Source organism: Inquilinus limosus DSM 16000 (assembly GCF_000423185.1).
Taxonomy (GTDB): Bacteria; Pseudomonadota; Alphaproteobacteria; order DSM-16000; family Inquilinaceae; genus Inquilinus; species Inquilinus limosus.
The window spans coordinates 130,228-185,862 of record NZ_KE383987.1; the positions used below are offsets into that span (position 1 = coordinate 130,228).

54 protein-coding genes (1 of these 54 only partly in view) are annotated in these 55,635 nt (G+C 69.6%); 33 read left to right on the forward strand and 21 right to left on the reverse strand.

The window, feature by feature from the left end; all coding sequences use genetic code 11:
• From G537_RS45705 to G537_RS0133700, 4 genes are all read left to right on the forward strand, one after another.
• Positions 1-323, forward strand: a 323-nt coding sequence (locus tag G537_RS45705; RefSeq protein WP_211230609.1) for a hypothetical protein, incomplete at its 5' end; no start/stop codon positions are given.
• Between the two features lie 129 nt (positions 324-452).
• Positions 453-1,262 (forward strand): enoyl-CoA hydratase, encoded by an 810-nt coding sequence (locus tag G537_RS0133690; RefSeq protein WP_051249462.1) that lies wholly within the window; start codon positions 453-455, stop codon positions 1,260-1,262.
• A gap of 7 nt (positions 1,263-1,269) precedes the next feature.
• Positions 1,270-1,758 (forward strand): CoA-binding protein, encoded by a 489-nt coding sequence (locus G537_RS41435; protein ID WP_034853910.1) that lies wholly within the window; start codon positions 1,270-1,272, stop codon positions 1,756-1,758.
• 5 nt (positions 1,759-1,763) lie between these two features.
• On the forward strand, positions 1,764-3,065 hold the full coding sequence (locus G537_RS0133700; protein ID WP_026873780.1) for an O-acetylhomoserine aminocarboxypropyltransferase: 1,302 nt from the start codon (positions 1,764-1,766) through the stop codon (positions 3,063-3,065).
• 3 nt (positions 3,066-3,068) lie between these two features.
• Here G537_RS0133700 and G537_RS42625 read toward each other — a convergent pair whose 3' ends face one another.
• Positions 3,069-3,791, reverse strand: a complete 723-nt coding sequence (locus tag G537_RS42625) for a response regulator transcription factor (protein ID WP_211230610.1) — start codon at positions 3,789-3,791, stop codon at positions 3,069-3,071.
• 114 nt (positions 3,792-3,905) lie between these two features.
• The gene (locus G537_RS0133710) at positions 3,906-4,778 is read right to left on the reverse strand and encodes a LysR family transcriptional regulator (RefSeq protein WP_034853912.1); all 873 of its coding nucleotides are present in this window, start codon (positions 4,776-4,778) and stop codon (positions 3,906-3,908) included.
• Between the two features lie 94 nt (positions 4,779-4,872).
• Here G537_RS0133710 and G537_RS0133715 point away from each other — a divergent pair, with 94 nt between their 5' ends.
• A complete protein-coding gene (locus G537_RS0133715) occupies positions 4,873-5,862 on the forward strand; it encodes a quinone oxidoreductase family protein (RefSeq protein ID WP_051249463.1) in 990 nt (329 codons plus the stop codon).
• Between the two features lie 2 nt (positions 5,863-5,864).
• On the opposite strand, the gene G537_RS0133720 is transcribed toward G537_RS0133715, so the two are convergent.
• From G537_RS0133720 to maiA, 3 genes are all read right to left on the reverse strand, one after another.
• A complete protein-coding gene (locus G537_RS0133720; RefSeq protein WP_026873784.1) occupies positions 5,865-6,455 on the reverse strand; it encodes an SOS response-associated peptidase in 591 nt (196 codons plus the stop codon).
• A 24-nt stretch (positions 6,456-6,479) separates the two neighbouring features.
• Positions 6,480-7,235, reverse strand: coding sequence for an SIR2 family protein (locus G537_RS0133725; RefSeq protein ID WP_081689231.1), 756 nt, complete (start codon positions 7,233-7,235; stop codon positions 6,480-6,482).
• Between the two features lie 260 nt (positions 7,236-7,495).
• Positions 7,496-8,137, reverse strand: a complete 642-nt coding sequence (gene maiA, locus G537_RS0133730) for a maleylacetoacetate isomerase (protein WP_026873786.1) — start codon at positions 8,135-8,137, stop codon at positions 7,496-7,498.
• A 66-nt stretch (positions 8,138-8,203) separates the two neighbouring features.
• Between maiA and G537_RS0133735 the strand changes: the two genes are divergently transcribed.
• The 4 genes from G537_RS0133735 (at position 8,204) to G537_RS0133750 (ending at position 11,664) form a co-directional block, all read left to right on the forward strand.
• Positions 8,204-8,845 carry an HAD family hydrolase gene (locus G537_RS0133735; RefSeq protein ID WP_051249464.1) on the forward strand — a complete coding sequence of 214 codons (642 nt, stop codon included), beginning with the start codon at positions 8,204-8,206 and terminating at the stop codon, positions 8,843-8,845.
• Positions 8,846-9,075: 230 nt separating this feature from the next.
• Positions 9,076-10,026, forward strand: coding sequence for an ArsR/SmtB family transcription factor (locus G537_RS41445; RefSeq protein WP_034853915.1), 951 nt, complete (start codon positions 9,076-9,078; stop codon positions 10,024-10,026).
• Positions 10,023-10,934, forward strand: coding sequence for a methylenetetrahydrofolate reductase [NAD(P)H] (metF, locus tag G537_RS0133745; RefSeq protein WP_026873788.1), 912 nt, complete (start codon positions 10,023-10,025; stop codon positions 10,932-10,934). Before G537_RS41445 ends, metF begins: the two co-directional genes overlap by 4 nt.
• A 10-nt stretch (positions 10,935-10,944) precedes the next feature.
• Positions 10,945-11,664, forward strand: a complete 720-nt coding sequence (locus G537_RS0133750) for a class I SAM-dependent methyltransferase (RefSeq protein ID WP_026873789.1) — start codon at positions 10,945-10,947, stop codon at positions 11,662-11,664.
• A gap of 287 nt (positions 11,665-11,951) precedes the next feature.
• Here G537_RS0133750 and G537_RS0133755 read toward each other — a convergent pair whose 3' ends face one another.
• Entirely contained in the window at positions 11,952-13,460 is a 1,509-nt protein-coding gene (locus G537_RS0133755; RefSeq protein ID WP_026873790.1) for a winged helix-turn-helix domain-containing tetratricopeptide repeat protein, read from the reverse strand.
• Positions 13,461-13,697: 237 nt separating this feature from the next.
• Here G537_RS0133755 and G537_RS0133765 point away from each other — a divergent pair, with 237 nt between their 5' ends.
• The 8 genes from G537_RS0133765 (at position 13,698) to G537_RS0133800 (ending at position 22,311) form a co-directional block, all read left to right on the forward strand.
• Entirely contained in the window at positions 13,698-15,032 is a 1,335-nt protein-coding gene (locus G537_RS0133765) for an MFS transporter (protein ID WP_211230611.1), read from the forward strand.
• Positions 15,033-15,279: 247 nt separating this feature from the next.
• Positions 15,280-16,536 carry an ROK family transcriptional regulator gene (locus tag G537_RS41450; protein ID WP_034853919.1) on the forward strand — a complete coding sequence of 419 codons (1,257 nt, stop codon included), beginning with the start codon at positions 15,280-15,282 and terminating at the stop codon, positions 16,534-16,536.
• Complete coding sequence (locus G537_RS0133775) at positions 16,517-18,076, forward strand: sugar ABC transporter ATP-binding protein (protein WP_034853922.1); 1,560 nt, start codon at positions 16,517-16,519, stop codon at positions 18,074-18,076. Before G537_RS41450 ends, G537_RS0133775 begins: the two co-directional genes overlap by 20 nt.
• 13 nt (positions 18,077-18,089) lie before the next feature.
• Entirely contained in the window at positions 18,090-19,091 is a 1,002-nt protein-coding gene (locus G537_RS0133780) for an ABC transporter permease subunit (protein ID WP_026873794.1), read from the forward strand.
• A gap of 69 nt (positions 19,092-19,160) precedes the next feature.
• Positions 19,161-20,087: an ABC transporter substrate-binding protein gene (locus tag G537_RS0133785; RefSeq protein ID WP_026873795.1), complete on the forward strand. Its 927-nt coding sequence runs from the start codon at positions 19,161-19,163 to the stop codon at positions 20,085-20,087.
• Between the two features lie 160 nt (positions 20,088-20,247).
• Positions 20,248-21,180, forward strand: coding sequence for a DMT family transporter (locus G537_RS41455; protein WP_051249466.1), 933 nt, complete (start codon positions 20,248-20,250; stop codon positions 21,178-21,180).
• Positions 21,181-21,227: 47 nt separating this feature from the next.
• Entirely contained in the window at positions 21,228-21,749 is a 522-nt protein-coding gene (locus tag G537_RS0133795; protein ID WP_051249467.1) for a pentapeptide repeat-containing protein, read from the forward strand.
• A gap of 43 nt (positions 21,750-21,792) precedes the next feature.
• Positions 21,793-22,311, forward strand: coding sequence for a hypothetical protein (locus G537_RS0133800; RefSeq protein WP_026873797.1), 519 nt, complete (start codon positions 21,793-21,795; stop codon positions 22,309-22,311).
• Between the two features lie 143 nt (positions 22,312-22,454).
• Here the strand turns inward: G537_RS0133800 and G537_RS0133805 are convergent, their stop codons facing one another.
• A complete protein-coding gene (locus tag G537_RS0133805) occupies positions 22,455-22,955 on the reverse strand; it encodes a GNAT family N-acetyltransferase (protein ID WP_026873798.1) in 501 nt (166 codons plus the stop codon).
• A gap of 104 nt (positions 22,956-23,059) precedes the next feature.
• Between G537_RS0133805 and G537_RS41460 the strand changes: the two genes are divergently transcribed.
• Positions 23,060-25,306 carry an ATP-dependent helicase gene (locus G537_RS41460; protein WP_051249468.1) on the forward strand — a complete coding sequence of 749 codons (2,247 nt, stop codon included), beginning with the start codon at positions 23,060-23,062 and terminating at the stop codon, positions 25,304-25,306.
• A gap of 8 nt (positions 25,307-25,314) precedes the next feature.
• A complete protein-coding gene (locus tag G537_RS0133815; protein WP_155888903.1) occupies positions 25,315-25,980 on the forward strand; it encodes a hypothetical protein in 666 nt (221 codons plus the stop codon).
• Here G537_RS0133815 and G537_RS0133820 read toward each other — a convergent pair.
• Entirely contained in the window at positions 25,977-26,423 is a 447-nt protein-coding gene (locus tag G537_RS0133820; protein WP_034853924.1) for a hypothetical protein, read from the reverse strand. The two genes, G537_RS0133815 and G537_RS0133820, sit on opposite strands and share 4 nt — an antisense overlap.
• 235 nt (positions 26,424-26,658) lie before the next feature.
• On the opposite strand from G537_RS0133820, the gene G537_RS0133825 reads away from it, so the two are divergent.
• Genes G537_RS0133825 through G537_RS0133840 form a run of 4 tightly spaced genes read left to right on the forward strand, consistent with a single transcriptional unit; the run spans position 26,659 to position 31,743 of the window.
• Complete coding sequence (locus tag G537_RS0133825) at positions 26,659-28,248, forward strand: ABC transporter substrate-binding protein (RefSeq protein WP_051249469.1); 1,590 nt, start codon at positions 26,659-26,661, stop codon at positions 28,246-28,248.
• A gap of 15 nt (positions 28,249-28,263) precedes the next feature.
• Positions 28,264-29,205: an ABC transporter permease gene (locus tag G537_RS0133830; RefSeq protein WP_026873802.1), complete on the forward strand. Its 942-nt coding sequence runs from the start codon at positions 28,264-28,266 to the stop codon at positions 29,203-29,205.
• A complete protein-coding gene (locus G537_RS0133835) occupies positions 29,205-30,080 on the forward strand; it encodes an ABC transporter permease (RefSeq protein ID WP_026873803.1) in 876 nt (291 codons plus the stop codon). The genes G537_RS0133830 and G537_RS0133835 overlap by 1 nt, the downstream gene beginning before the upstream one ends.
• A gap of 1 nt (position 30,081) precedes the next feature.
• Positions 30,082-31,743: an ABC transporter ATP-binding protein gene (locus tag G537_RS0133840; RefSeq protein ID WP_026873804.1), complete on the forward strand. Its 1,662-nt coding sequence runs from the start codon at positions 30,082-30,084 to the stop codon at positions 31,741-31,743.
• Here G537_RS0133840 and G537_RS41465 read toward each other — a convergent pair whose 3' ends face one another.
• The 4 genes from G537_RS41465 to G537_RS41475 form a co-directional block, all read right to left on the reverse strand.
• Positions 31,744-32,739 carry a peptidoglycan-binding domain-containing protein gene (locus G537_RS41465; RefSeq protein WP_051249470.1) on the reverse strand — a complete coding sequence of 332 codons (996 nt, stop codon included), beginning with the start codon at positions 32,737-32,739 and terminating at the stop codon, positions 31,744-31,746.
• A gap of 8 nt (positions 32,740-32,747) precedes the next feature.
• Positions 32,748-33,638 (reverse strand): serine hydrolase, encoded by an 891-nt coding sequence (locus G537_RS41470; RefSeq protein WP_051249471.1) that lies wholly within the window; start codon positions 33,636-33,638, stop codon positions 32,748-32,750.
• Positions 33,638-34,372, reverse strand: coding sequence for a gamma-glutamyl-gamma-aminobutyrate hydrolase family protein (locus G537_RS0133855; protein WP_026873805.1), 735 nt, complete (start codon positions 34,370-34,372; stop codon positions 33,638-33,640). Before G537_RS0133855 ends, G537_RS41470 begins: the two co-directional genes overlap by 1 nt.
• A 94-nt stretch (positions 34,373-34,466) precedes the next feature.
• Positions 34,467-35,375: a LysR family transcriptional regulator gene (locus G537_RS41475; RefSeq protein WP_051249472.1), complete on the reverse strand. Its 909-nt coding sequence runs from the start codon at positions 35,373-35,375 to the stop codon at positions 34,467-34,469.
• Positions 35,376-35,453: 78 nt separating this feature from the next.
• On the opposite strand from G537_RS41475, the gene arfB reads away from it, so the two are divergent.
• The gene (gene arfB, locus G537_RS0133865) at positions 35,454-35,870 is read left to right on the forward strand and encodes an alternative ribosome rescue aminoacyl-tRNA hydrolase ArfB (RefSeq protein WP_026873806.1); all 417 of its coding nucleotides are present in this window, start codon (positions 35,454-35,456) and stop codon (positions 35,868-35,870) included.
• A 157-nt stretch (positions 35,871-36,027) separates the two neighbouring features.
• Here arfB and G537_RS0133870 read toward each other — a convergent pair whose 3' ends face one another.
• The 5 genes from G537_RS0133870 to G537_RS0133890 form a co-directional block, all read right to left on the reverse strand.
• On the reverse strand, positions 36,028-37,584 hold the full coding sequence (locus G537_RS0133870; RefSeq protein ID WP_026873807.1) for an ABC transporter substrate-binding protein: 1,557 nt from the start codon (positions 37,582-37,584) through the stop codon (positions 36,028-36,030).
• Between the two features lie 29 nt (positions 37,585-37,613).
• Positions 37,614-38,462 carry a hydrolase gene (locus tag G537_RS0133875; protein ID WP_026873808.1) on the reverse strand — a complete coding sequence of 283 codons (849 nt, stop codon included), beginning with the start codon at positions 38,460-38,462 and terminating at the stop codon, positions 37,614-37,616.
• Between the two features lie 222 nt (positions 38,463-38,684).
• Complete coding sequence (locus G537_RS0133880) at positions 38,685-38,981, reverse strand: hypothetical protein (protein ID WP_026873809.1); 297 nt, start codon at positions 38,979-38,981, stop codon at positions 38,685-38,687.
• Positions 38,966-39,232, reverse strand: a complete 267-nt coding sequence (locus G537_RS0133885) for a hypothetical protein (protein WP_162146190.1) — start codon at positions 39,230-39,232, stop codon at positions 38,966-38,968. Before G537_RS0133885 ends, G537_RS0133880 begins: the two co-directional genes overlap by 16 nt.
• A gap of 298 nt (positions 39,233-39,530) precedes the next feature.
• Positions 39,531-39,758: a hypothetical protein gene (locus G537_RS0133890; RefSeq protein WP_155888905.1), complete on the reverse strand. Its 228-nt coding sequence runs from the start codon at positions 39,756-39,758 to the stop codon at positions 39,531-39,533.
• 329 nt (positions 39,759-40,087) lie between these two features.
• Here G537_RS0133890 and G537_RS0133895 point away from each other — a divergent pair, with 329 nt between their 5' ends.
• From G537_RS0133895 to G537_RS0133920, 6 genes are all read left to right on the forward strand, one after another.
• Positions 40,088-41,899 (forward strand): tetratricopeptide repeat protein, encoded by a 1,812-nt coding sequence (locus G537_RS0133895; RefSeq protein ID WP_026873812.1) that lies wholly within the window; start codon positions 40,088-40,090, stop codon positions 41,897-41,899.
• A gap of 213 nt (positions 41,900-42,112) precedes the next feature.
• Complete coding sequence (locus G537_RS0133900) at positions 42,113-42,928, forward strand: DUF2092 domain-containing protein (RefSeq protein ID WP_211230612.1); 816 nt, start codon at positions 42,113-42,115, stop codon at positions 42,926-42,928.
• The gene (locus tag G537_RS0133905; protein WP_051249473.1) at positions 42,925-43,221 is read left to right on the forward strand and encodes a hypothetical protein; all 297 of its coding nucleotides are present in this window, start codon (positions 42,925-42,927) and stop codon (positions 43,219-43,221) included. Before G537_RS0133900 ends, G537_RS0133905 begins: the two co-directional genes overlap by 4 nt.
• A 170-nt stretch (positions 43,222-43,391) precedes the next feature.
• Positions 43,392-43,853 carry a hypothetical protein gene (locus tag G537_RS41480; protein WP_155888906.1) on the forward strand — a complete coding sequence of 154 codons (462 nt, stop codon included), beginning with the start codon at positions 43,392-43,394 and terminating at the stop codon, positions 43,851-43,853.
• 145 nt (positions 43,854-43,998) lie between these two features.
• A complete protein-coding gene (locus tag G537_RS0133915) occupies positions 43,999-44,706 on the forward strand; it encodes a hypothetical protein (RefSeq protein ID WP_155888907.1) in 708 nt (235 codons plus the stop codon).
• Positions 44,707-44,810: 104 nt separating this feature from the next.
• Positions 44,811-46,289: a DUF1254 domain-containing protein gene (locus G537_RS0133920; RefSeq protein WP_026873816.1), complete on the forward strand. Its 1,479-nt coding sequence runs from the start codon at positions 44,811-44,813 to the stop codon at positions 46,287-46,289.
• A 307-nt stretch (positions 46,290-46,596) separates the two neighbouring features.
• Here the strand turns inward: G537_RS0133920 and G537_RS0133925 are convergent, their stop codons facing one another.
• On the reverse strand, positions 46,597-47,355 hold the full coding sequence (locus G537_RS0133925; protein WP_051249475.1) for an ROK family protein: 759 nt from the start codon (positions 47,353-47,355) through the stop codon (positions 46,597-46,599).
• A gap of 226 nt (positions 47,356-47,581) precedes the next feature.
• Entirely contained in the window at positions 47,582-50,035 is a 2,454-nt protein-coding gene (locus G537_RS41485; protein WP_051249476.1) for a glucan 1,4-alpha-glucosidase, read from the reverse strand.
• A 134-nt stretch (positions 50,036-50,169) separates the two neighbouring features.
• On the opposite strand from G537_RS41485, the gene gnd reads away from it, so the two are divergent.
• Genes gnd through G537_RS0133945 form a run of 3 tightly spaced genes read left to right on the forward strand, consistent with a single transcriptional unit; the run spans position 50,170 to position 53,546 of the window.
• Positions 50,170-51,162 (forward strand): phosphogluconate dehydrogenase (NAD(+)-dependent, decarboxylating), encoded by a 993-nt coding sequence (gene gnd / locus G537_RS0133935; protein ID WP_281171522.1) that lies wholly within the window; start codon positions 50,170-50,172, stop codon positions 51,160-51,162.
• A gap of 3 nt (positions 51,163-51,165) precedes the next feature.
• Positions 51,166-52,695, forward strand: coding sequence for a glucose-6-phosphate dehydrogenase (zwf, locus tag G537_RS0133940; protein ID WP_026873819.1), 1,530 nt, complete (start codon positions 51,166-51,168; stop codon positions 52,693-52,695).
• Positions 52,677-53,546: a Cof-type HAD-IIB family hydrolase gene (locus G537_RS0133945; RefSeq protein ID WP_026873820.1), complete on the forward strand. Its 870-nt coding sequence runs from the start codon at positions 52,677-52,679 to the stop codon at positions 53,544-53,546. The genes zwf and G537_RS0133945 overlap by 19 nt, the downstream gene beginning before the upstream one ends.
• Before the next feature lie 3 nt (positions 53,547-53,549).
• Here G537_RS0133945 and G537_RS0133950 read toward each other — a convergent pair whose 3' ends face one another.
• Entirely contained in the window at positions 53,550-54,938 is a 1,389-nt protein-coding gene (locus tag G537_RS0133950; protein ID WP_026873821.1) for a M20 family metallopeptidase, read from the reverse strand.
• 90 nt (positions 54,939-55,028) lie between these two features.
• On the reverse strand, positions 55,029-55,635 hold the 3' end of the coding sequence (locus G537_RS0133955; protein WP_026873822.1) for an O-acetylhomoserine aminocarboxypropyltransferase/cysteine synthase family protein. Its footprint extends 704 nt past the window's final position; 607 of the gene's 1,311 nt are visible here — the last part of the coding sequence; its start codon lies beyond the right edge, outside the window; its stop codon occupies positions 55,029-55,031.

Sequence of the window (55,635 nt, forward strand, 5' to 3'; positions counted from 1 at the left end):
AGGAATGGTCCCGCTGGGGCGCCCTCGGCTGGCCGGCGACGCCGCGGCCGGCCCAGCCGGCCGGCGGCCCGGCCGCGGTCGCGGCCGAGCGGGCCCGGCGCCGGCAGGCGGTGGCCGCCGCCATGGAGCGGGCCTTCGCCGAGGTGCGGGACCCGACCCGGGTGCCGGGGCTCCGGGCCGGCCTCGCAGCCCGGCTGCAGGAGCCGGACGTGATCGAATGGCTCGACACCGAGACCACCGCCACCACCGCCGACCGCCTCTGCCGCTCCCTCGGCCTCGGCCTCTATGTCGACGACCCCAAGCCCGCTCCCGACACCGGGTGACGCGGCCGTGGCGCGGCCGGCCGTATCCTGCCTCCTCATCTGTCGTTCGCCTTCCTATCCGTTCGCGGCTGTTTCTTCTGGCGGCGGCCGCGGTAGAGTGCGGGCAACGACCGGATCCGAGGAACCGCCATGTCCGCCGACCCGCTGCCCTCCGCCCCGGCGGAGGACGCCTTGCTGCTGCGGCACGACGCCGACGGCATCGCCGTGCTGACCCTGAACCGCCCGGCGGCGCGCAACGCCCTGTCGCTGGCGCTGATGCTGGCGCTGGAGGCGGAGCTGCAGGCGATCCGCCAGGACGAGTCGGTCAAGGTCGTGGTGCTGGCCGCCGCCGGCCCGGCCTTCTGCGCCGGCCACGACCTGAAGGAGCTGCGCGCCGACCCCGGCCGCGAGCATTACGAGCGAATCTTCGCCCAGTGCTCGGCCCTGATGCTGGCGATCACCCGGCTGCCGAAGCCGGTGATCGCCCGGGTGCAGGGCATGGCGACCGCGGCCGGCTGCCAGTTGGTCGCCACCTGCGACCTGGCCGTCGCCGCCACCGAGGCGCGCTTCGCCACGCCGGGCGTCAACATCGGCCTGTTCTGCTCCACCCCCATGGTCGCCCTGTCCCGCGCCGTCGGCCGCAAGCCGGCGATGGAGATGCTGCTGACCGGCGACGCCGTGACCGCCGACCGGGCGCGCGAGCTGGGCCTGGTCAACCGGGTGGTGCCGGCCGACCGGCTGGAAGAGGAGACGCTGAGCCTGGCGCGGCAGATTGCGGCGAAATCGCCCCTGACCCTGGCGATCGGCAAGGAGGCCTTCTACGAGCAGGCCGAGATGGGGCTGCAGAGCGCCTATGAATATGCGAGCGAGGTGATGGTGCGGAACATGCTGGCCCGCGACGCCGAGGAGGGCATCGACGCTTTCCTGGCGAAGCGCCCGCCCGTCTGGCTGGGGTGCTGACGCCGAGATGGACCACGACCGCTACGACGACGCCTATCTGCGCGGCATCCTGCGCGAGGTGAAGACCATCGCCATGGTCGGCGCCAGCCCGAACTGGAACCGGCCCAGCTACTTCGCCATGACCTATCTGCAGGGCAAGGGCTACAAGGTCATTCCGGTGAACCCCGGCGTGGCCGGCCAGACCATCCTGAACGAGACCGTCCATGCCCGGCTGGCCGAGGTGCCGCAGCCGGTCGACATGGTCGACATCTTCCGCAACAGCGAGGCCGCGGCCGGGGTGGTCGACGACGCGCTGGCCCTGCCGGTCAGGCCCAAGGTGATCTGGATGCAGCTCGGCGTCCGCAACGACGCCGCCGCGGCCAAGGCCGAAGCCGCCGGCATCCGGGTGGTGATGAACCGCTGCCCCAAGATCGAATGGGCGCGGCTGAACGGCGAGCTGAGCTGGATGGGCACCTCGTCGCGCGTGATTTCGTCGAAGATCCAGAAGAGAGGGTGAGGAGCATGTCCGAGAGCAGCAGCGGCCCGGGGTTCGAGACGCTGGCGATCCATGCCGGCGCGCGGCCGGACCCGACCACCGGCGCGCGGCAGACGCCGATCTACCAGACCACCTCCTACGTGTTCGAGGATGTCGACCACGCCGCCTCGCTGTTCAACCTGCAGAAGCTGGGCTTCATCTACAGCCGGCTGACCAACCCGACCGTCTCGGTGCTGGAGGAGCGGATGGCCTCGCTGGAGGGCGGCGTCGGCGCCGTCGCCACCTCCTCCGGCCATGCCGCCCAGCTCCTCGCCCTGTTCCCGTTCATGGAGCCGGGCGCCGAGATCGTGGCGGCCAACAAGCTCTACGGCGGGTCGATCAACCAGCTCGGCAACAGCTTCAAGCGCGCCTTCGGCTGGACCACCCATTTCGTCGATGCCGACGACCCGGAGAACATCCGCCGCGCCGCCAACGACAAGACCAAGGCGATCTTCGTCGAGAGCCTGGCCAATCCGGGCGGCGTGGTCAGCGACCTGGAGGCGATCGCCCAGGTGGCGCGCGACCTCGGCGTGCCGCTGATCGTCGACAACACCATGGCGACGCCCTATCTGTGCCGGCCGGTCGAGCACGGCGCCGACATCGTCGTCCATTCCACCACCAAGTTCCTGTCCGGCAACGGCACCTCGGTGGGCGGCGTGGTGGTGGATTCCGGCCGCTTCAACTGGGCGAGCTCCGACAAGTTCAAGGGGCTGACGGGCGAGGAGCCGGGCTATCACGGCCTGCGCTTCTTCGAGACGTTCGGGGACCTGGCCTACACCTTCTACGGCCACGCCGTCGGCCTGCGCGACCTCGGCGTCAACCAGCAGCCGCTGAACGCCTTCCTCACCCTGCTCGGCATCGAGACGCTGTCGCTGCGGATGGACCGGCACATCGAGAATGCGCAGAAGGTGGCGGAATTCCTGTCCACCCACCCGGCGGTGGAATGGGTGAACTATGCCGGCCTCCCCTCCTCCAAATACCACGCGCTGGCGAAGAGGTACCTGCCGCGCGGCGCCGGCGCCGTCTTCACCTTCGGCGTCAAGGGCGGCTACGACGCCGGGGTGAAGGTGGTGGAGGGCGTGGAGTTGCTGAGCCACCTGGCCAATATCGGCGACGCCCGGTCGCTGATCATCCACCCGGCCTCGACCACCCACCGCCAGCTGACGCCCGAGGCGCTGCGCGCCGCCGGCGCCGGGCCGGAGGTGATCCGCCTGTCGATCGGCCTGGAATCGGTCGGCGACATCATCGCCGATCTCGACCAGGCGCTGCGGACGGCGGCGGGGGTGTGACCGTCAGGCCCGAAGCCATCCGCGGCTGAGGGCCAGGGCGACGGCCTCGGTGCGGCTGGCCGCCCCCAGCTTGCGCATGGCCGAGGCCACGTATTCGTCGACCGTGTGGGGCGACAGGTCCAGCTGGCGGCTGATCTGCTTGCTGGACCGGCCGCGCGCGACCTCGGCCAGGCAGTCCCGCTCCCGCGGGCTGAGGGGGCCGGGGCCGGCCCCCGGCCCGATCGCCCGGGCATCCCGAAGGCGCCGCTCGATCGTCAGGGCGCGCGACAGATGCGGCCCGAGAAGCCGCAGGAACCGGACATGCTCCCCGTCCCAGCCCGGCCGGCGCCGGGACCTCCAGACCGTCAGATAGGCCCCCGCCCCGTCGCATTCGCCGTTGGTCCAGTACAGGCTGCTGAACCGGTCCTGCGGCAGTGCGTAGTCCGTCCGGTATTCGGTGCGGAGCAGCACCGGCTCCGGGATCATCATGAAGTCGACGAAGACCGAGCCGCTGGGCAGCGTGCCCAGCATCGGCAGGATCGGGCAGAGGTCGCGGTAATAGCTGTCGAACAGCGGGACATAATCGGGATCGGCCCGGACCCTGACCGCCCCGTCCGGCCCGCTGGCCCGCTGCAGGACGACGGAGGAATCTCCCCCGAGCGCGCCCGACAGGCGCTCGAGCACGGCGGCCCAATCCTCCTGCCCCATGGCCGCGTCATAGGTCTGGCCGATCAAGTCGTCGAGCATGATGCCGTCCAGCATGGCAAGGGGAGAGCAAACAGGTCCGCCTGAGGCAAGAACGATGGTGCGACGAGAGTCTTGTCCTTTTGACGGCGGGATCTTGGCCGCAGCGCGCCGCTGCTATGCCCGCCCTTCCAGCAGCCGGCGCTCCCGGGCGAAGATTTCGGCGATCGCATCCATCGCCAGCCTGATGCGGGGCGATCGGCGCAGATCCTCATGGATGCCGATCCAGATCTCGCGGCTGCCGACGCCGTCGCGATCGGCTTCGACGCAGGCAAGGCCGGCATCGGCCTCGCCGACGAAGCACGGCAAGGCGGCGATGCCGATGCCGGCGCGGGCGGCGTGCAGCAGCGTCGTCATGTCGTTGCTGCGCAGCACCAGCGGCCGCGGCCCGGCGAAGCCCAGCATCCAGCGATGCTGCGGCAGCTCGCCCGAAGACTCGTCGTCGCCCAGGAACACCCAGTCCTCCGGCCGACGGCCCGCCAGATAAGACGGCGCGGCATAGAGGGCGAAGGCCATGGTGCCGACGCGGCGGGCCACGGCGCCATGCTCGGTCGGCCGCGACAGGCGCAGCACCAGGTCGGCCTCGCGCTGGCCCAGCATCGCCGCCCGCTTCTCTCCGATCAGGGTCAGCACGATGCCGGGATGGGCGGCCAGGAACGGCCCCAGCCGCGGCGCCAGGAAGTGGTTGGCGAGGAAGGGAGGGGCCGAGACCGTGACCGGGCCGGCGACGCCGCTGCCGCCGGCGGCGCGACGGGCGAAGGCCAGCGCCTCCTCCTCCAGCCGGGCCGCGTCGTCGACCAGGCGCTCGCCCTCCGCGGTCAGGCGCCAGCCGCGCGGCAGCCGGTCGAACAGCTTCGTGCCCAGCGCCGCCTCCAGCGCATCGACCCGGCGGGCGACGGTGGTGTGCTCGACGCCGAGGCCGCGCGAGGCCGCCGACAGCGAGCCGGCCCGCGCCAGGGCCAGGAAGTAGCGGACGTCACCCCATTCCATCCGTGCATCATTGCACAGACCACGTGCGATCTCCCCGAATTCCGAACGGATCCTCGCGGCGCCATCTTCGGCGCATCCGAACCGAGGAGGCCGCATGTCCCCGATCACCACCCGCGTCATCCGCCTGCACGCGACCGGCGGTCCGGAGGCGCTGTCGCTCGACACCGTCGCCCTGGCCGAGCCCGGGCCGGGCGAGATCCTGGTCCGGCAGCGCTTCGCCGGGGTCAACTTCGTCGACATCTATCACCGCACCGGGCTGTACGGTCAGCCGGCCCTGCCGGCGGGCCTGGGTGTGGAGGGCGCCGGCACGGTCGAGCGGGTCGGGCCGGGTGTCGATCATCTCCGCGAGGGCGACCGCATCGCCTATGCCGGGCTGCCCGCCGGCAGCTATGCCGAGCACCGCCTGCTGCCGGCCGAGCGCGCCATCCGGCTGCCCGACGGCATCGGCTTCGACACCGCCGCAGCGGTGCTGGTGCGCGGCCTGACCGCGCATATGCTGTTCGAGCGGGTGCGGCCGCTGCGGCCCGGCGAGGTGGTGCTGATCCAGGCCGCGGCCGGCGGGCTGGGCGTGATCGCGGCGCAATGGGCCAAGCGGCGCGGCGCCACCGTGATCGGCACGGTCGGCGACGCCCGCAAGGCGGAGGTGGCGAAGGCGCATGGCGTCGACCACGCGATCCTGTACCGCGAGACCGACTTCGTCGCCGCGGTGCGCGAGGCGACCGGCGGGCGCGGCGCCGACATGGCGATCGACGGCGTCGGCGGCGAGATGCTGCTGAGGACCTTCGACGCCATGGCGCCCTATGGCCTGATCGCCAGCGTCGGCCAGGTCGGCGGCAGCCTGCCGAAGATCGACGTCAACGAGCTGGGGCCGGTGCGGTCGATCGCCCTCGCCCGTCCGAGCGTGCTGCGCCACACCCTGCCCGACCCGGTGGTCTATCCCCGCGCCGCGGCCGAGGTGCTGGCCGAGGTCGAGGCCGGGCTGCGGCCGCTGATCGGCGCCGTCTATCCCCTGGCCGAGGCCGCCGAGGCCCACCGGGCGCTGGAGGCCGGCCGCACCAGCGGCTCGGTGCTGCTGGAGGTCTGAGGTCAGCTGACCTGTTCGACCATCAGGCTTCCCGCCGGCAGCGGCTTCAGGAGGGTCTTCGCCGAGACCGAAGGATCCAGCCAGGCCGCCCAGTCGGCGCGGTCCAGGATGGCGACCTGGCGATCATGGTAGGGCGCGATGTCCGGCCCGGGGGCCGTGGTCAGCATGGTGAAGGCCTCTCCGACCTCCGGGGCCGTCCTCCAGATCCCGGCGATGCAGAACCACGGCTCCCCTGCCCTCGTGAACAGCCACTTGTCCTTCCGTTTCTTCCCCGGCTCCGCCGTGTCGGTGAACTCGTAGAAGCCGTCTGCGATGATCAGGCAGCGTCCGGTGGCGAACTCGCGGCCGTCGGACCGGAAGTTGTAGACGGGCCGGCCCCCGGGCCCCGGCCAGCTCCAGCGCCGCTGCACCAGGTCCCCCGTCCCGCCCTCGCCTTCGATCGTCCGCAGGATCGGCGCGGAATCGGTGATCCTGATGCTGTCCCTGGCCTCGATGTTCGGCGCGCCCTCGGAGAACCGGGCTTCGATGCTCACGGCCGCGAGATCCTGCACGATCGTCGCGGTGTCCATCTTCAGGCTGTACTCGTTGCACATTCGCTGCCCCCCGGCCGGCCACGCTCAGGCTTCGTCCGGCAGCTGGTCCACCCGCTCCTTGAGCTTGGCCAGGAAGGTCACCAGCGCCTCCTGCGGGTCCTCGGACGCCTCGCTCAGCACGGTGATGCCCCATTGGGCGAGCACCGCCTCCTGCACCGGATTGGCGCGCGCCATGAACACGAAGGAGCGCGGCCGGTCCTGCTCGTAACCGGAACTGCACCAAGTCTGCCACAGCCGGTGCAGCAGCATGCGGATATTCATGTCGGACATGCTGTAGCCGACGAACAGCACCGTCTTGCCGAGCGCGTCCGCCCTCAGCTTCACGTCGAGCGGGCTGTCGAAGGCGAGGCGGCTGAAATAGTCCGTCTCGGTGATCACCAGGGAATCGTCATCGTCGAAGTCGCCGTGGAACTTGACGATCTGAGGCACGCCGTCCCGCGCCCGCGCGATGTCGCGGACATTGGCGATCTTCGCGAAATCCCGCCCGTGGATCTCGTAGGCGACCTCCATGTTGCGGTCGTAGTTCGTGGTGTAGACGAGCGGAAAGTCGAGCGAGACGATCAGCTCGTGCAGCTTCGAGCCGCGCACCTTCTCCTCGGAGACGTGCCAGGCCCGGTCCATCCAGCTTCTCAGCGCTCCGATGCTGCCGTTCTTCAGGCGGTAGTACTCCGCCAGGATCTGATAGCTGTTCTGGGAGTCCCGGAACTCCTCGGCGTCGACCTCCAGCTCCCGCATCATGTGGGCGATCAGCTTCTGCCAGGACGGCAGGCCGACGCTCATGGAAGCGCCCGCCCCCACGAAGAGGATGGCTCGTCTTTCCTTGATCGAGCGGGCCAGTTCCTCGATGGCGGAGGGTGACTCGCCCCGACTGGGCAGATGTGACGGCACGTTGCGACCCAAGCCGATCGGCGCGGCAATTCGCGCCACCTATCGGTCAATCCGGCCGGGCCCCGCGCGGTTCCAAGGCCGGCTCGATCCCTGAGTCCTCCTGACCCGATCAGCCGAACCCGTACAGCCGGGCCGGGTTGGCGCACAGTCTCTCAGGCCTCCGCGTCGCCCTGGCGCTCGGGCGCTGCCTCGGCGAAGGCCGGCAGCGCCAGCGCCCGCTCCTCGATCCCCAGCAGCGTCGGATAGGGGTTGAGGTCGCAGTCGAAGCGGCGGGCGTTGTAGAGCTGCGGGATCAGGCAGCAATCGGCGATGGTGGGAGTCGAGTCGTGGCAGAAGGCGCCGGTCTGGGGCGATCGGGACAGCATCGCCTCCAGCGCGCCGAACCCCTCCGCCACCCAGTGCCGGTACCATTGCTCGATCGTCGCCTCGTCATGGCCCAGCGGCGTGCGCAGGTAGCGCAGCACGCGCAGATTGTTGATCGGGTGGATGTCGCAGGCGATCGCCAGAGCGATCGACCGCACCCGGGCGCGGCCCGCGGGGTCCGGCGGCAGCAGCGGCGGGTTGGGGTACTTCTCCTCGAGATATTCGATGATCGCCAGCGACTGCGTGATCACCGGCCCCTCGCCCTCCAGCGCCGGCACCAGCTTCTGCGGGTTCAGCGAGCGGTAGGGCTCGGCCGCCTGCTCGCCGCGGCGCAGATGGTGGAACACCGACTCGTAGTCGAGCCCCTTCAGCGACATGGCGATGCGGACCCGATAGGCCGCCGAGGAACGGAAATAGGTGTGCAGCTTCATGGCTTGGGTCAGCTTTCCCCGCGTGCTACCAGCGAATCCACATAGCCCGAAGCGGAGCCTCTTGCCATGTCCTCGTCTCGTCCGGACACGTCAGCCTCGGACTCGCCGCGCCCCACCGTCGTCTTCGACATCGGCGCCGTCCTGCTCGAGTGGAACCCGCGGCATCTCTACCGCAAGCTGTTCGCGGACGAGGCGGCGATGGAGCTGTTCCTGGCCGAAGTCTGCACCCATGACTGGAACCTGTCGATGGATGCCGGCACGCCCTTCGCCGAGGCAATCGCGGCGAAGGTCGCCGAGTTCCCGCACCACGAGCCGCTGATCCGCGCCTATGACGAGCGCTGGGAGGAGATGGTGCCCCATGTCATCGAGGGCACGGTCGAGATCCTGAAGGGGCTGAAGGACCGCGGCGACAAGGTCTATGCCATCACCAACTTCTCGGCCGAGAAGTTCGCCCTGGCCCTGACGAAATGGCCGTTCCTGGGCTGGTTCGACGGCGTCATCGTCTCGGCTCATGAAAAGCTGCTGAAACCGGATGCGCGGATCTACCGGCTGCTGGAGAGCCGCTTCGGCCTCGACCTCGCCGACTGCATCTTCATCGACGACAACCCCGGCAACGTCGCCGGCGCCCAGGCCGTCGGCATGCGCGCGATCCGCTTCGAATCGCCGGAGCAGCTGCGCCGCGACCTGACGGAGATGGGGGCGCTGTAGGGCGGCACCTTCCCTCGGCTCCATCCTTCCGCCATTGCGAGCGAAGCGAAGCAATCCAGGGGCGGCTCGCTCCGGCCCCTGGATTGCTTCGTCGGCTTCGCCTCCTCGCAATGACGGTTTGAGGGATAGCCGAGCTTCCCATACAAACACATAAAGACATGTTTATGTCTTGCTGAGAGTTTGATATCCTGCCTTCCGGACAAGTTTGAGGAGCGGGAGGCCGGAAGGTCGTGGAGCGACTGCTGCAGGGGCTGAAGGCGGCGGCCGAGCCGACACGGCTTCGGATCCTGATGCTGTGCGCCCATGGCGATCTGTCGGTCACCGACCTGACGCAGATCCTGGGCCAGAGCCAGCCGCGCGTGTCGCGCCATTTGAAGCTGCTGACCGAGGCCGGGCTGCTGGACCGTTTCCGCGAGGGCACCTTCGCCTTCTTCCGCCTGGCGGAGAGCGGGGCCGTGGCCGAGCTGGCGCGCAGCCTGGTCGACCTGATCCCCGACGCCGACGCCACGGTCGGGCTGGACCTGGAGCGGCTGGAGGCGGTGAAGCGGCAGCGCGCCGAGGCGGCCGCCGGCTATTTCCGCGACAACGCCTCGCATTGGGACGAGATCCGCACCCTGCACATCGCCGACAGCGCGGTCGAGCAGGCGATCGTCGACCTGCTGCCGCCGGGCGAGATCGGCGACCTGCTCGACCTCGGCACCGGCAGCGGCCGCATGCTGATCCTGCTGGGTGAGCGGGTGCGGCGCGCGGTCGGCATCGACCAGTCGCGCGAGATGCTGTCCGTGGCCCGCGCCAATATCGAGCGCGCCGGGCTGCAGCGGCGCTGCCAGGTGCGGCAGGGCGACCTGTACCAGCTGCCCCTGCCCGGCGAATCCTTCGACGTCGCCGTGCTGCACCATGTGCTGCACCATCTCGAGGACCCGGCGGCGGCGATCGCCGAGGCGGCGCGGGTGCTGCGCCCCGGCGGCCGGCTGATCGTCGCCGATTTCGCGCCGCACGATGTCGAGAATCTGCGGACGGAACACGCCCATCGCTGGCTGGGCTTCCCCGACGACGTCTTCGCCCGCTGGCTGGAGCGCGCCGGCTTTGAGGCCGAAGCGCCGGTGCATCTGCCCGGCGCCCCCCTGACCGTCACCATCTGGCCCGCCAGGCGGGCGGCGCAACGGAAGGCCGCAGCATGACGACCAATCTCTCCCACGCCACCACCTCGGCCGAATCCTCGCGCCGCGACCCGATCGTCAGCTTCGAGTTCTTCCCGCCCAAGACCGAGGCGGCGGAGACGACGCTGATGGAGACGGTGACGCGGCTGGCGCCGCTGGCGCCGGACTTCGTCTCGGTCACCTACGGCGCCGGCGGATCGACCCGCGACCGCACCTTCGGCATCGTCACGAAGATCCAGGACGGCAGCGGCCTGCCCACCGCCTCGCACCTGACCTGCGTCGGCGCCTCGCGCGAGGAGATCGACGGCGTCGCCCGCGCCCTGTGGGCCGCCGGCATTCGCCGCATCGTGGCGCTACGCGGCGACCCGCCCGGCGGAGCGGCCTACGAGGTGCGACCGGACGGCTACGCCTATGCCGCCGACCTGGTGGCCGGGCTGCGCCGTATCGCGCCGTTCGACATCTCGGTCGCGGCCTATCCGGAGACGCATCCGCAGGCGCCGTCGGCGGAGTTCGACCTCGACAACCTGAAGCGCAAGGCCGATGCCGGCGCCGACCGCGCCCTGACCCAGTTCTTCTTCGATACCGAGGCGTTCCTGCGCTTCCGCGACCGCGCTGCCGCTTCCGGCATCCGCATGCCGATCGTGCCCGGCATCCTGCCGATCACCAACTTCGCCCGGACCAAGGAATTCGCGAAGGCCTGCGGCGCCGGCATCCCGGACTGGCTGGAGATGCTGTTCGAGGGGCTGGACGAGACTCCGGACACGCGCCAGCTCGTCGCTGCCTCGGTCGCGGTCGAGCAGTGCCGGCAGCTGCAGTCGCACGGGGTGGAGGAGTTCCACTTCTACACCCTGAACCGGGCCGAGCTGACGCTCGCCATCTGCCGCTTCCTCGGCATCCGCCCCCGACGCACCGAGGCCGCCGCCGCCTGAAGGGTCCGCGATGACGGATGAGATCAAGCCGCTCTCCGATGCCGACAGGCCGGAGGCCCTGGCCCAGCGCGTCTACCGCCGGCACACCGGGGCGCTCGCCGGGCTGGGCCTGGCCGACACTTTCGACTACATCTGGCGCAACAATGTCTGGGGCGCCGAGGAATCGCGCTCGGGCCTCGGCTCCGGCCTGGACGGCACCGCCCGGCTGCGCGCCGCGATCCCGGCCCTGCTGCGCGAGCTCGGCGCCGCCTCGATGCTCGACCTGCCGTGCGGCGATTTCGGCTGGATGAGCCGGACCGATCTCGGCGGCATTTCCTACACCGGCGGCGACATCGTCGCCGACCTCGTCGCCGGGAACATCGCCCGGTACGGCGAGACCGACCGGCGCCGCTTCCTGCGTCTCGACCTGACCCGCGACAGGCTGCCGAAGGCCGATGTCGTGCTGTGCCGCGACTGCCTGGTGCATCTCTCGGCCGAGAGCATCGCCGCCGCCTTCGCCAATCTCCGCCGCTCCGGCTCGACCTGGCTCCTGACCACCACCTTCCTGGAGCTGCAGGGCAACCGCGCCATCGCCGACGGCGACTGGCGGCCGCTGAACCTGGAGCGGCCGCCCTTCGGCCTGCCGGCGCCGCACCGGGTCATCGTCGAGGGCTGCACCGAAGAGGGCGGCGCCTATCGCGACAAGGCGCTAGGCCTGTGGCGGATCGCCGAGCTGCCGAACCTCGCCTGAGAGGGAATGCGATCAGGACCACAGGGCAGTCGCTTAAAGCGCCTACAGCGGCAAAGAGCGCAGTCGGTCCGAACCGGATAGATCGGGGACAGAATGGACCAGAAACATCTCACGGCTTTCGAGCGACTGCCCTGATCAGGACCACGCAGACCGGCGACGACGCTCGAAACGCGTGAGCGCGTCCGCTTTGTCACCTCGCTGACGTTCGGCCTTCCGGTCTCCTCCGACCGGACATTCTCCCGCCGGTGGGGCACAACCAAGGGCCGTTGCCAAGCCACGCCAGCGCGTCACTCCGGAAGACCGGCCTTGCGGAAGCCGTCGACGAAATGCCCGAGCGTCGCGGCGTCGCGGAACGGCTCCGCCGCGGCCCAGTGGCGGATTGTGAAATGCGGGTTGCCGACGAGGAACAGCTCGACCTCCGCACGTGCCTCGTCGAGCCGGCCCAGCTGGGCAAGGCTTGCCGCCAGGAAACGGCGTGAGCTGGTGCGATAGGTCTCGTCCCTGCGCAGCGTCTCGACAGCGGCCTCGTAGTCGCCGGCCGCATATTGCGCCTGGCCGAGCGTCAGATAGTACCAGCTGGCCGGAAACGGGTTCAGCCGGAACGCCTTGCGGATGTGCTCGAGCCCCTCCTCGACCCGTCCGGCCAGGACCGCGATGTCGGACAATGCCGCCCAGGCATCGGCCTCGTTCGGGTCGAGCTCGATCGCCTTGGCGAATTCCGCATCCGCTTCGGCGAAGCAGCGCGCATAGGCCAGCAGGTAAGCCAGCACCCAGCGGCAGCCGGCATCATTGGGATCGATCGCCACGGCTTTGCGCGCCAGTTCCAAAGCAACGCTGCGGGACGATTCGGTTGGCCCGCCGGAATGCACCCATCCCATCCAATGGTTCACGGCAAGCCAGCGATAGGGCTCGGCATACCCCGAATCGAGCGAAACCGCGCGCGTGAGCATCAGATGCGCTTCCCGCGCCGTCTGCGGCGAATCATCCATCAGCTTGCGCGCCCGCACGCAGAGATCGTAGGCCTCGAGATTCCTGGGCCGATTGCGCGGCGGCGGTGCGCGCAGCCGGCCGAGCAACGCCTCCACGATCTTGCCGGTGACCTCGTCCTGGACGGCGAAGATGTCGTCCAGGCTGCGATCGAAGCGTTCCGCCCAGAGGTGATCGCCACTCACCGCGTCGACCAGCTGCGCGTTGATGCGCACGCGCCCCGCGGCGCGTCTCGCGCTCCCCTCCAGCAGGTAGCGCACGCCGAGATCCTGCGCGATTCCGCGCACGTCCATCGCCTTTCCCTTGTAGGCAAAGGCCGAGTTGCGGGCGATGACGAACAGGCCGGAGTTTCTGGACAGGTCGGTGATCAGGTCTCCGGTCAGCCCATCCGCGAAGGAGTCCTGCTCGGGATCGTTGCTGAGATTGACGAAGGGCAACACGGCGATCGACGGTTTGTCGGGCAGCAGCAAAAGGTGTCGCTTCGCGCCGCCGAGCTGTTCGACGGCTCCCGTGAAGCGGTAGCCGACGCGCGGAACCGTGGCGATCCATTCACCGCCGTCGGCGGCCGGACCCAGCAGCTTCCGCAGCTGCGCGATCTGGACGGTGAGGTTGCCTTCCTCGACGGCCATGCCCGGCCACGCCGCGTCCATCAGCTCCGCCTTGCCCAGGATTTCTCCGGGCCGCCCGACGAGCGCCGTCAGCAGCTGCAGCCCGCGGTGGCCGATGGCGACGGGGATGCCGTTCCGAAGGAGCGTTCCCGCACCTGAATCCAGCACGAACGGACCAAAGGCAAAGCGCGATCCCTGCATTCGGGCATCCATAGGCCTTTTGGAAGTTTTTGGGAATTATTTGGGAGAGCTTAATTACGGCGCTGTTCGTCTGCTGCAGAATTCATCCTCCTTCAGGCCGCTCGGACCTTCAACCCGTGTGGAGGTTACCATGAACGATACTCCCGCCCTCGGGTCGGCCCCGCATTGTGCACCGTGGCCGGGAAGGGCCGTGGGGCCGGCGGACGCGTCGCGTCGGCGCCACGGCCTGACGGCCCTGTGGAGCATGATCGCGACCTGGCGCGGGCGGATACGCCTTCGCCGGAAACTCGAGCTGATGTCGAAGGCCAATCCCCATTTGATCGACGATATCGGCCTGACGAGGCGGCAGGTCGAGGCGGAGATCGCCAAGCCCTTCTGGCAAGAATAACCTGCTTCGAAGTCCCCATGACGGCCGAAAGCGCGACATCGCCGCGAGAGGATCGGATGCCATGGGCCGCGATGGCCGGCATCATCGCGACCGTCACGGTGTTCGCCGTGGCACAGGGGCTGACCTATCCGCTGCTCAGCATCATCCTGGAGCGGCAGGGGACGACGCCCGGCCTGATCGGCGTGTCGGCGGCGATGACGCCGCTGGGCTTCATCGTATCCGCGCCCTTCGTCCCGGCGCTGGCGCGGCGCGTGGGCGGGGCGCGGCTTGCGATCCTGTGTTCGATCCTGGCCGCGCTCGCCCTGACCGCGATCGCCTGGACGCAGGACATCTGGGCCTGGATGCCGCTGCGCTTCCTGCTCGGCTTCTTCGCCAATCCGCTTTACGTGATCAGCGAAACCTGGCTGATCTCGATCACGCCAGCGCCGCGCCGGGGCCGCATCATGGGCCTCTATTCATCGGTCGTTTCGGGCGGCTTCGCCATCGGCCCGCTGTCGCTCGGCCTGGTCGGCACGCAGGGCTGGCCGCCCTTCACGATCGGCATCGTGGCCTTCCTTCTCTGCGGCCTGATCGTGCTGGCGGTCGTGCCGCGCCTGCCGGAGATGCCGCATCACGGCGAGGCGACATCGGTCGGCGGCTTCTTCGCATTGGCGCCGCTCCTGCTGTTCGCGGTTTTCGCCGCAGCCGCCTTCGAGCAGACCCTGCTGTCCCTGTTCGCGGTCTATGGTGCCGCGCTCGGCAGCGCCGAGGAGCGCATCGCCTCGCTCATCGCCTGCTTCATCGCCGGCAATGCCGTGCTGCAGATCTTGCTCGGGCGCGCGGCCGAACGGTTCGGCTCGACGCGGGCCATGCTGTTCTGCGCCCTGGCTTCGCTGGCCGGCTGCCTGCTGCTGCCGGCGATCTTCGACTCGTGGCTCGTCTGGCCGCTGGTTTTCGCCTGGGGCGGGGTCTCGTTCGGGATCTACACCGTGTCACTGATACAGCTCGGCGAGCGTTTCACCGGTCGAACCCTGATCGCCGGCAACGCGGCCTTCGCCTTCGTATGGGGCATCGGCGGCATCGTCGGCTCGCCCGCGACAGGGACGGCGATGCAGCTGATCGGACATCAGGGGCTGCCATCGTCCCTCGGCCTGCTGTGCTGCGTCCTGGCGGTGTGTCTGATGGCGGAGAGACGGCGGGGCTGATCGAGGCGCTGGCCTCGTGCCGCGTCGATGACATGCCGGGTTCCGCCGATAGGGAGCCAGCCGACGTCCCCGCCCACGATCTTGAGCAACCGCTTAGCTCTCGATACGATTGTTTCAGCGGCGGAAAGCTCCTGTCGCGGACCGATATGAAAACGAGAGGAGATGTCCCTTGACGCGGACGGCGCATCGGGATTAATTCCACCACGTTCAATTAATCTCGACCAAGTGCCCGGGAGGAAGTCAGGAAGTGCGCCGGTCCGCCATCCGCCGCGGCACGAATTCGGTCCAGCTCCGCCGCTACAACGAGCGGCTGGTGCTGCAGACCCTGCGCCGCGCCGGCCAGGCGTCGAAGGCCGAGCTGGCCCGGCTGGCGGAACTGACCAACACCGCGATCGGCGGCATCATCGCCCAGCTCGAGGCCGATGGGCTGATCGTCTCGCTCGGCAAGCGCCACGATGGCGGCCGCGGCCAGCCCGCCACCCTGTACCGGCTGGCGCCGAAAGGTGCCTACGGCGTCGGCGTGCGGCTGGACCGGCGCAGCATGGAGGCGGTGCTGATCGATTTCGGCGGCGCCGTGATCGCCCGCCGCAGCCATGACGGGCTGCTGCCCGCCCCGGCCGAGGCGCTGCGCATCGCCCGCCAGGACGTGACCGAGCTGCTGGCCGTGCTGGCCCCCGCCGACCGGCCGAAGCTGGCCGGCATCGGCCTGGCCCAGCCCTACAATCTCGGCGCCTGGCTGCACCAGCTGGACCTGCCGCCGGCCGATTTCGCCGCCTGGGACACGGTCGACTTCGCGGCGATGCTGGAGGAGGCGACCGGCCTGCCGGTGTTCGGCGAGAACGACGGCACCGCCGCCGCCGTGGCCGAGCTGTTCTACGGCATCGGCCGCAGCATCGACGACTTCCTCTATCTGTTCATCGGCCCCGCCATCGGCGGCGGCGTGGTGCTGGGCGGCGACTGCCTGCGCGGCCCGACCGGCAATGCCGGCGACGTCGCGATGCTGCCGGTCGGACCCGGCCGGCTGGCTTCGGCCCCGCCCGCTGCCGACGGCCGCGACATCCTGCTGACCCGCGCCTCGCTGAACGCGCTGTCGCGCCACCTCGCCTTCCACGGCCTGCCGGGCGGCGGCCGTGCCGACCTCAAGGCCGCGATCGCCGCCGCCCGGCCGCCGGTCGCGGAATGGGTCGAGGACTGCGTCGACGCCCTGACCGACGCGATCTGGTCCGCCGCCGCGCTGCTGGAGGTGCGCAGCGTGATCATCGACGCCGATATCGACGACGGGCTGATCGACGCCCTGATCGGCCGGCTGCAGGCGCGGCTGGCCGCCACCGTGCCGGAGGCCGGCCAGCCGCCGCGCCTTCTGCACGGCTCCTTCGGCTGCGATGCCGGCGCCATCGGCGCTGCCAGCCTGCCGATGTTCTTCAGCTTCTCGCCGCGGGCCTCGATCCTGACCCGCAGCGCCGACGAGAGAGGATGGCGCGACCATGCTGCAGCCGCAGACTAACGCCGCCCCCGCGCCGGTCCTGGAGATGCGCGGCATCTCCAAGACCTTCCCGGGGGTGAAGGCGCTGACCCGGGTCGACCTGACCGTCTATCCAGGCGAGATCCACGCGCTGATGGGCGAGAACGGGGCCGGCAAGTCGACCCTGATGAAGGTGCTGTCCGGCGCCTACCAGGCCGATGCCGGCGGCACCATCCGCCTCGACGGCAAGGACGTCACGATCGACGGGCCGCTCGCCGCCAAGCGACTGGGCATCGCCGTGATCTATCAGGAACTCAGCCTGTCGCCCAATCTGACGGTGGCGGAGAACATCTATCTCGGCCGCGAGCCGAAATCCGGCCCCTTCGTCGACCGCAAGGCGATGCTGGCCGGCTGCGAGGACGTGCTGAAGCGGCTGGGCGCGAGCTTCCGTCCGACCACGCTGGTCGGCGCGCTGTCGATCGCGGAGCGGCAGCTGGTCGAGATCGCCCGCGCCATCCACGCCCAGGCCCGCATCCTGGTGATGGACGAGCCGACCACCGCCCTGTCGGCGCGCGAGACCGACCGGCTGTTCGAGCTGATCCGCCGCCTGCGGGCCGAAGGGCTGGCGATCATCTACATCAGCCACCGGATGTCGGAGATCTACGAGTTGTCCGACCGCGTCTCGGTGCTGCGCGACGGCAGCTATGTCGGCACGCTGGACCGCGACGGCCTGTCCGCCGAGGCCCTGGTCAAGATGATGGTCGGGCGCGACATCTCCGGCTTCTACAAGAAGGAGCACGACGCGCATCAGAGCCGCGGCCGGGTGATCTTCGCGGTGCGCGACATCGCCGACGGCAACCGGGTGCGCGGCTGCAGCTTCGAGCTGCACGAGGGCGAGGTGCTGGGCATCGCCGGCCTCGTCGGCTCCGGCCGCACCGAGCTGGCGCGGCTGATCTTCGGCGCCGAGCCGAAGACCGCCGGCGAGGTCAGCCTCGACGGCAGGCCGCTGCGGATCCACGGGCCGGGCGACGCCATCGCCGCCGGCATCGCCTACCTGACCGAGGACCGCAAGGGCCAGGGCCTGTTCCTCGACATGTCGGTGCAGGACAACATCAACCTCGTGGTCTGCGGCACCGACGCCCGGGCCGGCGGCGTGCTCGACCGCGCCCGCGCCAAGCTCCGGGCCCGCGACGCCATCGCCGCGCTGAAGATCCGGGTGGCCAACCCCGAGGTCACGGTCGGCGCGCTGTCCGGCGGCAACCAGCAGAAGGTGCTGCTGTCGCGTCTCCTGGAGACCAAGCCGCGCATCCTGATCCTCGACGAGCCGACGCGCGGCGTCGACATCGGCGCCAAATCGGAGATCTACCGCATCATCGACGGGCTGGCGAGGGCCGGGATCGGCGTCATCGTCATCTCCTCGGAGCTGCCGGAGGTGATCGGCGTCGCCGATCGCGCCCTCGTCATGCGCGAGGGCCGGATCGAGGGCGAGGTCGGCGGCGCCTCCGGGCGCCCCCTGACCCAGGAGGCGATCATGGCCCTCGCCACCGGCATCTCCGACCCCGCCGCCGCCACTGTCCAGTAAGGGATCGTCATCCATGGCCGACAACGCCGCCACCTCCGCCGTCAACCGCGACGCCGAACGCCGGCTGATGATCCAGGGCCTGATCCGCACCCTCGGCATGCTGCCGGTGCTGATCCTGCTGTGCGTCGCCTTCTACTTCATGAGCGAGGGGGGACGCTTCGCCTCCTGGCAGAACATGTCGATCGTGATGCAGCAGGCCGCGATCAACACCGTCCTGGCCGCCGGCATGACCTTCGTCATCCTGACCGGCGGCATCGACCTGTCGGTCGGCTCGATCCTGGCCGCCGCCGCCATGGTCGCGGTGCTGGGGTCGCTGATCCCCGACGCCGGCATGCTCGGCATCGTCTTCGGCCTGCTCTGCGGCCTCGGCTTCGGCCTGGCGAACGGGGTGCTGATCGCCTTCCTGCGGCTGCCGCCCTTCATCGTCACGCTCGGCTCGCTGACCGCGGTGCGCGGCATCGCCCGCCTCCTGGGCGACGACACCACCGTGTTCAACCCGTCCCTGCCCTTCGACTTCATCGGCAACGGCACCCTCTTCGGCGTGCCCTGGCTGGTGATCATCGCCTTCCTGGTGATCGTCCTGTCCTGGCTGGTGCTGCGGCGGACAGTGCTGGGCGTGCACATCTACTCGGTCGGCGGCAACCCGGACGCGGCGCGGCTGTCGGGCATCAAGGTCTGGCGGGTGCTGCTGTTCGTCTACGGCGTCTCCGGCCTGCTCGCGGGCCTCGGCGGGGTGATGTCGGCCGCCCGGCTCTACGCCGCCAACGGCACGCAGCTCGGCGTCAGCTACGAGCTCGACGCCATCGCCGCGGTGATCCTGGGCGGCACCTCCTTCGTCGGCGGCATCGGCTCGATCTGGGGCACGCTGGTCGGCGCGCTGATCATCGCGGTGCTGTCGAACGGGCTGATCCTGGTCGGCGTGCCCGACGTCTGGCAGTACATCATCAAGGGGCTGATCATCATCGGCGCCGTCGCGCTCGACCGGCTGCGGCTGCAGGGATCGGCCCGCACCTGAGGTTCCCGGGCCGGCGGGATCTCTGGTCGTCCCGCCGGCTCCATCATTCGAGACCAGGGGAGGATCCACGTGCTGAAACATGTCCTGCTCGCCGGCGTCGCGCTGGCGCTTTCGGTCGGCGCCGCCGAGGCCAAGGATCTCAAGAAGATCGGCGTCTCGCTCGGCTCGATGGGCAACCCGTTCTTCGTCGCCCTGGCCAAGGGCGCCGAGTTCGAGGCGAAGAAGACCAATCCCGATGTCGAGGTCCAGGCCGTCGGCTACGACTACGACCTGGGCAAGCAGTTCACCCAGATCGACAACTTCATCGCCGCCGGCGTGGACATGATCCTGCTGAACCCGGGCGACCCGAAGGCGATCGGGCCGGCAATCAAGAAGGCGCAGGCGGCCGGCATCACCGTGGTCGCGGTCGACACCGCGGCCGAGGGCGCCGACGCCACGGTCACGACGGACAACGTCCAGGCCGGCGAGATCGCCTGCAAGTACATCGCCGACAAGCTCGGCAACAAGGGCAACGTCGTCATCATCAACGGCCCCCAGGTCTCGGCCGTGGTCGACCGGGTCAAGGGCTGCCACAACGTCTGGGACAAGCTGCCGGACCTGAAGATCCTCTCGGCCGACCAGGACGCCAAGGGGTCGCGCGACGGCGGCCTGGCGGTGATGCAGAGCCTCTTGACCCGGTTCGAGAAGATCGACGGCGTCTTCGCCATCAACGACCCGACCGCGATCGGCGCCGACCTGGCGGCCAAGCAGCTGGGCCGCAGCGGCATCGTCATCACCTCGGTCGACGGCGCGCCCGACATCGTCGCCGCGCTCGAGGGCAACACCCTGATCGAGGCCTCCTCGGCCCAGGACCCGTTCTTCATGGCCCGCAAGGCGGTGCAGGAGGGCGTCGGCATCCTCAACGGCCAGAAGCCGGCGCAGGACCCGACACTGATCCCCTCGACGCTCGTCACCCGCGACAACGTCAAGGACTACAAGGGCTGGACCGGGGAATAAGCCCGGCGGCGCAGGTTGGGCCGCGGACCGCGAGCCCAACCTGCGCATCCTTATCCGAAAATGCTTTGCATGGCAGACCCGGCGCGATCGTCCATGGCCCTGGCGATTCGTCCGGCGTAAGTCTTAGGGAACGACCGAGCCGCAACGGGCCCCGTTTCCGATGACGATCTCTCAGGCCGAACCGAAAGGGTCCGCGGACGAAGCGGCCCCGGCCTCCATCCTGCCCGCCATCGGCTACAAGCTGGCCTCGGCCGCCCTCTTCACCTGCATGTCGGCGCTGATCAAGCAGCTTGGCGACCAGTACCCGGTCGGGCAGATCGTCTTCGTCCGCAGCTTCTTCGCCATGATCCCGGTGCTGTGGCTGGTGCATCGCCTCGGCGGCTGGCGGGTGCTGCGGACCGAGCGGCTGGGCGGCCATCTGCGCCGCTCCGGCTCCGGCCTCCTGTCGATGTTCTGCGGCTTCACCGCGCTCGGCATGCTGCCGCTGGCGACCGCGACGGCGCTGGGCTACGCCGCGCCGATGTTCATCACCCTGCTCGCCATCCCGCTGCTCGGCGAGACGGTGCGGATCTACCGCTGGAGCGCCGTGGTGATCGGCTTCATCGGCGTGCTGCTGGTGGTGCATCCGAGCCCCGCCACGGGCGTCTCGCTCGGTGCCCTGGTGGCGCTGGGCGGGGCGCTGGCCACCGCCTTCGCCATGATCTCGATCCGCAAGATGGCGGACACCGAGCCGAACGTCACCATCGTCTTCTACTTCACCCTGTCCGGCACCGTCGCCGGCGCCGCCACCCTGCCCTTCATCGGCGTCTGGCCGGACCTGATCGACATTCCGATCCTGGTCGCGGTCGGCCTCCTCGGCGGCATCGCCCAGATCCTGATGACCAAGGCCTACCAGCTGGCCCCGGCCTCGGTGATCGCGCCCTTCGACTACGCCTCGCTGGTCTTCGCCCTCGGCCTCGGCCTGCTGATCTGGGCCGAGTTCCCGACCCCGATCGAGCTGGTCGGCACCGCGGTGATCGTCGGCTCCAGCCTGTTCATCGCCTTCCGCGAGCGGCAGCGCCGGATCGTCCGCCCGGTCGGCAAATCCATGTGACTCTCAGGCGCTTGCGCTGAGTCGTAGGAATCGGAGACTGTCCGGCCATGTCGGTCGCATCCTTCGGTTCCCGAGTCGCCCGGGCCCTCGCTCTCTCCATCGCCCTGCTGCTCGGCCCGGCTGCGGCGGCATGGGCCGGCTGCACCGATGCCGCGGCGCCGGAGGTGAACTGGCGGCGCTGCCTGCAGGATGGGCGCCTCCTGAGCCGCGTCGACCTGACCGGCGCCCAGCTGCGCGACGTCAGCCTGACCCGCGCCATCATGGACGGGGCGATCCTGACCGGCGCCGAGGCCTACGGCGCCAAGTTCATCCGCACCTCCCTTCAAGGCGCCAAGCTGGATTCCGCCCGCCTGACCAACACCGACTTCACCGATGCCGACCTGACCGGCGCCGACCTGAGCAAGAGCGACCTGCGCAACGCCCGCTTCGTCGGCGCCAGGCTGCGCGGCGCCATCCTGACCGGGGCGGAGCTGCGCGGCACCGTGTTCCGCGACGCCGACCTGTCCGGCGCCACCTGGACCGACGGCGTCAAGATCTGCGCCGAGGGCTCGATCGGGCTGTGCGAATAACCTGGCGGGGCATGGCCCTCCGAAGAGCGAACCGAGCAAACCGATGACCAGCACCGACCGCCCCACGCGGCACCTTGCTTTTCCCCTCGACCGGATCATCGCGGCCATCCAGATCCTCGGCGGTCTCGCCGGGCTGACGGAGATCGGCTCGCGGCTCTATCGCGACGGCGGATCGATCCCCTCGCTGACGCAGGGGCTGGTGATCCTGGCCGCCACCCTGATGATGCTGCTCTGCATCGTCGCCGGCGCCCTGCTGTGGAGACGCCGTGCCCTCGGCTATTCCCTGTCGCTGCTGGTCCAGGCCGGCCAGATCCCGATCCTTTACACCGCCGGCTTCGCTTATCATTTCCACATGATCGCGCGGCTTCCGGTGACGCTGGTCGCCGGCGCCACAGCGATGTCGATCACGCCGTCCTACGGCATCGGCCTGGACCCGTTCCAGGGGGCGCTGTCGTTCGGTCTCTATCTCGACACCGGCCTGGCCGGGACGATTGTCGCGCTCAACCTGGTGCCGGTCGTCCTCTGCATCATCCTCGAGTATTTCCGGCAGCGGAACCGGTAGCCCAGGTAATTCATACCAGCGGTCTTTGAGTTCGACTCTCCGACCCCTTTCCGTCATGGCGAGGCGCGCAGCGCCGTGGCCATCCAGGGCCGCTCACACCGGCCCCTGGATGGCCACGGCGCTGCGCGCCTCGCCATGACGGCTCAATATTTCGGGCCGTTGATATCCGCCTTCGCCAGTGCCGCCAGCTCCTCACCGCTGAGGCGATAGCCGGTCCAGTCGAACTTGTGCTCGAAGCCGAGCCGCTCATAGACGTCCCGCGCCGGGTTCCAGGTCAGGACCGAGAGGTCGAGCCGCTTGCCGCCGCGCTCGACCACCAGCTTGGCGATCCGGGCCACCAGCGCCCGGCCGACGCCGAGACCGCGGGCGGCGTCGCGGACATAGAGGTCCTCGAGATAGATCCCCTCCCGCCCCTCCCAGGTCGAGTAGCTGGAGAAGAACAGGGCGAAGCCCAGCACCTGGCCGCCGCGTTCGGCGATCAGCGCCTCGAACTTCGGATTCGGCCCCCAGCCGTCGCGCAAGAGGTCGGCCTCAGTCGCCAGCACCGCGTCCGGTTCCTTCTCGAACACCGCCAGCTCGGTGATCATCGCCAGGATCTCCTTGGCGTCGCGGGGCTCGGCGGGGCGGATCACGAGGTCGGTCATGGCAGGTCTCGGTTCGGGGTTGCGGCGATCCTCGACGGGTCCCCAACCTGCGTCAACCGGACGCCGAGCGTTTCGATGCAGGCCGGTCATGCTATAGGAGACGCATGGTCGAACTTTCCCGGAACATGCCGGCCGGCTTCGAGCCGCCGTATCTGCAGAACCTGAACCCGGCGCAGCGCCAGGCGGTCGAGACGCTGGACGGCCCGGTGCTGGTGCTGGCCGGCGCCGGCACCGGCAAGACCCGGGTGCTGACCACCCGGCTGGCGCATCTCTTGTCGACCCGCCGGGCCTGGCCGAGCCAGGTGCTGACCGTCACCTTCACCAACCGCGCTGCCCGCGAGATGCGCGAGCGCGTGTCCCAGTTGCTGGGCACCCCGACCGAGGGCTGGTGGATGGGCACCTTCCATGCCCTGGCCGCCCGCATCCTGCGCCGGCATGCCGAGCTGGTGGGCCTGCGCTCCAACTTCTCGATCCTCGACACCGACGACCAGATCCGGCTGATGAAGCAGCTGATCGAGGCCGACGCCATCGATTCGAAGCGCTGGCCGGCCCGGGTGCTGCTGGGCGTGATCGAGCGCTGGAAGGACCGCGGCCTGACCCCGGCCAAGCTGAAGCCGGCCGATGCCGGCGAGGTCGCCCAGGGGCGCATGCTGCAGCTCTACATCGCCTATCAGGAGCGGCTGCGGACGCTGAACGCCTGCGATTTCGGCGACCTGCTGCTGCACAACCTGACCATCTTCCAGGAGCATGCGGAGATCCTGGCCGAGTACCAGGACCGCTTCCGCTACATCCTGGTCGACGAGTACCAGGACACCAACGTCTCGCAGTATCTCTGGCTGCGCCTGCTGGCCCAGAAGCACCGCAACCTGTGCTGCGTCGGCGACGACGACCAGTCGATCTATTCCTGGCGCGGCGCCGAGATCGGCAACATCCTGCGCTTCGAGCAGGACTTCCCCGGCGCCGCCGTGATCCGGCTGGAGCAGAACTACCGCTCCACCAGCCACATCCTCGGCGCCGCCGGCGGGCTGATCGCGCACAACCAGGGCCGCCTGGGCAAGACCCTGTTCACCGAGGCGGAGGGCGGCGATTCGGTGGTCGTCCGCAGCGTCTGGGATGGCGAGGAGGAGGCGCGCTGGGTCGGCGACGAGATCGAGCGGCTGCAGCAGCAGAAGGTGCCGCTCAACGAGGTCGCGGTGCTGGTCCGCGCCGGCTTCCAGATGCGCGAGTTCGAGGAGCGCTTCCTGACCCTCGGCCTGCCCTATCGCGTCGTCGGCGGCCCGCGCTTCTACGAACGGCAGGAGATCCGCGACGCCATCGCCTATCTGCGCGTGGTGGCCCAGCCGGACGACGACCTGGCCTACGAGCGCATCGTCAACGTGCCGAAGCGCGGCCTGGGCGACGCCACCGTCCAGCTGCTGTACCGGGTCGCCCGCGCCCAGGGCGTGGCATTGACGGAGGCGACGCTGCGGCTGATCGAGACCGACGAGCTGAAGCCGAAGCCGCGCGGCGCCTTGCGTGTCCTGATGGGCGATTTCGAGCGCTGGCGCCGGATGCTGGAGCAGGCCTCGCATGTCGAGGTCGCCCAGACCGTGCTGGACGAGAGCGGCTACACCGCCATGTGGCAGGCCGACAAGTCGCCCGAGGCCGCCGGCCGGCTGGACAACCTCAAGGAACTGATCAACGCCATGGGGGAGTTCGAGACCCTCCAGGCCTTCCTCGAGCATGTCAGCCTGGTGATGGAGAACGAGTCTGGCCAGAGCGGCGAGCAGGTGACGCTGATGACCCTGCACGCGGCCAAGGGGCTGGAGTTCGCCCATGTCTTCCTGCCGGGGTGGGAGGAAGGGGTATTCCCGAACCAGCGCGCCCTCGACGACGGCGGCATCGCCGCGCTGGAGGAGGAGCGGCGCCTGGCCTATGTCGGGCTGACCCGGGCGAAGCGCCGCGCCTATGTCTCCGCCGCCGCCAACCGCCGCATCCACGGCCAGTGGCAGACGGCGCTGCCCTCGCGCTTCATCGGCGAGCTGCCGGACGCGCATGTCGAGGTGACTTCGGACACCGGCTTCGGCGGCGACCGCTTCGTCGAGGCGGCGCCGACCCGGCTGTGGACGGCGCCCGCGCAGACCGGCTTCATGCGCCGCGCCCCGGTGACGATCGAAGGCAGCGGCTACGAGGTGCGGGAACGGCCGCGCCCGGCCCGCGCCTTTAATGTCGGCGACCGGGTGTTCCACCAGAAGTTCGGCTATGGCGAGGTCCGCAGCGTCGACAGCGACAAGCTGACCATCGCCTTCGATCATTCCGGCGAGAAGCGGGTGATGGACAGCTTCGTCGTCCCCGCCGCCGAGGCAGGATAGGCAAACCCATGCGAGTGATGGTTCGAGGCGCGGCGCTGGCGCTGACCGCCGCGCTGGCGGCGTCCGGCGCGGCCGCGGCGGAGACGGGCGGCACGCTGATCGTCCCCGGCGGCAACGGCGAGATCCTGGCCCTGACCGTGCCGCCGGGCTGGAGCCGCAGCTTCGCCGGCGTCGAGGGCAGCACCACCGTGGTCGAATGGCGCCCCGCCGACCCGGCCGAGGCCGCCGACGGCAGCATCACCGTGACCCGCATCGGCGGGCTGGGCAGCAGCGACCCGGCGGATTTCATCCGCGAGAGCGTCGAGGCCCTGAAGCCGGACTGCGACGACGTGGTCGAAGGCCAGGTCCGGACCGACCCGGCCGGCACCGTGCGCACCGCGCTCGGCTGCACCCGGCGCAAGAGCGACGGCCAGGGCGAGATGCAGCTGCTGCACATCGCCGTCGGCCGCGAGGCGATCTATGTCGCCCGCCGGATCTGGCCGCTGGCCGCCTATGACAAGGCGCATATCCCCCTCTCCTCCGCCCAGATCGCCGAGGGCGGCGCCGATATCGACGACCTTCGCGTGTGCAACCTGCCCGGCGTCGGCACCCCCTGCCCGGCCGAGCTGGCGGCAGCGCTGAAGGACAAGATCACCGACCTGTCGCCGCTGGTGCTGAAGAGCGGAGCGCCCTAACCGGACCGCCAGCGCAGCGCCGACAGCGTGATCAGGCACAGGGCGATGAAGGTCAGGATCGCATTGGCGGCGTGGGAGTATTCCCATTGCAGCCGCAGTTCCGCCCAGTTCCGAGGAACCGCGGTCCAGTTCGCCGTCGCCTGATTGGCGGGATAGGTCCAGAGGAAGAACACCGCGAGCGTGGCGGCCAGGCACAGGGTACCGATCAGGGCGAGCCGGAACGGCCCGGGCTGCCGGCGCGCGCCGATCGCCATGGCGAGATCCGCCGCCAGCGCCGCGATGAGAACGGTGCCGAGCAGCGCCCAGCCGCGATAGATCTCCTGGGCCGTGAAATAGGCGGTCGCGTCCATGCCGAGCTTGTTCGGCATGGCCAGCAGATGCGCGCCGCCCGGAACCAGCGCCAGGGCGGTCAGCACGATGGCCAGGAACTGCAGCGCCTTCATCGAGCGTCTCGCCAGTCTCGGATGAATCTAGACGCTGCCGCCGCGGCGGAAACCCGCCGGGATACCCCGGATGGTGACGCACGCGCACCGCGCGGTGAAGCCGAAAGCTGTTGACTTCGCGCGTACTCCCTTCCCATCATTCGTCCGGCAATAGCGGACTTCCCCGCGGAATCAGAATTCGGCGGCGTGAAGCGAAAGAAATCCGATAAATTAGAATAAATGTGGAGGCTTCAGCATGAACTTCTCCTTGGCTGGCCTGTCGAGGCTCGCCCGCATCGCGGCGCTTTCGCTTGCGGCGATTGCCGCGCCCCTGACGCCCGCCCTAGCCGAGGGCAAGACGATCACGGCGGTGCTGCATTCGGCTCTGCGGGTGCTGGACCCGATCATCACCACCGCCTACATCACCCGCGACCATGGCTACATGATCTACGACACGCTCGTCGCCATGGACGAGCATTACGAGATCAAGCCGCAGATGGCGGACTGGACCGTCTCCGACGACCGCCTGACCTACACCTTCACCCTGCGCGACGGGCTGAAATGGCATGACGGCCAGCCGGTGACGGCGGCGGACTGCGTCGCCTCGCTGCGCCGCTGGGGCCAGCGCGACACGCTGGGCCAGCTGCTGCTGGAGAAGACCGCGTCGCTGGAGGCGAAGGACGACCGCACCATCGTCCTGACCCTGAAGGAGCCTTACGGCCTGGTGCTGCAGGCCCTGGGCAAGCCCAGCTCGATCGTCCCCTTCATGATGCCGAAGCGGGTCGCCGAGACGCCGGCCGACCAGCCGATCACCGACTACACCGGTTCGGGCCCCTTCCGCTTCGTCACCGAGGAGTTCCAGCCCGGGGTCAAGGCGGTCTACGCCAAGTTCGCGGACTATGTGCCGCGCACCGAGCCGGCGAGCTGGGCGGCGGGCGGCAAGGTCGTCAAGGTCGACCGGGTCGAATGGGTGGCGATGAGCGACCAGCAGACCGCGGCCAACGCCCTGCTGACCGGCGAGATCGACTTCTACGAGCAGGTGCCGGTCGATCTGCTGCCGCTGTTCGAGGGCAATGACGAGATCGCGGTCCGCATCGCCAACAAGCTGGGCTTCCAGAACATCGGGCGGATGAACTTCCTGTACCCGCCCTTCGACAACAAGAAGATCCGCCAGGCGGCGCTCTATGCGCTGAACCCGAAGGACTTCATGGATGCGATGACCGGCAACCCGGAATATTACCAGCTCTGCGGCTCGATCTATGGCTGCGGCACGGTGCTGGCCAGCGAGGCCGGCGCGGTGCAGCCGGATATGGTCAAGGCCAAGCAGCTGCTGCAGGAGGCCGGCTATGACGGCACGCCGGTGGTGCTGATGGCGCCCACCGACGTCCCGACCGTCAGCATCCAGCCCAACGTCGCGGCCCAGTCGCTGCGCGAGGCCGGATTCAATGTCGACATGCAGGCGATGGACTGGCAAACGCTGGTCACCCGCCGCGCCAGCCAGGCGCCGCCGAAGGAGGGCGGCTGGAATCTGTTCTTCACCAACTTCGTCACCTTCGACATGGCCGATCCGCTGTCCAGCTTCCCCCTGAACGGCAAGGGGCCGAAGGGAGGCTGGTTCGGCTGGCCGACCGACGCCAGGGCCGAGGAACTGCGCGCCCGCTTCGCCCGCAGCCAGGACCCGGCCGAGCAGAAGGCGCTGGCCGAGGAGCTGCAGAAGCACGTCTATGACGAGGTGATGTACCTGCCGCTCGGCCAGTACAGCGTCCCGACTGCCTGGCGGACCGCGCTAACCGGGGTCCTGGAGGGCCCCGCCCCATATTTCTGGAACATCGACAAGGCCGAGTAGCCGGACGGGCGCGCCGTGCTGACCTATCTCGCCCGCCGCATCCTCGCCACCCTGCCGGTGATCCTGGTCGTGGCGCTGGTGGTGTTCCTGCTGCTGCGGCTGACGCCCGGGGATCCCGCGGCGATCATCGCCGGCGACCAGGCGACGCCGGAGCAGCTCGCCGCCATCCGCGCGGCGCTCGGCTTGGACCAGCCGCTCTCCACCCAGTTCGTGGGCTGGATCGGCCGGCTGCTGCACGGCGACCTCGGTGTCTCGCTGATCTCCAAGGTGCCGGTGCTGCAGATGGTCGGGCAGCGGCTGGAGCCGAGCCTGAGCTTGGCCGTCCTGACCATCCTGGTCGCCGTGGCGGTGGCGGTGCCGCTCGGCACCCTCGCCGCCTGGCGCCAGGGCGGCTGGGTCGACCGCATCACCATGTCGGTCTCGGTTCTGGGCTTCTCGGTGCCGGTCTTCGTCGTCGGCTATCTCTGGATCCTGCTGTTCGCGATCGAGTGGAAGCTGCTGCCGGTGCAGGGCTTCAAGAGCCTGGCCGACGGGCTGTGGCCCTTCCTGCAGCGCATGATCCTGCCGGTGATGACGCTCAGCCTCGTCTACATCGCGCTGATCGCCCGCATCACCCGGACCAGCGTGATCGAGGTGCTGGGCGAGGACTATGTCCGCACCGCCCGGGCCAAAGGCATCAGCGAGCGCGCCGTGCTGTTCCGCCATGCGCTGCGCAACGCCGCGGTGCCGATCGTCACCGTGATCGGCATCGGCATCGCCCTTCTGATCAGCGGCGTGGTGGTGACCGAGAGCGTGTTCAACCTGCCCGGCATCGGCCGGCTGACGGTGGAGGCGGTGCTGGCGCGCGACTATCCGGTGATCCAGGCGGTGATCCTCCTGACCTCCTTCGTCTATGTCGCGGTCAACCTCGTCATCGACCTCGCCTACACCGCGCTCGACCCGAGGATCCGCTACTGATGGCCGCCGACACACCCCTGGAGCTGCCGCAGCGTGGCCCGGTCCAGGCCGCGGCCGCGGCGCTGACCGCCAACCTGCCGACGCTGCTCGCCGCACTGGTGCTGGCGCTGATCGTCCTCGGAGCGGTGTTCGCGCCGCTGCTGTTCACCCAGGACCCGGCGGCGATGGCCCCGGCGATGCGGCTGAAGCCGGCGACCTGGGAGCACTGGCTGGGCACCGACGCCTATGGCCGCGACGTCTACTCCCGCATCGTCTACGGCGCCCGGGTGTCGCTGGTGGTCGGCATCGGCGCCGCCGCGGTCAGCGTCGTCATCGGCCTCGCCATCGGCTTGGTGGCCGGCTTCTTCCGCGTCGTCGACGCGGTGGTGATGCGGGTGATGGACGGGCTGATGGCGATCCCGAACATCCTGCTGGCCATCGCCGTGGTCGCGCTGTCCGGCGCCACGCTGTGGACCGTGCTGGTCGCCATCACCATCCCGGAGATCCCGCGCGTGGTCCGGCTGGTGCGGTCGGTGGTGCTGTCGGCGCGGGAGGAGCCCTATGTCGAGGCCGCGATCGCCGCCGGCACCTCCCTGCCCCGGATCCTGTGGCGGCACCTGATGCCGAACACCCTGCCGGCGCTGATCGTCCAGGGCACCTATGTCTGCGCCTCGGCGATCCTGACGGAGTCGATCCTGTCCTTCCTCGGCGCCGGCCTGAGCCCGGAGATCCCGACCTGGGGCAACATCATCGCCGAGGGCCGCAACTACTTCCTGGTCAAGCCGACGCTGATCCTGTGGCCGGGCCTGCTGGTGTCGCTGACCGTGCTGTCGGTCAACCTGGTCGGCGACGCGCTGCGCGACGCGCTCGACCCGCGCATGGCGAAGAGGGGCTGAGATGCCGGACGCTTCCGACACCGCGGTCCTGGAGATCCGCAACCTCGCCGTCCGCATCGCCGGCCCGGCCGGCATGCCGCGCGTGGTCGAGGACGTGTCGCTCGAGGTCCATGCCGGCGAGACCGTCTGCGTCGTCGGCGAGAGCGGCTCCGGCAAGTCGGTCACCGCCCTCGCAACCATGGGGCTGCTGCCGCGCCGGGCGCTGGAGCCGGCCGGCGGGTCGATCCACCTCGAGGGCGAGGAGCTGCTGCAGGCCTCGCCGGCCCGGCTGCGCGCCCTGCGCGCCACGAGCATGGCGATGGTGTTCCAGGAGCCGATGACGGCGCTGAACCCGGTCGCCACCGTCGGCCGCCAGATCGAGGAGGTGCTGCGCACCCACACCGGGCTCGGCGCCGCCGAGCGGCGGGGCCGTATCCTGGAGATCCTGCGGCAGGTGCATCTGCCGGAGGTCGACCGCATCTTCGCCTCCTACCCGCACCAGCTGTCGGGCGGGCAGCGCCAGCGCATCGTCATCGCCATGGCGCTGGTGCTGCGGCCGCGGCTGCTGATCTGCGACGAGCCGACCACGGCGCTGGACGTCACCACCCAGCGCCAGATCCTGAGCCTGATCCGCGAGCTGCAGGAGCAGCAGGGCACGGCCGTGCTGTTCATCACGCATGACATGGGCGTGGTCGCCGAGATCGCCGACCGGGTCGTGGTGATGCGGCGCGGCCGGCTGGTCGAGACCGGCGGCAAGCAGGACATCCTGCGGCGGCCGGCCGAGCCCTATACCCGCGAGCTGATCGCGGCGGTGCCGAGCCTGGTGCCGCGGGCGCCGCGCGCTCCGGTATCCGCCCCGCCGGTGCTGGAGACGGTCGGCCTGGGCAAGACCTATCGCAGCCGTTCCGGCCTCGCCCGAACGCGCGAGGTCGCCGCCGCCGAAGGGGTGACGCTGCGCCTGGCGCCGGGCCGCACCCTCGGCATCGTCGGCGAGTCCGGTTCGGGCAAGTCGACCGTGGCGCGCTGCGTCATGCGGCTGATCGAGCCTTCGGCCGGCGAGATCCGGATCGGCGGCACCGACGTCGCCGGGCTGTCGCGCCGGCAGCTGCGGCCGCATCGCCGCCGGGCGCAGATCGTGTTCCAGGATCCCTACCGTTCGCTCAATCCGCGGCTCCGCATCTCCGACACCCTGATCGAGGGGCCGATGAATTTCGGCCTGCCGCGCGCCGAGGCGCTGGAGCGGGCGCGGCGGCTGATGCCGCTGGTCGGGCTCGACGCCACGGCGCTCGACCGCTTCCCGCACCAGTTCTCCGGCGGCCAGCGCCAGCGCATCGCCATCGCCCGGGCGCTGGCGATGGAGCCGGACCTGCTGGTCGCCGACGAGGCGGTCTCGGCGCTCGACGTCTCGGTCCAGGCCCAGGTGCTGGTGCTGCTGGAGGAGATCCAGGAGCGCCTCGGCATCGCCATCCTGTTCATCACCCACGACCTGCGCGTCGCGGCGCAGATCTGCGACGAGGTGGCGGTGATGCGCCAGGGCCGGGTGGTGGAGATCGGGCCGGCGGCCGAGGTGCTGCGCCGGCCGCGCGACGACTACACCCGCCAGCTGTTCGAGGCGGCGCCGGGCCGGCACTGGGACTTCGCCAACTTCCGCCCGGTCGCGCTGGAGGCCGCGGCCCAGGCCTGATCAGCCGAGTGTGAAGCCCAGCGCCTCCGCCTCCCTCGGCCGCAGCACGCCGTCCGCGACCCGGCCGGAGGCGGCCTGCCAGTCGTAGAGCGCCTTGGCGGTGAAGCCGTTGAACATGCCGGCAGTGAAGCCCCAGTCCGGGATCAGCCCGAGATCGATGAAGGCGTCCTGCAGCAGCCGGACCTCATGGCCGCTCGACCCCGGCATCAACCGGGCCAGGCCGGGGGCCCGCTCCGCCACCAGGCGCAGATGCCGGCCGGCGAGCAGGAGATAGTCGAAACAGAGTCCGGTGTCGGCCGGATCCGGGCAGGGGCTGAGCCCGGCCGCCTGGCGGAAGGCGGCGTAGGAGCCGGTCGGGTCGGCCGGCGGCAGGTGCCGGCCCGGCAGGGTCTGACAGCCGGCGGAGGAGAACTCGATACCATCGCCCGGCCAGCCGGCAGCGTGGATGTTGTCCTCCGGCGCGCAGATGTCGAAGCGGCCGGACAGGTCGTAGCCGGCGGCGTCGGGCGAGCGCCAGACCGGCACCTCGACGGTGCGGTCGAGCTGGAACGCCCCCTCCTCCGCCGGCCGGCCGGCAGGCACATGCGGTCCGACCACATAGGGGTGCAGCCCGGGCGCCAGCATGTTGGCGATGCGCTGGTCCGGCGCCTCGGCCTGGCGGCGCATGTAGTCGGCGTTCGGGACGGTCGAGCCGGACCAGGCGGCCAGCCGCCCCGCCGGCCGGTCCCAGATCCCGAGGACGCAGCGCGGCACCCGGTGATCCGGCCGTGCTTCGCACAGCCGCAGCTCATCGCGCCAGAGGCCGGCCGTCTCGGGCTCGGCCAGGGCGCAGCCGCGCAGCCCGAACAGGATCGTCGCCCCGCGCGGCCGGAAGCGGGACAGCCGGCACAGCGTCTCGAAGGTCCCGGCCTCCGCGGCGAAGACGGTGTCGGCGAAGGGCGCCGCCAGATGGGCGTAGTTCGGCGAGCGATCGTCGTCGTGCCAGACGGGCGGCATCCGGATCCTCAGGCTTCGAGCAGCGCGTGCAGCCGGGCGCCGACGGCTGGCAGGAAGCGGCGGTTCCGGGCCATGTGCTGTCCGACGGTGTAGACGGCAGCGACGACGCTGCGGCCGGAGGGGGTCTCCCAATACGCCATGTCGTGCCGGGTCTCGCCGGTCCAGCCGGCCTTCGACCACAGCCGGACATCGCGCGGCAGCGTCTCGCCCAGGAAGCCGCGGACCTGGTCCTCGTAGCCCGGCGGCAGCCGCTCCGGGTCGCGCTCATGCTCGCGGTCGAGCAGCTCCATCATCCGGCCGCAGGTCGCGGGCGAGACCAGCTGCCCGGCGACGATGCCGTGCAGCAGCGCCGCCGCCGCGCGCGGGGCGATCAGGTTGCCGCCATGGACCCGCGCCGCCTTCTCCCGGCCATAGGGCGAGTCCTCATAGGTGCTGTGCCATAGCCGGAGGCGCTCGAACTCCGGCCAGCCCCAGCTTTCGAACCAGCGATGGATCGCCTGGCGCTTGTCCCACCAGACGGCCATCTCCGCCTCCGGCAGCGGGCCGCCCGGCGTGGTGCCGGTCATGCGGCCGAACAGGTAGGTGGTGGCGTCGTTGCTGGACTGGCGGATCATCGCCGACAGCGCCCGCAGGTCCTCCTCGTCCGGCCGCAGCAGGCCGGCCTCGACCCAGTGCTGGAAGGCAACCAGGTAGAAGCTCTTGCAGGTGCTGGCCGGATACACCGCGACCTCGTCGCGATGGCTGAAGACCGCCCCATCGGAGTAGCGGTCTGCCGCGCCGTCGCGCAGCCGGCCGGGATAGAGCCTGAAGGTCAGGCCGAAATCCTCCGGCCCGACCTCGCCCTCGAACGCGTCGAGCAGGTCGCGGACCAGTTGCGGTCCGATGGCGGGCGCGTCCATCAGCCGGCGCAGGCGGAGACGAAGGCTGCGAGGATGGCTCGGTCGGCCTCGCTGCGTAAATACTCCGGGTGCCACTGCACGCCGAGGCAGAAGCGCTGCCCGGGATGCTCCACCGCCTCCACCACACCGTCTGGGGCGACGCCGGAGACCACGAGATCCGGCCCCGCCGCCTTCACCGCCTGGTGGTGCGAGCTGTTGACGCCGAAGCGCGCCGCGCCGGTGATGCGGGACAGCAGCGTGCCGGGCCCGACCTCGACCTCATGCGCCGCCACCCAGCCGGCCGGGTCGTGGATCTTCCGCTCCGGGCTGTGGTCGAGAGCGTTGTCGATCTCGGCCGGGATGTGCTGCACCAGCGTGCCGCCCAGCACCACCGCCAGCAGCTGCTCGCCGCCGCAGATGCCGAGCACCGGCAGGTTCCGCGCCACCGCGCCCTCGACCAGCGCCCATTCGAACCGGGTGCGCACCGGCTTGGTCTTCACAGTCTCGTGCACCGAGCCGGCGCCCCAGAGCACGGGGTCGACATCGAAGCCGCCGCCGGTGACGACGATGCCGTTGCACAGGTCGAGATAGCGGTCGACCGCGTCGACCAGATGCGGCAGCGCCAGCGGCGCGGCGCCGAACTCGGCCAGCGACCCGCAGTAGTTCTGCCGCAGCGCGTACCAGGGCGAGGAGGAATAGCCGCCCGCCTCCTCGGCATCCAGGGTCACTCCGATGACGGGCTTGGCGGTGGGCATGATCGTTCCTGTGGGAAGCGGAGCGGTCTATCGGTGATGCCCGGCGCCCCGACGGCTGTCAAATTCCGGCCGGTTATGGGACCCGCATCGGCCGTTATCGCCTGGCGCTGCGGGTGCGCTGGGTCGGCTTGCCGGTGAGGTGGTCGAGGAACAGATGCGCGGCGTGCGAAAGCGGGTAGTTCTCGTGGTGCAGCGCCGTGATCGGCAGGGTGATCTCCGGCACGATGGCGCGGACGGTGACGTCCGGCACGGCCCAGGCCTGGGCAGTGTGCTCGTCGACGATGGCCGAGCCGGCGCCGTAGCGCACCAGCGGCAGCGCCAGGTAGTAGGTCTGGATCAGGTTCTTCGGGGCGTAGCGGATGCCGGCGCGGGCGAAGGCGTCGGACAGGGTGGCGCCGATCGAGGTGTCGGGGTCGACGCCGATCAGCGTCTCCACATCGATCCGGTCGAGCGTGATCTCCGCCGCCTCGCCGGGCCGGAGCGGCGCGGTCGACAGATGCACCAGCCGCGAGGTGCCGATCGCGGTCTTGCGCATGCCCGGCGGCAGCACCGGCTCATAGGCGATGGCGAGGTCGAGGCTGTTGGTGGCGATCAGCTCCAGGATCTCGCGGGTGTGGTGGGTGCGCAGGTCGAAGCTGACGCCCGGGTGGCGGCGGTGGAACTGGGCCATCTGCTCGGTCATGAAGCCGAAGCCGAGGCTGGGCAGGCAGGCGATGCGGACATGGCCTTCGCGCCCGCGCCGGAGGTTGGCGGCGATGCTGGAGATCCGCTCCAGCCCCGCGAAGGTGCGGTCGATCTCGACCTCCAGCAGCTTGGCCTCGCGGGTCGGCACCAGCTTGCCCTTCACCCGCTCGAACAGGCGCAGCCCCAGCTGGTCCTCGGCATGGCGCAGCAGCTTGCTGACCGCTGGCTGCGAGACGTTCAGCAGCTCGGCCGCGCCGGTGATCGACCCGGCCTTCTGCACCGCCTGCAGCGCCTCGATATGCCTCAGCCTGATGGTCATCCCGTCTCCTCCGCCCGGATCGGGATCGCACAGCGGCGGGGGCATGACAAGCCGGCCCAGCCGTGCGAGGGTCCGGCCATGATCCGCATCACCGCCCGCATCGCGCTGGACGAGCGCGACATCGAGGAGAGCTTCATCCTCGCGTCCGGCCCCGGCGGGCAGAACGTGAACAAGGTCGCGACCGCGGTGCAGCTGCGCTATCCCATCGACCGCGCCGGGCTGCCGGAGGAGATGCGGGCGCGGCTGGAGGCGCTGGCCGGGCAGCGCCTGACCAAGGACGGCGTGCTGGTGATCACCGGCCGCGAGCATCGCAGCCAGGAGCGCAACCGGGCCGAGGCGCTGGACCGGCTGGTCGAGCTGTTCCGGCGCGCCGCCGTCGCCCCCAAGAAGCGCCGGCCGACCCGGGCAACGCTGGGCAGCAAGATCCGGCGGCTCGACGCCAAGAGCAAACGGTCGGCGGTGAAGAGAATGCGCGGCAGCCCGGGCGAGGACTGACGTCCCGTCCGGGTCGAGTGGCATGGCCTGCAGCGCCCTTCCTTCGTGATTGCGAGCGCAGCGAAGCAATCCAGGGCTGATTGGCGTGGCCCTGGATTGCTTCGTCGGCTTCGCCTCCTCGCAATGACGATGAAGACGGGCAGCACTGGGGCCTCCCCTACTCCGCCTTCCAGGCGCCCCAGAGCCGCGGCTTGTCGGCCGCCCAGGGGCGATAGCCCTTCAGCTTCGGCCCGACGGCGTCGACCGCCGGGTCGTAGTAGAGGCCGATGATCGGCACCTGCTCCGCCGCCAGCGCGTGCAGCTGCTTCAGCGCGTCCTTGCGCGCCGCGGCATCCTCGGTCTCGACCGACCGCGCCAGCAGTTCCGCCGCCTTCGGGTCGTCCCACTGCTCGGCCGGGTTCTCCGACTTGCGGCCGATCAGGATGCCGTAGAGCAGCGACGGGTCGAGCCGGGCCGAGAAGGCGAAGGACTGCAGCTGGAACTTGCCGGCGATGTAGTTGTCGAGCTGCGTCGCCCAGTCCAGCACCTCCAGCCGCGCGTCGATCCCGGCCGCGGCCAGCATCGCCTGGACCAGTACGGCGTTGTCGTACATGCCGTCGTAGCGCTTGTTGGCCTGGATGGTAATCGGCTGGCCCTTGTAGCCGGCCTCCTGCAGCAGCGATTGCGCCTTGGCCGGATCGTAGGCCGGCCAGTCGAGGAAGCCGTCATCGAAGAAGCTGCTGCTGCGGGCCACGGCCGAGGGGTTGGCCTCCGTCAGGCCATAGGTGCGGGCCTCGGCGATCTGCTTCAGGTCGATCGCATGGGCGATCGCCCGGCGGACGCGCGGATCGGACAGCAGGGGATCGGTGGTCTGGACCAGGATCACCGACCAGCCGAGGCCCTGGGCCGTCTCGACCGTGCCGCCATTGGCCTTGACCTGGTCGATCTTCGCCGGCGCCAGGCTGGGCAGCAGGTCGACCTGGCCCGTGGCCAGCGCCGCCTCCGCCGTCGACGGGTCGGGCACGATCTGGAAGCGGATCGTGTCGGCATGGGCGATGCGGGCGCCGGCATAGCCGCTGCCGGGTTCGGACAGCGGCTTGTAGTCGGCGAAGCGCTGCAGCACCACCGCCTCGCCCCGCTTCCACGAGGCCAGCTTGTAGGGCCCGGTCCCGATCGGCGCGTTCCAGCTGCCGTCCGGGTTCAGGCTGTCCGGGCTGATCGTGCCGCTGGCGAAGCACTGGAAATTGGCCAGCTGCGCCAGGAACAGGGCGTTCGGCGCGGCCAGGCGGAAGCGGATCGTCTGCGGGTCCGGCGTCTCCACCGCCTCGACCTTCAGCCCGCCGGAGCCGTCGAAGAGCGGCCGGCAGGTCCAGCTCTCCGTCGCCCAGCGGCGGTCCCAGCTCCATTTCACCTCGGCCGAGGTGACCGGCTTGCCGTTGTGGAACAGCGCCCCCTGGCGGATCTTGAAGTCGTAGGTCCGGCCGCCGTCCGTGACCGTCCAGGACTCGGCCAAGGCCGGGCCGACGGTCAGGTCCTCGCGATAGCCGACCAGGGATTCGACCACATGCTGCATCACGGTGTCCGTGTTGCCGTCGCGGTTGATGCCGGGATCGGTGCTGCGGATATCCGCGGTCAGCGCCACGGTGATGGTGCCGCCGTCGCGCGGCGCGTCCTGCGCCGCCGCGCCGGCAGCCAGGACCAGGGCGAGCGCGAGCCCGCCGAACATCGCCTTCATCACTGCCCCCTGTTTGTCGTTGTTGACCGTCAGACCTTTTTTCGCCGGGCGAGCACCTCCCCGAAGAAGCTCTTCACCGCGCCCAGCAGCTCGCGGTCGTCATGGCCGATGCCGGGGATGGTGTCCTGCTGTACGGCGACGCCCTGCGCCTCCAGGCTGCGGCGCAGCGACCGCATCCGGTCCTGGCGGTTGCGGCCGGCGAGGTCGGCGCCGGGCATCCACCAGGCGTCGCCCGGCTTGATGGTGATCTCCCAGGTCTCGGTGTCGTCGCCGCCGATCACCATATGCACCGGCACCCGGCGGATGGCGTCGAGGTCGAGCGGCTTGCCGAACACGGCCTCGAAGTTCCGCACCCCGACCCAGAAGTCGTGCTCGAAATCGAGCAGGGTGACGACGCCGGGCGCGCCGATCGAGGCGCCCAGCAGCCGCTCCGGATGCAGGTAGAGGAAGCGGTGGGTGAAGTGTCCACCGCCGGAGAAGCCGTACATCAGCACCCGGTCGCCCTCGATCCGGTACCGGGCTTGGGTCTCGGCGATCATGGCCAGCAGCACGGCGTCGTAATGCAGGTCGCCGGCGCGTAGCAGCTTGTAGCTGGACAGGTCGCCCGGTTCGGTGATGCCGACCGGGAACAGCGGCGCCAGCACGATTACGCCGTGCCGCTCGGCGAAATCGGCGAAGCCGTCGCGGTAGGTCTGCATGCCGCGCTCGGTGCCGTGCACGATCACCGCCAGCGGCCAGCGGTCGGCGCCGTCCTCGTCGTAATCCTCCGGCACATAGGCGCAGTAGCAGAAGCGCTGGTCGAGGCCGCAGGCATAGACCGTGGTCGCCCCGAAATCGCTGGACGTCAGCACCCTGCCATGCCCGTGCGGCCGCGCCATGATGGTCCTCCCAACTCCCTGCTTGCCGAAAGTGAGACATGTTTTTAGGAGCATGAAAAGCACAATCGTCGCGATTCTATCGACGCCGGCGTTCTTTCGTGAGGCAGAAACGCAGACGTCGTTCACGCAGACGCGCGCAGCCGTCCCCATCCTCCCGTATGGGAGGGGAGCAGAAGACCGGCAAAGAGAAACGGAATGGGCTGATGTGACCCGCGGCAGCGCTCAGCTGCTGTCCGGCTTCGGGACCGTGAACGGCGCGAGGCCGTCTTCGGACTCGTCCGGCTGCGCGGGCCAGCCGTCTACGGTGTCGGAATTCACAGCAGTGACGTCCGTGCCCGCGTCGGGCGGACTGCCGGAGGCATTGTCGTTGGCCTGGGCGACATCGTCCCAGCCCGGCGGCAGCCGGCTCGGGTCCAGCCGGCGGCCGAGCCAGCGGCAGACCTCGCGCACGAACTCGCCGGCCGACAGGGTGTCGAGCTGCACGTCCAGCACCTCGTCTTCGGTCAGCCGCTCCCACACCTGCTCCCGCAGGCGTTCGGTCTCCTCGGGATCGACAGCCGGATCGAGCGGGACAGGCGCGACTGCATCAGCGGGAAATCCGGCGGCTCCTGCGGCTCCGCCGGGGTTGCCTGCTGCTGCCGCTCGGTCAGCCGCTTGCTGCGGATGTCGATCTCGACCACCTCGCGCAGCTTGTCCAGCGCCCATCCCGTCCAGTTCAGGTCGGGATCGGTCGGCCGGGCCTCGCCCGCCTCGCCATCGGTCTGCGCCATGTCCATAGAACATATCATGAACATGTGTTCCGAGTTAAGCAAGAGGCGGAATGGGCCTGGTCGGCAGGACGGCAATGGAGATCGTGTCGCCGCATGAGCGGTCGCGTAGATCGGTCTGAAGCACGCCCATCGGCAGACGTCGCGTCGGCGCTCCGAAGCGGACACTACGGGAACCTGTGAGAGCCGCCGCTACATGACCCTGGAAAGCGTCGCCCCCTCTGGGCGATTATCGCACCGTCAGCCTGCCTGGCCTGACAGGCTCCCCCTCCCGGCCATGCCGGGAAACCGAACTGCGTGATCAACCCGCCCTTTTCAACGCCGCCGCGATGTCCGCTTCGAGTTCTTCCACGAGCGTACGGTATTCACGAACCACCTTGTCGTCGACCGGACGTCTGGCGATGAGGGTGTCCAGGGTCTCTACTGCCAATTGGTGGTCTTCGCAGAGCGAGCGAAATGGCTCACTCTGTTCGGCGAGGGAGCCGATCAGATGCGCCAGCTCCGGGAACCGCTCGATGGCCTTCTTCATCGCGTCGGCAGCCCTCTCAAACGGCTGCGAGAACTGACGGCGGCCGTTCACAGCCGAACCGAACGACTACTGTCTCAGTCATAATAGAATAGGATTCGAGCGAGCAGGAGTATTTTACAGTATAAGTCGAGATGTCGCCGCGGGGGAGGCGGTCACATGGCGCAAACGTCAGCCCTTCAACGCTCGAGCGCGACCATCCAAGACCAGCGCAACGAGGCCGAGCGGAGCGTGGTCGCTGAACGTCCGAAGGGATCACGATTCCCGAATGGCCGGCGCACGGCCACTGTCTGCCCCGCCGCCACGGCCGCCGCACTTCGAAATCCGCCGTGATGCCGGACACGACTTCACCTGCCCTGCCAGCCGAGGCGATCCGCGAGGCGCTCGAACGGATTCTCGCCAGCACGGATTTCAGCGTGTCCGAGCGGAATCGCCGCTTTCTCCGGTACGTGGTTGAAGAGACGCTCGCGGGGCGGACCGACCGCATCAAGGGCTACAGCATCGCCGTGGCGGTTTTCGATCGCGATGAGAGCTTCGACCCGCAGGTCGACCCGATTGTCCGGATCGAGGCCGGCCGGCTGCGGCGTTCGCTGGACCACTACTATCTCACCGGCGGCCAGGACGACGCGATCCGCATCACCGTCCCGAAGGGCACCTACGTCCCGACGTTCACCGCCAGGGAAGCGGCGGGGCCGACGATCGCCCCGCTTCCGGACCCACCGCCCCTATTGCCGCCGGACCCGACGGGGCCGGCCAGCCCCGAATCGATTGCCCCGCCCAAGCCCGACCTCCCTGGGAACAGGCTCAGCCGGTTACACCGGTTTCCGCTGAGTGGCATTCTGATCGTGGTCGCGGTCATCGTGCTCGGCGCCGTCTGGCGCCTGGACGCGCTCACACGGCCCAACGCGCAAATCGAGGCGACGATGCGACGTGGTCCGGCGGTGGTGGTGGCCCAGCTCGAGGAACGCGATCCCGACGCCGCCCGCCTCCATCTCGGGGCCGGCCTGACCCACGAAATCATCGCTGCACTGAGCCGCTACAAGTACCTCTTTGTGTTCGGCGCCGACACCAGCCTCGGGCTCGGCCCGGGGAACAGCGCCGACACCCTCGCACGGCAGCTATCGGCCGATTATGTGCTGTCCGGAAGCGTCAGCGCGACGCCGGACCGAATCCGGCTGCTGGTCTCGCTGATCGACGGCGAGACGGGCCGTCATCTCTGGTCGCAATCTTATGAGAGCCCGGTCGTTCCCGCCCGGATCGTCGACATCCAAGCGGAAATCGCGCGCCGTGTCGTCGACAGCGTGGCACAGCCTTATGGCGCCATCTACGGGGACAAGATCACCGGATTGACTGCCAAGCCGCCGGAACAGTTCAGTTCCTATGAATGCGTCCTTCTCTTCTACGCCTATTGGCGCCGGACGGAGAGCGCCCTCTATCCGCCCGTGCGGGATTGCCTGGAGCGAACGATCGTCGACGACCCGGACTATGCCGACGCCTGGGCCGCGCTGGCCCTGGTTTATGCCGATGTGGTGCGTTTCGGCATCCACGCCGATTCGGTTGCCTTCGACCCGCTTGAGCGCGCGTTGGGGCTGGCGCAGCGTGCGGTCGTCTTGGCGCCCGATGCGCCGCTCGGTTACCAAGCACAGCACCTCGTGTTCTGGCTGAGGCATGATGTCGAGCAGAGCTTTGCGGCCGCCCGCGCCGGGTTGGCTCGCAGCCCGAACAATGCGGAGCTCCTGGCCGATCTCGGCGGCCGTTTGTGCCTCGCGGGGCAGTTCGCCGAGGGCTTGCCGCTTCTGACCGAAGCCTTTGCCCGCAATCCGGGCCAGCCCACCATCTACCGCCTCGGCTTCTTCCTGGCGCACTACATGGCCGGACAATACGAGGACGCGCTGACCGAGGCCTTGAAGATCGACCAGCGGCACAATCGGTTCACGCATGTGGCCCATGCGATCGCCTATGCCCAGCTGGGGCGGAAAGAGCAGGCAACCGAGGAGATCGACCTGCTGCTGAAGCTCAACCCCGGTTACGGCGACCGGGTCGTGACCGACCTGCAGGCCCGGAATGTGGCGCCGGAGATCATCCGCGCAGTCGTCGACGGGCTACGCAAGGCCGGGCTCGACGTTCCACAGGCGGGAATTTAGCCGCTTCGCTGGGACTGTATCGGCTACGACAACGGTAAATTACCTGCGGTTACCTGCCCAAGCGCTGCCGCCGTCGGCACTCTCCCGCTGACATTGAGGCGTGCGGTTCGACCCGGGCGATCGTCGGTCCGGATCGATGATCTACGGTCGGGGTTAACCCGGCACCGTGGCCGGCTGCGCCTCATCCGCCCGACGCATCGCTTGGAGGCCAGCATGGACCAAGGGGCCGATACGATGTCTGCCCGCCATCCTCGCAGGCGGCTGCCTGCGCTGGCTGCTGCGGTCCTGACGCTGGCCGTGTCGATCGTGCCGTCCGTCCGGGCACAGGACAATAGCGCCGCGACCATCCTCAAGGCGATGGCCGACTACACGAGAGGCCAGAAGACGCTTTCGCTCACATTCGATGCCGACATCGAGGTGATCACGCCACAGCTCGAGAAAATTCAGTTCACCAGCTCGGGCGAGGTGCTGCTGATCCGTCCGGACAAGCTGCGCATGCGGCGGACGGGTGGCTACGCCGATGTCGAGCAGTCCTTCGACGGCAAGACGCTCACCGTCTACGGCAGGAGCATCAACGCCTTCGCGCAGCTGGACACACCCGGGACGGTCGATCAGCTCATCGACAGATTGCGGACCGAATATTCGATCTCGGCGCCGGGGGCCGATCTCCTGCTCTCGCGCGTCTATGACGAACTGATGGCGGACGTCATCGAGGCGAAGCACATCGGCCAAGGCGTCATCGACGGCATCGAATGCGAGCATCTGGCGTTCCGCAACCAGGACACCGACTGGCAGCTCTGGGTCGAGATTGGCGGGCAGCCGATCCCGCGCAAGCTCGTCATCACCAGCAAGGCGATCGCCGCGGCGCCGCAATACACGCTGCGCATCAAGACGTGGGAGACGGACGTGCCGGCGGAGGCGGAGCAATTCGCGCTCGATCTCCCGCCCAACGCCAGAAAAATCGGCATGGATGCGCTGGAGCATCTCGACGAGGTTCCGCCCGGCGTCGCGACAGGAGGCCGGCCATGACACCTCTCGCGAGGATTCTGGTTCATATGCCGCTTGTGGCGATTGCAGGCGCGGTCGGCCTCCTGTGGAACGGCGAGATCTCGCTGAGCCACGGTCCTGCGCTGATAACCCAGGCCCACGCCCGCATCGGACGCCCGCTGACGCCGCTGAGCTACGCCGGGGTCGCTCGGCGCACGACACGCCGGGCCGTCGCCGTGGGTGCCGCGACGGCCGCGCCCGTCGTGGTCGCCCCTGCACCCGCCTGCGTACAGGTCGTGAACGCCTATGGGCAGATCACCTACAGATGCCCATGAGCGACGGCCGACTTCAGGGTCGGCGACGCGGCGCCACGTTAGTCCAGGTCAGCCTAGCCGGCCCGCTAGATCTACCGGTCCGGCCTGACTCATCTTCCTGCCCATTTTTGCATGGAGCGATTGCCTTGACGAATTCGACATCCCGACAAGCCCCGGCCCGCCCTCGGCGAATGATGCAGTCCGGCGCGTGGCTGGCAGCCGCCGCGATGTTGCTGGCGGCGTGCTCGAACCGGGATTCAGGAGGCGCTCCCGCGTCGATCCAGGGTCGGGCGCCGGATGCCACGGTGGAGATGCATGAGGTCCAGGCCGCGTATATCGGCAGCGGCAGCGGCGGCAGCGGCACCTTGTTCTTCCGCGGCCGAAGCTACCCGTTCAGGGTCGGCGGGGTCGGGATCGGCGGCATCGGCCTGTCGACGGTCGACGCCCACGGCGAGGTCTACAATCTGCAGAGCATGGAGCAGTTTCCAGGGACCTATGCCCAGGGCCGGTACGGTTTCGCCATCGGCACTGCGAGCGGAGGCGATCTCTGGCTGAAGAACGAAGCCGGCGTCGTCATGCACCTGGTCGCCAAGCGGGAGGGCTTGATGCTGAGCCTCGGCGCGGATGCGATCAGGATCTCCATGGATCAGTGACGTCCCGGCGGCTCGCGCAAAGCGAAAGAGGATGCCTGAAATGCCGACGCTCCTTGCCGGTACCGCCCGACGCACATGCGTGATCGGTATGTTGATCGGGGTTCTGTGGGACGCGCCCTCAGGCGGTCCGGCCGCGGCCCAGGACATGGCGGCGTCGTTCGCGAGCGCACCGGACGGGCCGTGGTTCGTCCGGATCACGCCCTATGCCTGGCTGCCCTCGGTCAGCGGCAGCACCCGGGGAGACCATCGCGTCCCGTCGCTGTCGATCGACAAGGATTTCTCCGATATCCTGACCGATCTCGACTTCGCCGCCATGATCGTCGGCACGGTGCGCTACGACCGGGTCGGCCTGCTGGTCGACCTCGACTACGTGTCCCTCAGCGTCGACGGCAACCTGTCCGGTCCGTTCAGGACCAGGTACCACACCAACCTGGAAGCCCTTGTGGCGACGGTCGGCGCCACCGCCCGCGTGGTCGACGAGCCGAAGCTCGGCATCGATCTCCTGGTCGGCGCCCGGATTCTGGGGCTGTGGATCGACGGCAACCTCAAGGGCCAGGGCCCGTTCGGCCGCTCGCGCGGCTTCAGCGACAGCGCCACGATCGTCGACGGCCTCGTCGGCGTCCGCGCCGGTGTCGAGCTCGGCGACGGCTTCTCGCTGATCGGCTACGCCGATATCGGCGCCGGCAACTCCGACCTCACCTGGCAGGTGCTCGGCGCAGTTGAATACTCCTTCAGCAACTCGGTCTCGGGTGCGATCGGGTACCGCTACCTCGGTTACGACTTCGGCGGCCATGCGCCGCTCGATGACCTTGCCCTTTATGGGCCGATCCTCGGCGTCACGATCCGGTTCTGACCGAAGGCTTACCCTCTGCTCGTCGACATTAGCGAAATTTCAGCAATCGAACGATTTGGCCTTCAGGTCAGTACCATCTTCGATATAGATTAGGGAGGTCTGCAATGCAGCTCATCAGGTCATTGGGTCCCGTACTGTCTTTATTCGCCGTTCTGGCGACAGCCGATATTTCATCGGCGCAAGATCAGAACCCTGCACGGCCGATCTCCGAGCAGGAGGCGCATTCCATCGCCGTCGACGCGTACATTTACTTTTACCCCCTCGTGACGATGGATGTGACTCGCAAGCAGCTCACCAACGTCAGGCCGGGCACGGCTGCGATCGGCGGCCCGATCAACACGTTCGACAATATCCCGGCCTTTCCGGCCGCTGATATGAGGGCGGTCGTACGGCCCAACTTCGATACGCTTTATTCTTCCGCCTGGCTCGATCTGACGAAGGAGCCGGTGGTGGTCTCGGCACCGGACACAAACGGACGCTATTACCTGCTGCCGATGCTCGACATGTGGACCGACGTCTTTGCTTCACCCGGTTGGCGCACCACGGGCACGCAGGCCGTCAATTTTCTGGTGACACCGCCCGGCTGGCGGCCCGAACTGCGCGATAAATCCATCGAGGAGCTCGGATTGCCGGAGGGCACGCAGCTCATCGAGGCGCCGACGCCGTATGTCTGGGTCATCGGCCGCACCAAGACCGACGGGCCACCGGACTACGATGCCGTGCACAAGATCCAGGCGGGCTACAAGATCACTCCCCTGTCCGAATGGGGCAAGCCCGCGAAACCCGTCGAGGTTAGTGTCGATCCCGGCGTCGATATGAAGATGCCCCCGAAGGTCCAAGTCGACACCATGCCGGCCGGCCGGTACTTCGTATACGCGGCCGAGCTGCTCAAGCTGCACCCGCCGCACGACACAGACCAGCCGATCATCGCCCAGATGAGCCGCATCGGCATCGAGCCCGGGAAGAGCTTCGACTTCGACAGTCTTTCTCCCACGGTGAAAGCTGCACTCGAGGCGGCGCCGGTGGCGGCGCAGCATCTGATGGCCTGGAAGGTCCCGACCCTTGCCCGGGTCGCGAATAATTGGTCCGTCAACACCGATACAATGGGGGTCTATGGCAACTATTACCTCAAGCGCGCCATCGTCGCGCAGCTGGGCCTGGGGGCCAACCTCCCGGAGGATGCGATCTATCCGCTGAATCTCGCTGACGAAAGCGGAAGGCCGCTCGACGGTGCATATAAGTATACGATCACGTTCGAGAAGGACTCTGCGCCGCCGGTCAACGCATTCTGGTCTATTACGCTCTATGATCGGGAAGGTTTCCAGGTGACGAACAGCCTCGATCGCTTCGCCATCAGCAGCTGGATGCCGTTGAGGACGAGTCCGGATGGATCACTGACCCTCCATATCCAGAACGAGAGCCCCGGCAAGGACAATGAAACCAACTGGCTCCCCGCCCCAAAGGGTCCATTCAACTTGACAATGCGGCTCTACGCCCCGAAATCCGACGCTCTCACTGGCAGGTGGAATCCGCCGCCGGTGATGCGTCTCCAGGAAGGGCCTCCGAATCTGGCCGCCCAATAGAAGACCATCGCCGACTGCAACGTACCAGGACGACCATCCGGTGAAATTCCGTTGTCCATAAACCAGATCGCGAATGGAAGACCGGCCACGGGGGCGATCCAGCCCCCGTGCCATCAGCCGGTTTCAGGCGCGAACGGATCGCCAGAATCGCCCGCTCCAGAGAAGCTTGAGAGGGCTCCTTACGTCAGCAACGGGGACGAAGCGCCCGTTCGTCAGCCCGAGCCGTTTTCGCAGCGGATCGACCGCAATCAAAGCACCGCGTTCGCCACAGGCTCAACGCAGCCGAACCATCCCCGGCCCGGAGACCTTACGCCCGCGCCGCCGCGCGCCGGACCGGCGGCTTGCGCCACAGCCCGGCGCCGCCTTCCAGCCCGGCCTCGTTCGAGGCGATGGTCACGCCCTCCGGCAGGGTGAAGTCGATGTGCTTGGCGTTGCCGCCGCCGATATGCACCCGGTCCGGATGCAGCAGCACTTCGAGCACCTCCAGCATCCGCTTCACGCGCTTGTTCCAGCGCTTCCTGCCGACCTTCTGGAAGGCGGCGTTGCCGAGATACTCGTCATAGGTCTTGCCCTTGGCGAGCGGGTGGTGCGCCAGCTCCAGATGCGGCGCCAGCTCGCCGTCGCGGAACAGGGCGGTGCCGACCCCGGTGCCGAGGGTGACGACCAGCTCGATGCCCCGGCCGGCGATCAGGGCCATCCCCTGCATCTCGGCGTCGTTGATCATCCGCACCGGGGCGCCGCCCAGCCGCTTCGACAAGGCCGGGGCCAAAGCGAAGCCGGCCCAGTCCCCGGTGCCGAGATTGGGGGCGGTGAGCACGCGGCCGTTCCGGACCACGCCGGGAAAGCCGACGGCGATGCGGTCGAAGGCCGGCAGCGGCTGCACCAGCGCCGCGATCGTGTCGAGGAACAGCTTCGGCGGGCAGGGATGCGGCGTCGGCACGCGCTGCCGGTCCGACCGCATCCGCCCGCGGTCGTCGATCACGGCGGCCTTGAGCCCCGTGCCTCCCACATCGATAGCCAGGATGCCGGGCTTCACGCGTTCCTCCTTGAGGGTTTCGTTCAGCATGCTGGCCGGGTTTCGGCAGCGTCAAGCAGAGCCGCCGTGGCCGCAGAGCTGCGAATCCGAAGCTCAGAGACCAGAGCGTTCTTCCCATTTCTGTCATTGCCCGCTTGACCGGGCAATCCAGGGGCCTTCGAGAGCCGCTCTGGCGGCCCCTGGATCCTCGGGTCAAGCCCGAGGATGACAGCTTTCTTTCACATCACCACCGCGTAGAAGCACTATATGTCGCCTGTTACATGAGTTCATCGCCCTGACCATGACCGGCCGGGACGCTCGCCCCGCCGTCGACCAGAACGGCGAAATCGGCGCCCTCCCACCGGTCGGCGTCTCGCCACAGGAAGGTGAAGCGGATCCGCGTGCCGGGCTGGGCCGCGGCGGTCGGCAGGTCGAGGACATGCAGGCCGAAGGGGTTCTCCACCGTGGTGTCGTCCCGCACCGTCGCCCAGTCGTCCAGGCTCCAGTGGATCGTCGCGGCGGCCGGAAGCTCGAGGCGCAGGATCTTGCCGGCCGGCAGGGTGCGCCGCTTCTGGTTGAAGCGCCAGCACCGGACCGGCGAGGTGACCTTGTCGACCTGGTAGCGCTGCACCGGCTGCGGCGGCAGGTCGAACACCCGGCCGTCGCGCAGCGACCGCAGCAGCTTGATGTGCTCGGCATGGGCCCAGACCAGCGGCATGGCGCTGCCCGAGGGCCGGCCGCGGAACAGCTCGCGCTCCGGGATGTCCTCGGCGTCCCACACCTGTTCCGGCAGCAGCCCGCCCTCCCCGGCCGATCGCTCCAGCGTCGCCAGCAACGCCTCGGCCGCTTCCGCGCGCCCGGCCGCCAGCTCGTAATGCGCCCGCTCGCCGATCAGGAGCGGCCAGGCCCGGCCGATGCCGGTGCCGTCGAAGGGCGCGCCGTCCTGGTGCTCGCCATAGCCGTCGTCGTTGTAGCGGTACCAGACCGGACCCTGCGGCAGCTCCGCCTTCAGCACCGCGTCGATGGCGCGGACCGTGTCGACGATGCGCGGGTCGTCCGGCGCCCGCAGGCCGAAGCGCACCAGGGCCAGGGCGTCGGGGCTGATCAGCAGCGCGGCCTTGCGCGCATCGTCGCCCGGCGGCCGGTTCTTCACCGGCACATAGCCGTCGAGCGGCGAGGCCGCGTCCGCCGCATCGGCCGGGGCGATGCGGACGTAGTAGCCTCTGAGGCCGAGCCGGCTGCAGATTGCGGTGCCTTCGGCGAAGGTCCAGCGCTCGACCTCGTCGTTCCACATGTCCGCGGTCTGGCGCAGCCAGCGTGCCTCCTCCGCCCGGCCGGACAGGTCGAGGATGTCGGCCGCGGCCAGCAGAGCCGCGATCTCCACTGCCAGGGTAAAGGGCGAATATCCGGCGTCTTCCTCCCACCGGTCCTGACCGGTCACCGGGCCGTTGCGCAGGATGAAGCCGGCGGCGCGCCGCACCATCGGCACGAAGCGGGCCAGCTCGTCCCCGGCCAGGTCTCCCTCCCGCCGCAGCATGTCGGCGAGGAGGATCGGGAAGGCGCATTCGTCCATCTGCACCCCGTTCCAATAGGGGGTGCCGTCGAGCCAGACATTCTGCGACCAGTGGCCGTCGGCCTCCTGGATCGCCTGGAGATAGCCGAGGATCGCCTTGGCCTCGGCCGCCGCCCCTGCGGCGAGGAAGCCGCCGGCGGTCTCGACCAGGTCGCGCGGCCAGACCAGGTGATAGCCGCCGAGATCCTCGTCGCCCTTGGCGAAGCCCCAAGGGATCGACAGCGAGGCGATGACGGCGCCGGGGAACTCGACGGTCTGGTGGCTGGCCAGCACCGCCGTGCTGGTGCGGTAGGCGGCGGTCTCGGAACCGGCGGTGCCGTCGAGCGGCAGCAGCCCGGACTGCCAGCGCCGCCAGCCTTCGACATAGAGGTCGCGCGCGGCCGCGAAGCCGGATTGCAGCCCGGCCAAGGCGTGGTGCGCCGCCTCCTCCGGCCGCTCGCCGAAGCCGAGCGCCAGCAGGAAGCGGCCCTCGGGCGCGGCGGCCAGGTCGATCTCCCCGGCCAGGGCGACATTGCCGTTCTCGGCCCGGCGCCAGGCCGGGTTCAGCGCGCCGGTCCGCGACAGCGTCTGCCAGCCGTCCGAGGTGCCGACATAGCCGACCGAACGGGCGCGCCAGGGCACCGAGGCGGCCAGCGCCAGCGAGACGCCATCGGTGCCGCGGGCGAACAGCATCGGCGCGCCCTTGTAGTCGTCGACCCAGCCGGTGTTGTCGGCGCCGGCATTGACCAGATGCGGTGCCAGCAGGGCGAACAGCCGGTGGTCCGCCGGCTCGCCCTCATGCAAGGTGAAGACGATCTCCTGCAGCAGCACCGGGCCGAGCGGGTTGGCCAGCACCGACTTCTCGATCCGCCAGCGGCCGTCCAGCGCTGTGTTGACCAGCCGGAAGGCCGGCACGCCGGCCTCGAGCATTCGCGTCTCCGACCGGGCGTCGCGCTTCTCCTCGGCGAAATACCCGCCCGGGCCGGTGACGATCAGCCCGAGATCGCGGACGCAGGCGGTGTCGATTCGCGGAAAGTAGATCTCGTTCAGGATGCCGTGGCTGAGGGTGAACCACACGCGGCTGGTGCCGGACAGGGCGGTGCCGACGCCCGACTTGGCGCTGGAGGTCCACCGCGCCGGCCCGCCGGGCGCGCCCGGCGGCTGATCGAACCGATCCATTGCGTGTCCTGCCCTCCACACCCGATCGACGCAGGTCTGGTCTTTCGGACTCCCCACCGGCGCGATGCGGGCGCACCATCGGGGTCACGATAGGGTGATAGGGTACCATCGACGCACCGGACCGAAACGAGAGGATCGACGGAATGCAGCTCGGGGTGATCGGACTCGGCCGCATGGGCGGCAACATCGCGCGGCGGCTGATGCGCGCGGGCCACGACTGCGTGGTCTACGACCGCAGCGCCGAGGCCATCAAGGCGCTGGCCGGCGAAGGCGCCACGCCGGCGGCTGATCTGCAGGCCCTGGTGGCGGCGCTGACGCCGCCGCGCGCGGTCTGGGTCATGCTGCCGGCCGGGGCGCCGACCGAGGACACGGTGACGGCGCTGGCGGGCCTGCTGAGCCCCGGCGACATCGTCATCGACGGCGGCAACAGCTTCTACAAGGACGACATCCGCCGCGCCGCGGCGCTGGAGCCGAAGGACCTGCATTATGTCGATGTCGGCACCTCCGGCGGCGTCTGGGGGCTGGAGCGCGGCTACTGCATGATGATCGGCGGCACCAAGGCCGCGGTCGAGCATCTCGACCCGATCTTCGCCGCGCTGGCCCCCGGCCTGGGCACGGTGGAGCGCACGCCGGGCCGCGAGGGCCGCGACCCGCGGGCCGAGCGCGGCTACATCCATGCCGGGCCGGCCGGCGCCGGGCACTTCGTCAAGATGGTGCACAACGGCATCGAATACGGGCTGATGCAGGCCTATGCCGAGGGCTTCGACATCCTGAAGAACAAGGCGTCGAAGGAGCTGCCGGAGGCCGAGCGCTACGAGCTGGACCTGGCCGACATCGCCGAGGTGTGGCGGCGCGGCAGCGTCGTCTCCTCCTGGCTGCTCGACCTCAGCGCCATGGCGCTGGCCGAGAACGAGGATCTGTCGGAGTACACCGGCGTCGTCGCCGATTCCGGCGAGGGCCGCTGGACCGTGATGGCGGCGCTGGAGGAGGCGGTGCCCGCCGATGTGCTGTCGACCGCGCTCTATGTCCGCTTCCGCTCGCGCCAGGAGCACACCTTCGGCGAGAAGCTGCTGTCGGCGATGCGCAACAAATTCGGGGGCCATGTCGAACGGCCGGCGGGCGGCTGATCCATGGCCGCGCTGATCTCGCCCTCCCCCGCGGCGCCGGCCGGCACCCCGCCGGCGCCGCCCTGCAGCTTCGTGATCTTCGGCGCCTCGGGCGACCTGACCGGCCGACTGCTGACCCCCGCCCTGTACCATCTGATGCGCGAGAGGCTGCTGGATCCCGGCTTCGAGATCCTCGGCGTCGACCGGGTCGAGCATGACGATGCGAGCTTCCGCAAGGTGTTGGGCGAGGCCCTGCACACGCTGGGGGCCCGGAACGGCATCGACGAGGCCGCCTGGGACCGCCTGGCCGCCGGCATCCGGTACCTGCAGGGCGACTTCGCCGACCCCGAGACCTACCGCCGCCTGGCCGGACACCTGGCGCAGCGGGCCGAGGCCGGCGGCCAGGCCAACGCCGTGTTCTACCTGGCGGTGGCGCCGCGCTTCTTCGCGCCGATCGCGGCCGCCCTGTCGTCGGCCGGCCTCCTGACCGAGAACGACAAAGGCTTCCGCCGCCTGGTGGTGGAGAAGCCCTTCGGCACCGATCTGGCCTCAGCCCGCGAGCTGAACGCCAGGCTGCTGGCGGCGGCGTCGGAGACGCAGATCTACCGGATCGACCACTATCTCGGGAAGGAGACGGTCCAGAACATCATGGCCTTCCGGTTCGGCAACGGCATCTTCGAGCCGCTCTGGAACCGCGACCACATCGAGCATGTGCAGATCACCGCGGCCGAGACGGTGGGGGTGGAGCGGCGGGGCCGCTTCTACGACGCCACCGGGGCGCTGCGCGACATGGTGCCGAACCACCTGTTCCAGCTGCTGGCGATGACCGCGATGGAGGCGCCGAACTCCTTCGCCGCCGACGCGGTGCGCACCGAGAAGACCAAGGTGATCGAGGCGCTGCACGACCTGTCGCCCGAAGAGGTGCCGCGGATGGTGGTGCGCGGCCAGTACGACGCCGGCACTGTGTTGGGCAAGCCGCGCGCCGCCTACCGGCAGGAGCCGGACGTGGCGCCGGACAGCCGGACCGAGACCTATGTCGCGCTGAAGGCGACGATCGACAACTGGCGCTGGTCCGGCGTGCCCTTCTACCTGCGCACCGGCAAGTCGCTGGCGGTGCGGCGGACCGAGATCGCGATCCAGTTCAAGCGGGCGCCTGCGGTGCTGTTCCGCGAGGCGGTCGACGGGCCGACGCCGAACCTGCTGGTGATCCGGATCCAGCCGGACGAGGGCATCTCGCTGCGCTTCGCCGCCAAGGTGCCGGGGCGGGAGATGCGGCTCGGCCATGTCGAGATGGATTTCCGCTACGCCGAGTATTTCCAGGCGGAGCCGCAGACCGGATACGAGACGCTGATCTATGACTGCCTGACCGGCGACCCGACGCTGTTCCAGCGCGCCGACAACATCGAGACCGGCTGGGCCGAGGTGCAGCCGATCCTCGACCACTGGGCGGCGCATCCGGAGGCGCCGCAGCTCTACGCCGCCGGCAGCGACGGGCCGGCCTGCGCCGACGAACTGCTCGCACGGGATGGATACAAATGGCTGCCCCTGACCTGACCCCCGCCCCGGAGACGGCGAAGCCGGCGCCGGCCGGGCGCATCGCCCTGATGGTCTCCGACGTCGACGGCACGCTGGTCGATCCGGACAAGGCGCTGGCCCCGGCGACGGTCGCCGCGGTGCGGCGGCTGCGCGAGGCCGGCATCGGCTTCGCCGCCGTGTCCAGCCGGCCACCGCGCGGCATGGCGATGCTGATCGAACCGCTCGGCCTCGCCCTGCCGCTCGGCGCCTTCAACGGCGGCACCATCTTCCGGCCGGACATGACCGTGCTCTCGGCCCTGGCGGTGCCGGAGGCGGCGGCGCGGACCACGGTGGAGACGCTGCGCCGCTTCGGCGCCGACATCTGGGTGTTCGCCGACAACCAATGGCTGACGAGCAATCCGGACGGCCCCTATGTCGGACGCGAGCGGCACACGGTGCAGTTCGACCCGACCATCGTCCCCGATGTCGAGCCCTATCTGGCGCGGGCCGGCAAGATCGTCGGCTCCTCGGCGGATTTCGACAGGCTGGCCCGCTGCGAGGCGGAGCTGCAGGGCCTGCTGGCCGGCACCGCCACCGCCCGCCGGTCGCAGCGCTACTATCTCGACATCACCCATCCGGAGGCCGACAAGGGCCATGCCGTGGCGCAGATCGCCGCCGCGGCCGGGGTGGCGCTGGCCGAGGTGGCGGTGATCGGCGACATGGCCAATGACGTGCCGATGTTCCGCCGGGCCGGGCTGTCGATCGCCATGGGCAACGCCATCGACGAGGTCAAGGCGCTGGCCCATTTCGCCGCGACCAGCAACGCCGAGGACGGCTTCGCCAGGGCGGTGGAGGAGTATGTGCTGCCAAGGGCGGCACGGGGCAGATAGGGCTCAGCCCTTCGGAGCGCCCGCCTCGCCCAGGTCCCAGAACAGCCCGGTCATGATCTGCAGCCCCTCGCGCGCGACCGGGGCCAGGAGATGCTCGTCCGGGCCGTGCTGGCGGCAGCCGCCATAGGAGTGCGGCACCCAGATCGTGGCCAGGCCCAGCGTGCCGGCGAAGACCTCGTTCGGCAGCGACCCGCCGACATTGGGCAGCACCATCGGCGCCGCCCCCGTGGTCGCGGCGATCGAGCCGGCGGCCCAGCGCGCCCAGGGGGCGTCGGGGTCGAGCCGCGTCGCCAGCATCGGCGTGCCCGAGACGCCGACCTCGATGCCGCGGAAGCCCTGCGCCTCAAGATGGGCGCTGACGGCGCCGGGCAGGTCCGAGACGTCGGTGCCGACGACGAAGCGCAGCTGGCAATGCACCCGGGCCGAGGGCGGGATCGCGTTCTGCGGCGCCTCCGGCGTGCCGGCGGTGAAGGCCAGGACCTCCAGCGCGTTCCAGCCGAACACCCGCTCGGCCGGGCTCAGCCCCGGCTCGCCCCAGCCTTCCGCCAGCGGCTGACCTTCGGCGTCGCGGGCGATGGCGACGTCGGACAACGCGCGGCGGACCGAGTCCGGGATCGGCGGCGGCCGCAGCCCGGGCACCCGGATGGCGCCGCGGGCGTCGACCAGCGCCGCGACGGCATTGGCCAGGATCGTGGCGGGGTTGGGCAGGAGGCCGCCCCAGTTGCCGGAATGGTGGCTGCCCTCGCGCAGGCTCAGCCGCAGGTCGAAATTGATCACGCCGCGGGTGCCGAGCGCGATCATGGGCCGGGCGGGATCGAGCCGCGGCCCGTCCGACGCGATCAGCACGTCGGCCGCCAGCAGGTCGCGATGCGCGGCGCAGATCTCGTCCAGCCCGGGCGAGCCGATCTCCTCGCTGGTCTCGACCAGGAAGGCCATGTTGAAGCCGAGCCGGCCGCTGCGCGCCTGCAGCACCTGCTCGACCGCGGCGATGTTGATCGAGTGCTGGCCCTTGTTGTCGGCGGTGCCGCGGCCGTACCAGCGGTCGCCCTCGACCGTGATCCGCCAGGGGTCGAGCCCGGCCCGCCAGCGCTCGGGCGCGCCCAGCACCACGTCGCCATGGCCGTAGCACAGCACGCCGGGCAGGCCCTCGCCCTCCTGCCGCCGGGCGATCAGCGCCGGGGCGTCGGGCGCGGCCGGGTTCGGCACCAGATGCAGCGTGAAGCCCAGCCGGGCCAAGCTCGGCCCGATCTCGCGCTGCAGATAGTCCAGAAGCGGCCCGCGGTCGGCCGCCTGGCTCTCGGTGCGGAAGCCGATCCGGCGGTCGAGATCGGCCCGGAAGCCGCCCTCGTCGAAATAGCGCCTGGCCCCGGCGATCGCGGCGTCGCGTGACATCCCCTGCCCTCCGATGACGGCCGGGCGGTCGGGGCCCGGCGGTCCATTGGTCGCAAATGAGCGACGGATCGCCAAGCCCCCGCGGCGCTGCTACGCCGCTTCGGCCAGCCGGGCGGCGGCTAGGCCGCGTTCGAGGTCGGCGAGGATGTCGTCGATGTGCTCGATCCCGACCGACAGGCGGACATAGCCTTCGGTCACGCCGCTCGCCCGCTGCTCCTCCGCCGTCAGCTGGGAATGGGTGGTCGAGGCCGGGTGGATCGCCAGGCTGCGGGCGTCGCCGATATTGGCGACGTGGTACAGGAGCCGCAGCCCGTCGATGAAGCGCCGACCGGCCGCGGCGCCGCCCGCCAGCTCGAAGCCGACCAGCCCGCCATAGCCGCCCTTCAGGTATTCCTCCGCGCGTTCCCGCGCGACGCCGGTCTGCAGCGAGGGGTGGATGACACGCGTCACCTCCTTGCGTTGGGCCAGGAAGGCGGCGACCGCGCTGGCGTTGCGGGAATGCCGCTCGATCCGCAGCGGCAGCGTCTCCAGCCCCTGCAGGATCTGGAAGGCGTTGAAGGGCGACAGCGAGGCGCCGAGGTCGCGCTGCAGCGTGGTGCGCGCCTTGACGATGTAGGCGACGGGGCCGAGCGGCTTCGTCGCCTCGACCCAGACCGCACCGTGATAGCTCGGGTCCGGGGTGTTCAGCGCCGGCTGC

Excerpts from the sequence above, each read along its gene's own strand:
- maiA (WP_026873786.1), bottom strand. The coding sequence starts at position 8,137 with ATGAAGCTGCACACCTATTTCCGTTCCTCGGCGGCCTATCGGGTCCGC.
- G537_RS0133775 (WP_034853922.1), top strand. The coding sequence starts at position 16,517 with ATGCTGCAGCCGCAGACTAACGCCGCCCCCGCGCCGGTCCTGGAGATG.
- G537_RS41480 (WP_155888906.1), top strand. The coding sequence starts at position 43,392 with ATGATGCAGTCCGGCGCGTGGCTGGCAGCCGCCGCGATGTTGCTGGCG.
- zwf (WP_026873819.1), top strand. The coding sequence starts at position 51,166 with ATGGCCGCGCTGATCTCGCCCTCCCCCGCGGCGCCGGCCGGCACCCCG.
- G537_RS0133710 (WP_034853912.1), bottom strand. The coding sequence starts at position 4,778 with ATGGAATGGGGTGACGTCCGCTACTTCCTGGCCCTGGCGCGGGCCGGC.
- G537_RS41465 (WP_051249470.1), bottom strand. The coding sequence starts at position 32,739 with ATGCCGCCCGTCTGGCACGACGACGATCGCTCGCCGAACTACGCCCAT.
- G537_RS0133905 (WP_051249473.1), top strand. The coding sequence starts at position 42,925 with ATGACACCTCTCGCGAGGATTCTGGTTCATATGCCGCTTGTGGCGATT.
- G537_RS0133950 (WP_026873821.1), bottom strand. The coding sequence starts at position 54,938 with ATGTCACGCGACGCCGCGATCGCCGGGGCCAGGCGCTATTTCGACGAG.
- G537_RS0133725 (WP_081689231.1), bottom strand. The coding sequence starts at position 7,235 with ATGAGCGTCGGCCTGCCGTCCTGGCAGAAGCTGATCGCCCACATGATG.
- metF (WP_026873788.1), top strand. The coding sequence starts at position 10,023 with ATGACGACCAATCTCTCCCACGCCACCACCTCGGCCGAATCCTCGCGC.
- G537_RS0133820 (WP_034853924.1), bottom strand. The coding sequence starts at position 26,423 with ATGAAGGCGCTGCAGTTCCTGGCCATCGTGCTGACCGCCCTGGCGCTG.
- G537_RS0133920 (WP_026873816.1), top strand. The coding sequence starts at position 44,811 with ATGCAGCTCATCAGGTCATTGGGTCCCGTACTGTCTTTATTCGCCGTT.
- G537_RS0133855 (WP_026873805.1), bottom strand. The coding sequence starts at position 34,372 with ATGCCCACCGCCAAGCCCGTCATCGGAGTGACCCTGGATGCCGAGGAG.
- arfB (WP_026873806.1), top strand. The coding sequence starts at position 35,454 with ATGATCCGCATCACCGCCCGCATCGCGCTGGACGAGCGCGACATCGAG.
- G537_RS0133885 (WP_162146190.1), bottom strand. The coding sequence starts at position 39,232 with ATGGCGCAGACCGATGGCGAGGCGGGCGAGGCCCGGCCGACCGATCCC.
- G537_RS0133780 (WP_026873794.1), top strand. The coding sequence starts at position 18,090 with ATGGCCGACAACGCCGCCACCTCCGCCGTCAACCGCGACGCCGAACGC.
- G537_RS42625 (WP_211230610.1), bottom strand. The coding sequence starts at position 3,791 with ATGCTCGACGACTTGATCGGCCAGACCTATGACGCGGCCATGGGGCAG.
- G537_RS0133720 (WP_026873784.1), bottom strand. The coding sequence starts at position 6,455 with ATGTGCAACGAGTACAGCCTGAAGATGGACACCGCGACGATCGTGCAG.
- G537_RS0133800 (WP_026873797.1), top strand. The coding sequence starts at position 21,793 with ATGACCAGCACCGACCGCCCCACGCGGCACCTTGCTTTTCCCCTCGAC.
- G537_RS0133750 (WP_026873789.1), top strand. The coding sequence starts at position 10,945 with ATGACGGATGAGATCAAGCCGCTCTCCGATGCCGACAGGCCGGAGGCC.
- G537_RS0133840 (WP_026873804.1), top strand. The coding sequence starts at position 30,082 with ATGCCGGACGCTTCCGACACCGCGGTCCTGGAGATCCGCAACCTCGCC.
- G537_RS0133715 (WP_051249463.1), top strand. The coding sequence starts at position 4,873 with ATGTCCCCGATCACCACCCGCGTCATCCGCCTGCACGCGACCGGCGGT.
- G537_RS0133925 (WP_051249475.1), bottom strand. The coding sequence starts at position 47,355 with ATGCTGAACGAAACCCTCAAGGAGGAACGCGTGAAGCCCGGCATCCTG.
- G537_RS0133895 (WP_026873812.1), top strand. The coding sequence starts at position 40,088 with ATGCCGGACACGACTTCACCTGCCCTGCCAGCCGAGGCGATCCGCGAG.
- G537_RS0133825 (WP_051249469.1), top strand. The coding sequence starts at position 26,659 with ATGAACTTCTCCTTGGCTGGCCTGTCGAGGCTCGCCCGCATCGCGGCG.
- G537_RS0133690 (WP_051249462.1), top strand. The coding sequence starts at position 453 with ATGTCCGCCGACCCGCTGCCCTCCGCCCCGGCGGAGGACGCCTTGCTG.
- G537_RS41435 (WP_034853910.1), top strand. The coding sequence starts at position 1,270 with ATGGACCACGACCGCTACGACGACGCCTATCTGCGCGGCATCCTGCGC.
- G537_RS0133805 (WP_026873798.1), bottom strand. The coding sequence starts at position 22,955 with ATGACCGACCTCGTGATCCGCCCCGCCGAGCCCCGCGACGCCAAGGAG.
- G537_RS0133735 (WP_051249464.1), top strand. The coding sequence starts at position 8,204 with ATGTCCTCGTCTCGTCCGGACACGTCAGCCTCGGACTCGCCGCGCCCC.
- G537_RS0133890 (WP_155888905.1), bottom strand. The coding sequence starts at position 39,758 with ATGAAGAAGGCCATCGAGCGGTTCCCGGAGCTGGCGCATCTGATCGGC.
- G537_RS41470 (WP_051249471.1), bottom strand. The coding sequence starts at position 33,638 with ATGGACGCGCCCGCCATCGGACCGCAACTGGTCCGCGACCTGCTCGAC.
- G537_RS0133700 (WP_026873780.1), top strand. The coding sequence starts at position 1,764 with ATGTCCGAGAGCAGCAGCGGCCCGGGGTTCGAGACGCTGGCGATCCAT.
- G537_RS0133915 (WP_155888907.1), top strand. The coding sequence starts at position 43,999 with ATGGCGGCGTCGTTCGCGAGCGCACCGGACGGGCCGTGGTTCGTCCGG.
- G537_RS41460 (WP_051249468.1), top strand. The coding sequence starts at position 23,060 with ATGGTCGAACTTTCCCGGAACATGCCGGCCGGCTTCGAGCCGCCGTAT.
- G537_RS41455 (WP_051249466.1), top strand. The coding sequence starts at position 20,248 with ATGACGATCTCTCAGGCCGAACCGAAAGGGTCCGCGGACGAAGCGGCC.
- G537_RS0133795 (WP_051249467.1), top strand. The coding sequence starts at position 21,228 with ATGTCGGTCGCATCCTTCGGTTCCCGAGTCGCCCGGGCCCTCGCTCTC.
- G537_RS0133870 (WP_026873807.1), bottom strand. The coding sequence starts at position 37,584 with ATGAAGGCGATGTTCGGCGGGCTCGCGCTCGCCCTGGTCCTGGCTGCC.
- G537_RS0133945 (WP_026873820.1), top strand. The coding sequence starts at position 52,677 with ATGGCTGCCCCTGACCTGACCCCCGCCCCGGAGACGGCGAAGCCGGCG.
- G537_RS0133835 (WP_026873803.1), top strand. The coding sequence starts at position 29,205 with ATGGCCGCCGACACACCCCTGGAGCTGCCGCAGCGTGGCCCGGTCCAG.
- G537_RS0133875 (WP_026873808.1), bottom strand. The coding sequence starts at position 38,462 with ATGGCGCGGCCGCACGGGCATGGCAGGGTGCTGACGTCCAGCGATTTC.
- G537_RS0133755 (WP_026873790.1), bottom strand. The coding sequence starts at position 13,460 with ATGCAGGGATCGCGCTTTGCCTTTGGTCCGTTCGTGCTGGATTCAGGT.
- G537_RS41485 (WP_051249476.1), bottom strand. The coding sequence starts at position 50,035 with ATGGATCGGTTCGATCAGCCGCCGGGCGCGCCCGGCGGGCCGGCGCGG.
- G537_RS0133815 (WP_155888903.1), top strand. The coding sequence starts at position 25,315 with ATGCGAGTGATGGTTCGAGGCGCGGCGCTGGCGCTGACCGCCGCGCTG.
- G537_RS41475 (WP_051249472.1), bottom strand. The coding sequence starts at position 35,375 with ATGACCATCAGGCTGAGGCATATCGAGGCGCTGCAGGCGGTGCAGAAG.
- G537_RS0133900 (WP_211230612.1), top strand. The coding sequence starts at position 42,113 with ATGGACCAAGGGGCCGATACGATGTCTGCCCGCCATCCTCGCAGGCGG.